General features: G+C 37.4%; 58 protein-coding genes, 1 pseudogene and 1 other annotated feature (2 of these 60 cut by a window edge). Of the genes and pseudogenes, 40 read left to right on the plus strand and 19 right to left on the minus strand.

The features are described from left to right. On the plus strand, positions 1-515 hold the 3' portion of the coding sequence (locus tag V7108_RS21050) for a TerC family protein (RefSeq protein WP_335520661.1). 247 nt of this gene lie to the left of the window's left edge; 515 of the gene's 762 nt are visible here — the last part of the coding sequence; the start codon falls outside the window, past its left edge; the stop codon is at positions 513-515. A 129-nt stretch (positions 516-644) separates the two neighbouring features. Here V7108_RS21050 and V7108_RS21055 read toward each other — a convergent pair whose 3' ends face one another. Continuing rightward, positions 645-2,057 (minus strand): vWA domain-containing protein, encoded by a 1,413-nt coding sequence (locus V7108_RS21055; protein WP_335569325.1) that lies wholly within the window; start codon positions 2,055-2,057, stop codon positions 645-647. Between the two features lie 316 nt (positions 2,058-2,373). Between V7108_RS21055 and rarD the strand changes: the two genes are divergently transcribed. Then, positions 2,374-3,303: an EamA family transporter RarD gene (gene rarD, locus V7108_RS21060; protein ID WP_335515370.1), complete on the plus strand. Its 930-nt coding sequence runs from the start codon at positions 2,374-2,376 to the stop codon at positions 3,301-3,303. Positions 3,304-3,365: 62 nt separating this feature from the next. Here rarD and V7108_RS21065 read toward each other — a convergent pair whose 3' ends face one another. Further along, on the minus strand, positions 3,366-3,689 hold the full coding sequence (locus V7108_RS21065) for a BC1872 family protein (RefSeq protein ID WP_335515367.1): 324 nt from the start codon (positions 3,687-3,689) through the stop codon (positions 3,366-3,368). A gap of 176 nt (positions 3,690-3,865) precedes the next feature. Between V7108_RS21065 and V7108_RS21070 the strand changes: the two genes are divergently transcribed. Further along, the gene (locus V7108_RS21070; RefSeq protein ID WP_335515364.1) at positions 3,866-4,093 is read left to right on the plus strand and encodes a YdbC family protein; all 228 of its coding nucleotides are present in this window, start codon (positions 3,866-3,868) and stop codon (positions 4,091-4,093) included. A gap of 86 nt (positions 4,094-4,179) precedes the next feature. Here the strand turns inward: V7108_RS21070 and V7108_RS21075 are convergent, their stop codons facing one another. Next, positions 4,180-4,551 carry a VOC family protein gene (locus V7108_RS21075; protein ID WP_335515361.1) on the minus strand — a complete coding sequence of 124 codons (372 nt, stop codon included), beginning with the start codon at positions 4,549-4,551 and terminating at the stop codon, positions 4,180-4,182. A gap of 241 nt (positions 4,552-4,792) precedes the next feature. Here V7108_RS21075 and V7108_RS21080 point away from each other — a divergent pair, with 241 nt between their 5' ends. The 4 genes from V7108_RS21080 to V7108_RS21095 all read left to right on the plus strand — a co-directional run bounded on the left by V7108_RS21080 (position 4,793) and on the right by V7108_RS21095 (position 11,289). Then, complete coding sequence (locus tag V7108_RS21080) at positions 4,793-5,698, plus strand: alpha/beta hydrolase (RefSeq protein WP_335515358.1); 906 nt, start codon at positions 4,793-4,795, stop codon at positions 5,696-5,698. A 236-nt stretch (positions 5,699-5,934) separates the two neighbouring features. Beyond that, positions 5,935-6,999 carry an alpha/beta fold hydrolase gene (locus tag V7108_RS21085; RefSeq protein ID WP_335515354.1) on the plus strand — a complete coding sequence of 355 codons (1,065 nt, stop codon included), beginning with the start codon at positions 5,935-5,937 and terminating at the stop codon, positions 6,997-6,999. Positions 7,000-7,369: 370 nt separating this feature from the next. Beyond that, a complete protein-coding gene (locus V7108_RS21090) occupies positions 7,370-10,300 on the plus strand; it encodes a glycoside hydrolase family 2 protein (protein WP_335569326.1) in 2,931 nt (976 codons plus the stop codon). A gap of 122 nt (positions 10,301-10,422) precedes the next feature. Next, positions 10,423-11,289: an AraC family transcriptional regulator gene (locus V7108_RS21095; protein ID WP_335515346.1), complete on the plus strand. Its 867-nt coding sequence runs from the start codon at positions 10,423-10,425 to the stop codon at positions 11,287-11,289. A gap of 74 nt (positions 11,290-11,363) precedes the next feature. Here the strand turns inward: V7108_RS21095 and V7108_RS21100 are convergent, their stop codons facing one another. Next, complete coding sequence (locus V7108_RS21100) at positions 11,364-12,233, minus strand: LysR family transcriptional regulator (RefSeq protein ID WP_335515372.1); 870 nt, start codon at positions 12,231-12,233, stop codon at positions 11,364-11,366. 140 nt (positions 12,234-12,373) lie between these two features. Between V7108_RS21100 and V7108_RS21105 the strand changes: the two genes are divergently transcribed. After that, on the plus strand, positions 12,374-13,339 hold the full coding sequence (locus V7108_RS21105) for a DMT family transporter (protein ID WP_335515343.1): 966 nt from the start codon (positions 12,374-12,376) through the stop codon (positions 13,337-13,339). Between the two features lie 72 nt (positions 13,340-13,411). Here the strand turns inward: V7108_RS21105 and V7108_RS21110 are convergent, their stop codons facing one another. Then, on the minus strand, positions 13,412-14,338 hold the full coding sequence (locus V7108_RS21110; protein WP_335515341.1) for a DsbA family protein: 927 nt from the start codon (positions 14,336-14,338) through the stop codon (positions 13,412-13,414). 203 nt (positions 14,339-14,541) lie between these two features. Between V7108_RS21110 and V7108_RS21115 the strand changes: the two genes are divergently transcribed. Further along, positions 14,542-15,114 carry a TetR/AcrR family transcriptional regulator gene (locus V7108_RS21115; RefSeq protein ID WP_335515338.1) on the plus strand — a complete coding sequence of 191 codons (573 nt, stop codon included), beginning with the start codon at positions 14,542-14,544 and terminating at the stop codon, positions 15,112-15,114. Between the two features lie 35 nt (positions 15,115-15,149). Here V7108_RS21115 and V7108_RS21120 read toward each other — a convergent pair whose 3' ends face one another. Then, positions 15,150-15,509: a winged helix-turn-helix transcriptional regulator gene (locus tag V7108_RS21120; RefSeq protein WP_335515336.1), complete on the minus strand. Its 360-nt coding sequence runs from the start codon at positions 15,507-15,509 to the stop codon at positions 15,150-15,152. A gap of 126 nt (positions 15,510-15,635) precedes the next feature. On the opposite strand from V7108_RS21120, the gene V7108_RS21125 reads away from it, so the two are divergent. The 3 genes from V7108_RS21125 to V7108_RS21135 all read left to right on the plus strand — a co-directional run bounded on the left by V7108_RS21125 (position 15,636) and on the right by V7108_RS21135 (position 17,153). Continuing rightward, positions 15,636-15,989, plus strand: a complete 354-nt coding sequence (locus V7108_RS21125) for a DoxX family protein (RefSeq protein ID WP_335515333.1) — start codon at positions 15,636-15,638, stop codon at positions 15,987-15,989. A 193-nt stretch (positions 15,990-16,182) separates the two neighbouring features. Beyond that, positions 16,183-16,743 (plus strand): class I SAM-dependent methyltransferase, encoded by a 561-nt coding sequence (locus V7108_RS21130; RefSeq protein WP_335569327.1) that lies wholly within the window; start codon positions 16,183-16,185, stop codon positions 16,741-16,743. Between the two features lie 107 nt (positions 16,744-16,850). After that, on the plus strand, positions 16,851-17,153 hold the full coding sequence (locus V7108_RS21135) for an MTH1187 family thiamine-binding protein (protein ID WP_335518818.1): 303 nt from the start codon (positions 16,851-16,853) through the stop codon (positions 17,151-17,153). A gap of 1 nt (position 17,154) precedes the next feature. Here the strand turns inward: V7108_RS21135 and V7108_RS21140 are convergent, their stop codons facing one another. Beyond that, positions 17,155-17,568 (minus strand): YisL family protein, encoded by a 414-nt coding sequence (locus V7108_RS21140; RefSeq protein WP_335518815.1) that lies wholly within the window; start codon positions 17,566-17,568, stop codon positions 17,155-17,157. A 286-nt stretch (positions 17,569-17,854) separates the two neighbouring features. Then, positions 17,855-18,074: a binding site (T-box leader), on the plus strand. 56 nt (positions 18,075-18,130) lie between these two features. Between V7108_RS21140 and V7108_RS21145 the strand changes: the two genes are divergently transcribed. Together V7108_RS21145 and V7108_RS21150 are read left to right on the plus strand one after the other, a co-directional pair. Then, entirely contained in the window at positions 18,131-19,837 is a 1,707-nt protein-coding gene (locus V7108_RS21145) for a 2-isopropylmalate synthase (protein ID WP_335513904.1), read from the plus strand. A 225-nt stretch (positions 19,838-20,062) separates the two neighbouring features. After that, complete coding sequence (locus V7108_RS21150; RefSeq protein ID WP_335513903.1) at positions 20,063-20,833, plus strand: NADPH-dependent oxidoreductase; 771 nt, start codon at positions 20,063-20,065, stop codon at positions 20,831-20,833. An 88-nt stretch (positions 20,834-20,921) separates the two neighbouring features. Here the strand turns inward: V7108_RS21150 and V7108_RS21155 are convergent, their stop codons facing one another. Further along, complete coding sequence (locus V7108_RS21155; RefSeq protein WP_335513901.1) at positions 20,922-21,617, minus strand: AIM24 family protein; 696 nt, start codon at positions 21,615-21,617, stop codon at positions 20,922-20,924. 274 nt (positions 21,618-21,891) lie between these two features. On the opposite strand from V7108_RS21155, the gene V7108_RS21160 reads away from it, so the two are divergent. Further along, positions 21,892-22,842: a ribose-phosphate diphosphokinase gene (locus V7108_RS21160; RefSeq protein ID WP_335513908.1), complete on the plus strand. Its 951-nt coding sequence runs from the start codon at positions 21,892-21,894 to the stop codon at positions 22,840-22,842. A 33-nt stretch (positions 22,843-22,875) separates the two neighbouring features. Here V7108_RS21160 and V7108_RS21165 read toward each other — a convergent pair whose 3' ends face one another. Continuing rightward, positions 22,876-23,703: a formate/nitrite transporter family protein gene (locus tag V7108_RS21165; protein ID WP_335569328.1), complete on the minus strand. Its 828-nt coding sequence runs from the start codon at positions 23,701-23,703 to the stop codon at positions 22,876-22,878. Positions 23,704-23,923: 220 nt separating this feature from the next. Between V7108_RS21165 and V7108_RS21170 the strand changes: the two genes are divergently transcribed. From V7108_RS21170 to V7108_RS21180, 3 genes and pseudogenes are all read left to right on the plus strand, one after another. Then, a complete protein-coding gene (locus V7108_RS21170; RefSeq protein ID WP_335569329.1) occupies positions 23,924-24,415 on the plus strand; it encodes a hypothetical protein in 492 nt (163 codons plus the stop codon). A 40-nt stretch (positions 24,416-24,455) separates the two neighbouring features. Next, entirely contained in the window at positions 24,456-25,211 is a 756-nt protein-coding gene (locus tag V7108_RS21175) for a GNAT family N-acetyltransferase (protein WP_335569330.1), read from the plus strand. 34 nt (positions 25,212-25,245) lie between these two features. Further along, a pseudogene (locus V7108_RS21180) lies at positions 25,246-25,641 on the plus strand (hypothetical protein); the annotation flags it as partial. A 181-nt stretch (positions 25,642-25,822) separates the two neighbouring features. Here the strand turns inward: V7108_RS21180 and V7108_RS21185 are convergent. Then, positions 25,823-26,035, minus strand: a complete 213-nt coding sequence (locus V7108_RS21185; RefSeq protein ID WP_335518756.1) for a hypothetical protein — start codon at positions 26,033-26,035, stop codon at positions 25,823-25,825. 211 nt (positions 26,036-26,246) lie between these two features. Between V7108_RS21185 and V7108_RS21190 the strand changes: the two genes are divergently transcribed. From V7108_RS21190 to V7108_RS21210, 5 genes are all read left to right on the plus strand, one after another. Then, a complete protein-coding gene (locus V7108_RS21190) occupies positions 26,247-26,750 on the plus strand; it encodes a DinB family protein (protein WP_335518758.1) in 504 nt (167 codons plus the stop codon). 280 nt (positions 26,751-27,030) lie between these two features. Further along, complete coding sequence (locus V7108_RS21195; protein WP_335518769.1) at positions 27,031-27,411, plus strand: hypothetical protein; 381 nt, start codon at positions 27,031-27,033, stop codon at positions 27,409-27,411. Next, positions 27,401-27,874, plus strand: a complete 474-nt coding sequence (locus tag V7108_RS21200; protein ID WP_335569331.1) for an aminodeoxychorismate lyase — start codon at positions 27,401-27,403, stop codon at positions 27,872-27,874. Before V7108_RS21195 ends, V7108_RS21200 begins: the two co-directional genes overlap by 11 nt. A 208-nt stretch (positions 27,875-28,082) precedes the next feature. Then, positions 28,083-29,429, plus strand: coding sequence for a multi antimicrobial extrusion protein MatE (locus V7108_RS21205; protein ID WP_335569332.1), 1,347 nt, complete (start codon positions 28,083-28,085; stop codon positions 29,427-29,429). 162 nt (positions 29,430-29,591) lie between these two features. Further along, positions 29,592-30,686, plus strand: coding sequence for a hypothetical protein (locus V7108_RS21210; RefSeq protein ID WP_335569333.1), 1,095 nt, complete (start codon positions 29,592-29,594; stop codon positions 30,684-30,686). Positions 30,687-30,955: 269 nt separating this feature from the next. Here the strand turns inward: V7108_RS21210 and V7108_RS21215 are convergent, their stop codons facing one another. Then, positions 30,956-31,771, minus strand: a complete 816-nt coding sequence (locus V7108_RS21215) for a S1C family serine protease (RefSeq protein ID WP_335520445.1) — start codon at positions 31,769-31,771, stop codon at positions 30,956-30,958. A gap of 120 nt (positions 31,772-31,891) precedes the next feature. Between V7108_RS21215 and V7108_RS21220 the strand changes: the two genes are divergently transcribed. Further along, complete coding sequence (locus tag V7108_RS21220) at positions 31,892-32,812, plus strand: ketopantoate reductase family protein (protein WP_335569334.1); 921 nt, start codon at positions 31,892-31,894, stop codon at positions 32,810-32,812. A 100-nt stretch (positions 32,813-32,912) separates the two neighbouring features. Here V7108_RS21220 and V7108_RS21225 read toward each other — a convergent pair whose 3' ends face one another. The 4 genes from V7108_RS21225 to V7108_RS21240 all read right to left on the minus strand — a co-directional run bounded on the left by V7108_RS21225 (position 32,913) and on the right by V7108_RS21240 (position 36,457). Continuing rightward, the gene (locus V7108_RS21225; protein ID WP_335520436.1) at positions 32,913-34,388 is read right to left on the minus strand and encodes an alanine/glycine:cation symporter family protein; all 1,476 of its coding nucleotides are present in this window, start codon (positions 34,386-34,388) and stop codon (positions 32,913-32,915) included. A gap of 266 nt (positions 34,389-34,654) precedes the next feature. Then, positions 34,655-35,623 carry a glutamate synthase subunit beta gene (locus tag V7108_RS21230; protein ID WP_335569335.1) on the minus strand — a complete coding sequence of 323 codons (969 nt, stop codon included), beginning with the start codon at positions 35,621-35,623 and terminating at the stop codon, positions 34,655-34,657. Between the two features lie 184 nt (positions 35,624-35,807). Continuing rightward, positions 35,808-35,990, minus strand: a complete 183-nt coding sequence (locus tag V7108_RS21235; protein WP_335569336.1) for a hypothetical protein — start codon at positions 35,988-35,990, stop codon at positions 35,808-35,810. A 71-nt stretch (positions 35,991-36,061) separates the two neighbouring features. Then, positions 36,062-36,457, minus strand: a complete 396-nt coding sequence (locus V7108_RS21240; protein ID WP_335520430.1) for a hypothetical protein — start codon at positions 36,455-36,457, stop codon at positions 36,062-36,064. Positions 36,458-36,701: 244 nt separating this feature from the next. On the opposite strand from V7108_RS21240, the gene V7108_RS21245 reads away from it, so the two are divergent. Both V7108_RS21245 and V7108_RS21250 read left to right on the plus strand, forming a co-directional pair. Then, on the plus strand, positions 36,702-37,736 hold the full coding sequence (locus V7108_RS21245) for a fatty acid desaturase (protein ID WP_335569337.1): 1,035 nt from the start codon (positions 36,702-36,704) through the stop codon (positions 37,734-37,736). Between the two features lie 77 nt (positions 37,737-37,813). Beyond that, positions 37,814-38,323, plus strand: coding sequence for a response regulator (locus V7108_RS21250; protein WP_335513115.1), 510 nt, complete (start codon positions 37,814-37,816; stop codon positions 38,321-38,323). 86 nt (positions 38,324-38,409) lie between these two features. Here V7108_RS21250 and V7108_RS21255 read toward each other — a convergent pair whose 3' ends face one another. After that, positions 38,410-38,778: an SET domain-containing protein gene (locus V7108_RS21255; protein ID WP_335513113.1), complete on the minus strand. Its 369-nt coding sequence runs from the start codon at positions 38,776-38,778 to the stop codon at positions 38,410-38,412. Between the two features lie 118 nt (positions 38,779-38,896). Here V7108_RS21255 and V7108_RS21260 point away from each other — a divergent pair, with 118 nt between their 5' ends. Continuing rightward, positions 38,897-39,739: a dimethylarginine dimethylaminohydrolase family protein gene (locus tag V7108_RS21260; RefSeq protein ID WP_335513111.1), complete on the plus strand. Its 843-nt coding sequence runs from the start codon at positions 38,897-38,899 to the stop codon at positions 39,737-39,739. A 52-nt stretch (positions 39,740-39,791) separates the two neighbouring features. On the opposite strand, the gene V7108_RS21265 is transcribed toward V7108_RS21260, so the two are convergent. From V7108_RS21265 to V7108_RS21275, 3 genes are all read right to left on the minus strand, one after another. Further along, the gene (locus V7108_RS21265; RefSeq protein WP_335569338.1) at positions 39,792-39,986 is read right to left on the minus strand and encodes an alpha/beta-type small acid-soluble spore protein; all 195 of its coding nucleotides are present in this window, start codon (positions 39,984-39,986) and stop codon (positions 39,792-39,794) included. A gap of 85 nt (positions 39,987-40,071) precedes the next feature. Then, positions 40,072-41,196, minus strand: a complete 1,125-nt coding sequence (locus V7108_RS21270; RefSeq protein WP_335569339.1) for a CAP-associated domain-containing protein — start codon at positions 41,194-41,196, stop codon at positions 40,072-40,074. A gap of 216 nt (positions 41,197-41,412) precedes the next feature. After that, the gene (locus tag V7108_RS21275) at positions 41,413-43,083 is read right to left on the minus strand and encodes a ribonuclease J (protein WP_335513105.1); all 1,671 of its coding nucleotides are present in this window, start codon (positions 43,081-43,083) and stop codon (positions 41,413-41,415) included. Between the two features lie 361 nt (positions 43,084-43,444). Here V7108_RS21275 and V7108_RS21280 point away from each other — a divergent pair, with 361 nt between their 5' ends. The 13 genes from V7108_RS21280 to V7108_RS21340 form a co-directional block, all read left to right on the plus strand. Further along, a complete protein-coding gene (locus V7108_RS21280; protein WP_335513103.1) occupies positions 43,445-43,927 on the plus strand; it encodes an RrF2 family transcriptional regulator in 483 nt (160 codons plus the stop codon). Continuing rightward, positions 43,878-44,072, plus strand: coding sequence for a YezD family protein (locus V7108_RS21285; protein WP_335513101.1), 195 nt, complete (start codon positions 43,878-43,880; stop codon positions 44,070-44,072). The genes V7108_RS21280 and V7108_RS21285 overlap by 50 nt, the downstream gene beginning before the upstream one ends. Positions 44,073-44,207: 135 nt before the next feature. After that, positions 44,208-45,254, plus strand: coding sequence for a sulfate ABC transporter substrate-binding protein (locus V7108_RS21290; RefSeq protein WP_335569340.1), 1,047 nt, complete (start codon positions 44,208-44,210; stop codon positions 45,252-45,254). A gap of 22 nt (positions 45,255-45,276) precedes the next feature. Further along, positions 45,277-46,110, plus strand: coding sequence for a sulfate ABC transporter permease subunit CysT (cysT, locus tag V7108_RS21295; protein WP_335569414.1), 834 nt, complete (start codon positions 45,277-45,279; stop codon positions 46,108-46,110). Positions 46,111-46,124: 14 nt separating this feature from the next. After that, positions 46,125-46,970 carry a sulfate ABC transporter permease subunit CysW gene (gene cysW / locus V7108_RS21300; RefSeq protein WP_335569341.1) on the plus strand — a complete coding sequence of 282 codons (846 nt, stop codon included), beginning with the start codon at positions 46,125-46,127 and terminating at the stop codon, positions 46,968-46,970. A gap of 38 nt (positions 46,971-47,008) precedes the next feature. Further along, positions 47,009-48,073 (plus strand): sulfate/molybdate ABC transporter ATP-binding protein, encoded by a 1,065-nt coding sequence (locus V7108_RS21305; protein ID WP_335569342.1) that lies wholly within the window; start codon positions 47,009-47,011, stop codon positions 48,071-48,073. A gap of 142 nt (positions 48,074-48,215) precedes the next feature. After that, on the plus strand, positions 48,216-49,409 hold the full coding sequence (locus tag V7108_RS21310) for a MalY/PatB family protein (protein WP_335569343.1): 1,194 nt from the start codon (positions 48,216-48,218) through the stop codon (positions 49,407-49,409). A gap of 146 nt (positions 49,410-49,555) precedes the next feature. Then, positions 49,556-50,338, plus strand: a complete 783-nt coding sequence (locus V7108_RS21315) for an NAD-dependent protein deacylase (protein WP_335513689.1) — start codon at positions 49,556-49,558, stop codon at positions 50,336-50,338. A 164-nt stretch (positions 50,339-50,502) separates the two neighbouring features. Next, the gene (locus tag V7108_RS21320) at positions 50,503-51,819 is read left to right on the plus strand and encodes an FAD-binding oxidoreductase (RefSeq protein ID WP_335513687.1); all 1,317 of its coding nucleotides are present in this window, start codon (positions 50,503-50,505) and stop codon (positions 51,817-51,819) included. 1 nt (position 51,820) lies between these two features. Next, positions 51,821-53,182 carry a (Fe-S)-binding protein gene (locus tag V7108_RS21325; protein WP_335513685.1) on the plus strand — a complete coding sequence of 454 codons (1,362 nt, stop codon included), beginning with the start codon at positions 51,821-51,823 and terminating at the stop codon, positions 53,180-53,182. Beyond that, on the plus strand, positions 53,163-54,608 hold the full coding sequence (locus tag V7108_RS21330) for an FAD-linked oxidase C-terminal domain-containing protein (RefSeq protein WP_335513683.1): 1,446 nt from the start codon (positions 53,163-53,165) through the stop codon (positions 54,606-54,608). Before V7108_RS21325 ends, V7108_RS21330 begins: the two co-directional genes overlap by 20 nt. 27 nt (positions 54,609-54,635) lie before the next feature. Continuing rightward, positions 54,636-56,813, plus strand: coding sequence for a malate synthase G (locus V7108_RS21335; protein ID WP_335569344.1), 2,178 nt, complete (start codon positions 54,636-54,638; stop codon positions 56,811-56,813). A 95-nt stretch (positions 56,814-56,908) separates the two neighbouring features. Then, a protein-coding gene (locus V7108_RS21340) for an IclR family transcriptional regulator (protein ID WP_335520242.1) crosses the window boundary here: on the plus strand, positions 56,909-57,671 show its 5' portion. 23 nt of this gene lie beyond the right edge of the window; only the first 763 of its 786 coding nucleotides appear in the window; it begins with the start codon at positions 56,909-56,911; its stop codon lies beyond the right edge, outside the window.

Below are 57,671 nucleotides of genomic sequence, written 5' to 3' on the forward strand. Positions count from 1 at the left end.
GAACTTTTTTAATTAAACTTTGGTGGATTAAATTAATTGGAGCCCTTTACTTGTTGTGGCTTGCCGTTAAATTCTTTAAAGACAAGCTAAGCCACAAGGAGACAGGTGAAGAGGAAGAACAAGTTCAACCAAAAGGCTGGTTAGTGAAAATATTTGGTGTCTTTTGGGCAACTGTAATCAGTGTAGAGTTAATGGATTTAGCCTTTTCGGTCGACAGTATTCTGACTGCACTTGCTGTGTCGGAGGAAGTATGGGTCATTTTACTTGGTGGTATGATTGGTATTCTTCTTATGCGGGGTGTGGCGACATTCTTTATCTTATTAATGGACAGAGTACCTGAGCTTGAAACAACCGCCTATATTTTAATTACCTTTATTGCGATTAAAATGGGATTAACACTGGTAGATATTCATATCCCGAATGAAATCTTTATCGGATTCTTGGTTTTGTCATTTGTCGTTACATTTATTATCCATTATATTCGCAAATCGAAAGCAGAAAAGTATACTCATTAATATAAGAGTGTCTTTTATTATCTAAAGCAGATTTATTTAAGCAGTTTGTATAAGAGAAGATCATATAAACAACGATAAAAGCAGTGTGATTCCTCCAATCACACTGCTTTTACTATTAATAACAACAATCTACCATATATCACCGCGCTCTTGTTTCAACGCTTTCATCTTTTCGACCCATTCATCCACCCTCTGACGAATTTCCTTGCTTTTTGCTTCGGCTTTTTCACGATTCTTCTTGGCCATCGCAGTATAAACTTCTCTCATGGCTTCACTACGTTCCATAGCCCAATCTCTAAGTTCGGATTGCTGGTCATCGGTAATTAAATTTTTCTCGCCCATTATAGTTATGGCATCTCGTAAACGATGTGACTCGCGTCTGCCAATTGTCCATAACTGTTTTGGATAATGTTCTCCAATTTTATACTCATCCAACATCTCCCAAGCATCGGGTGCCATGGTGAAAGCCCAAGCAAGATCAAGTGTGGAGGGAAGCCACTCATATTGAATGGTATTTTTCAATTCTTCAGAACTGTCGGCTTTAAAGTACTCGCCGTTTCCTGCTTCGGCAACAGCTTTTAATTGATTTTCTGTTTTGCCATCAACATCAAAGCCGATAATGTTGACCGTATTATTACTGTTCTTCGCAACTAAATCTTTGCTTGCTTGGATAGGATCTCCGTCACAGGTTTCGGCTCCGTCACTGACTATGTAAATCGTAGTTCCTTCCAAATAACTACTACTCATATCTGCCGCCTTTTGAATGGCACCTGCGAGCGGTGTCCAGCCCTTACTTTCAAAGGAATCAACGGCGGCATGGAAATTTTGTTTTGAATAGTTACCCATTGGATAAATCTCTTCAATGGCAGAGCAAGATTCAAATTTATCTTTATCCGATTCCGAACCCTTGTGACCATAAACTACAAGTGAAACCTCGTTTGATTGTCCAATTGTTTGGGCAAAGCTTTTTACAGCATCCTTGGCAATGTCCATTTTTAATTTGCCATCTGCTTGAAGCAGCATGCTAGAGCTAGCATCTAGTAAGATTATTGCTTTATTGGCAGCTGTGATCTCCTTGCCGCCCTCAGACCTAGTGGGATCCGGAAGATATGGTTCTTCAAACTGTGGTTGATAGGCATTGCTATTTTGAATGATTTCCTTATAGTGGGGACTGGCAAGCATGGCAACCAATCCTTTTTTAATCGTATCCAAATCATCCGTTTCATTTATCAATAGTTCTAGTTGTGCTGGTAATTGGTTTTCTAAATCGTGATCCAGTTGAGGAATAGTATTGCCGATTTCTACCACATCCTCCTCGTATGAGAAATCGTCCATCAGTTTACCAGGAGGTATGTTGCCCAGCTCCTCCTCGGATACTTCTAAATTTATTTTCTCCAATTCTTCTAAAACGCTATCCTGCTTTTCTTGTTTTTCTACTGCTTCCTTCGCGGTAAGGTTGGTGGTTACATTTTCTTTTTCACTATTACATGCCGAAAGAACTAACGAGATAAGCAGCAATAATAAAAATATATGTCGTTTCACACGAATCCTCCTCTTATTGGTAAAAATGATGTAATTGTTGGTAATAAACATTCTTATAAGTTTAACATGAAGATAATTCCTGCTGATGAGTCATCGGTCATAGTTCATTTATAGCAGTACGGATTTATTTTAGACTGAGCTATTCGAATATAGCGGTCAAATCACTAGAGATGCGGAGTCAGTGAATAAGAGAGTGTTCTCAACTCATTGAATTTTAAGCAGGAATCCAACTATAAAAAAAATAGTATGATATAATTACTAATGTTTTTTAGAAAAGTTCTTATCAACTACGATTAAACAGAAACTGGTGAATAATATGGAACGTGAATCTATAAAAGGTATGTACTTTACTGCAGGCGCATATGTATTATGGGGAGTCTTACCTATCTATTGGAAATTTTTGGGGGGAGTTCCTGCACTAGAAATTTTAGCCCATCGAGTCATTTGGTCGTTCATTTTCGTTTTACTCATCGTAGTGCTTTTGAAGAGAAAACGATTAAAAAATTTCTTTCAAGTTCAGATGAGACTGAAAAAAACATGGCTTGGACTATTGCTGGCTTCACTATTAATTAGTATTAACTGGTTTGTTTATATCTTTGCTGTGAATACGAATCACATTGTGGAAGCAAGTTTAGGCTACTTTATTAATCCGCTAATAGCTGTATTATTAGGGGTTTTTGTATTAGGTGAAAAGATGAATGTATGGCAGGCAGTATCATTTGTAGTTGCGGGAATTGGTGTGGTCTATATGACGCTGTCGCTTGGGACTTTTCCATGGATCGCGCTATTATTAGCCTTATCCTTTGGTTTTTATGGCCTGTCAAAAAAACTATTAAAAGTAGATTCCATATTAGGTATGCTGCTGGAAACACTATTTATTGTACCGTTTGCCTTAATGTTTTTAGCGTATTTAGGAATAAATGGTGAACATAGCTTTGCAACCGGAACTCTTAAGAATGATTTATTTTTAATAGGATCTGGTATTGCTACTGCCTTGCCACTCATATGGTTTGGTATTGGGGCACAAAAGATTCCACTCTACTTAGTGGGTTTCTTACAATATATTTCCCCAACTATTAGTTTACTTCTTGGAGTTTTAATTTACGGAGAGTCTTTTACAAAAGACCATGCCGTTTCCTTTTCTTGCATCTGGCTTGCATTAGTAATCTTTAGCATCTCCAATATCCGTCAGATGATAAAAAAACGAAAAGAATCAACAGTAACGATACATGCAAAGAGTGCATAAAAAAGGTGACAATAATGTCACCTTTTTTTTTAGAATTCTCCTACTTATTTCAAAAACAAAACTTAGCATAAAGTGCTCCAGTATCTAGTAGAATTGGTTTCGGAATTCTGTTCAATAATGGAATAGGCTGCATTTGTGATTGCTTGTGCTAACGTATCACCCTTCGCGCGAATATTATTAAAGCTAACTTCAGATTCCCCAGATGTTGAAAAGGTAAATCCGAACTCCTCTAATCGTATTACAATCTTCATTGCATGTTCAAGGTTATGCTCCGGCTGAAACTCAGAATCGTGAATGAAAATTCCTTTTTCATAGTCAAACCAGCGATCCCAACGATTTAATTTCCAACCAAGTATTCTCCGTGCAATTGAATCTGTTTTGTTCATACCCTAGTCCCCCTTAAATGTTATATAACAGTTGTTTTATTATTAGTTATTATATAACACAGTATTTAAAACGACCACACTTTTTTAAATATTTTTCTGTCTTTTTAGAAAATTTATTTCCGTCTTAAACATTGGGAAGAATAAGTTGATGAAGACTAAGGAAGTAAGGAGTGATTATGATAGCAAGCTTAAAATATGAAATTATAGAAACAATAGGAGTCATTTCAGAAGGTGCAAAAGGATGGAATAAGGAACTGAATCTAATCAGTTGGAATGATCGCGAGCCGAAATACGATTTGCGGGATTGGGATCAAAATCATGAGAAAATGGGGAAGGGGATTACCCTTTCACAGGAGGAGTTAATACAGTTGAGGGATTTAATGAATGGATTGAAATTAGAGTAGACAACAAAATGACTTCTCCAAATCTTCGGGGAGAAGTCATTTTGATTATAAAGTTGTAGTTGTCCTTGGTTTTCAATTTTTCTTTATCATCGATGTTGATCGAAGAGAATTTGGTTCCCATCTGGATCTTCAAGTGTAAAATGTGCCGGTCCTTCGCTAGTTTCATCTGCTTCAGTCAGCAATTTCATCCCTTTTGCTTTTAGCTCTTTTTGAAGATCTCGTATGTCTGTAAACGACTCAAGATTTTCAGCATTTTGATTCCAGCCAGGATTAAACGTAAGAATATTTTTATCAAACATTCCTTGGAAAAGTCCAATAATGGTATCGTCATTCTTCATAATGAGCCAATTTTGAGAAATATCTCCTCCTAAGGATGAAAACCCTAAGTTCTCGTAAAATTCTTTTGATTTATGTATGTCTTTAACGGTTAAACTTACAGAAAATGCGCCGAGTTTCATTTTTTTCCTCCTTTAATGGAAAACTTTACATAATTGAGTATAAATTAGTAAAATACGAAAAACAACAAATGAATATGAAGTTCTTATTCACAAATAGAAAATTCGTAAAGCACAAAGGTTCTTCTTTTAATAAATTGTCATAAGTACCTATTCGTCTAAAAAAGTTTTTTGGTAAAATTAGATGTAAGAGAAATAGTTATCGTTATTCCTAGCTAGTCTTGTAAAAAAGGGGAGAACTGTTTTGCCTAGTGTTTCTAGTTATTTTATAAAAAAAGGTATTAATGTGGGTGCAAAAAAACTCAATTTGGAAGAAAAGGATATTAATGAAAGCAGAAAAATTATTGATACTTTTGCTCGGAAATTCTCCAAACTACCAAAAAACAGTAACGTTGATCCAATTAAAATTAATGGGATTTACGCTGAATGGATTTCAAACAATCAGACCAAGGAAGGTAAAGTAATTCTTTATTTGCATGGTGGAGGATATAGTTATTGTTCCGCAGATACCCATCGCTCCTTGGCTGCAAGAATTATGATTGAAGCTGGTGTAAAAGTCCTTCTTCCTGAATACCGACTTGCACCTGAGCACCCATTTCCTGCTGCTATAGAAGATACTATCACCATTTATCGATGGCTTCTAAATCAGGGTTATTCATCCTCCAATATCATATTTGCGGGTGATTCTGCAGGAGGAGGCCTAACGGTGGCAGCAACACTTGTGTTACGAGATCAATATGAACCACTTCCAGCGGCGCTAGTATGTCTCTCCCCTTGGGTAGACTTAACAAGCTCCGGTGATAGCTACAGGAAAAACAGCGAAAAAGATCCGTATTTGAGGTGCGATCTTGTTCAGAAAACTGCTCAGCTTTATGCGGCTGATGAGTCTCTTGACAATTGCTTCATTTCTCCAATATTTGCTGATCTTTGTGGATGTCCACCAATGTTTATTCAAGCTGGAAGTATTGAAATTTTGTTAAGTGATGCCCAATTGTTAGCAGATAAAGCTCGTCAAGCAGGGGTAGATGTCCATTTCAAAGTTTGGGATGGAATGTGGCATGTTTGGCAAATTAGTAATCGATTACCTGAAGCAAAAAAAGCTACGAGGGAAATCGGTCAATTCATTAGGAAAATATTCAAAGTAAATTAGTCAAAAACTACATTAAACTTTTTGTGTTTGTTTTCTGAATCTTCAATTTGTCCTATTGTAAGCTGCTATTTTTCAATGTAAAATACAAGTAATAGGCAATGAATGATTATTCATTCATTTGAGAGGTGGCGAAAAGATAACTTAAAATCATGCGTTGAAGAGCACAAAAATATTATCTGCAGAAAGTTAAAAAAGAACCAGATCTGACAGCAAAATAAAGGGTGAAGGTGGAATATATGATAGCGGTTAAATCACTCGTAAATATCCCTATACTCAATCTTGAAACCGAGCAACAGCGGTGGAACACGATCTATAAAGTTTTTAGTGAACCAAAGCCTGAAATTGAGTCTACACCTAGAAAAGCAGTATGGAAAAAAAATAAATCTGTTTTGTGGTACCATCCAGCACAAATTAAGAAGTATCATACTCCTTTGTTCATGGTTTATTCCCTATTAAATAAAGCCTATATCCTAGATATCTCTGAGGAAGGCAGTGTCATTGGAAACCTTACTAAAAAAGGGTACGATGTTTATTTGCTGGACTGGGGTTCACCAGGGTTAGAAGATAAGGATCTTACTTTAGATAACTATATTTTCGATTATTTAGAAGTTGCGATAAAAAGGGCACTAAGGCATTCAGGTGTAAAAGAAATATCTTTAGCAGGGTATTGTATAGGAGGAACACTATCTGCTATTTTAACCTCAATGACGGATCTGCCAATCAAAAATCTAGTACTGGCTGCAGTTCCGATTGACTACAGCGATGTCATTGTTCCTAATAAATGGGTAAAAGCCATCCAAGACGGTACACTTAATTTTGACAGGTTGGCAGATGCATACGAAGTCATCCCTTCCGAGTTTTTATACGCTGTTTTTATGGCACTGCAAGGCTATAATATCGGTCCAACGATAAACCTGGTTACTCGTGCACATGATATCAGATATGTAGAGAAATGGCGGAGAATGGACAAATGGATGAAAGACGCCGTTACATTTTCAGGTGCAGCATTTAAGCAAATGTTCAATGAATTATATAAAAACAACAAACTGGTCAAAGGTGAAATGAAGATTGGCGGTCATAAGGTAGACTTATCTGCCATTACATGCAGTACACTGGTTATTTCATCTAAAAGGGATGAATTAGTATTAGAATCACAAACCCTTCCTGTTATGGATCTTATTTCAAGTGACGATAAAACCTATCAGCAAGTGGAAGCGGGGCATGTATCGCTGTGTTTAACCGGTCAGTTTGCATTTGCCATTGAACCGTGGCTGGCAGAACGGTCAACTAAAATAAAATAGTTCGAACAATGCAAACACACGCAAATGTGGATTTTTTCCATCTTTTGTGTGTGTCTTTTTATATGGGGTCTTTTGTGATGTTCTCATTTTTATTTACATTCTAGAGTTGTACGTATTTTTTCTACTAATCCAAAATAGTTATCTCAGTCAAGTTTTTGGCGTATTTCAATTATTTGAGCTAACGCTTTCTTTTCTTTGGTGGATTAAAATGAATGTAACATTTGTCCTAACAGTTGATAAAATCAGGGACAATTGTGAAAGATTGAAGTGAAAATAATAGGCATTAATGTGACTTTTATTCATTAATGTATATGGTTTTAAAAAAGGAGGCTGCTCAGAATTGACTCAAAAAATAGTTGAGGGGCAAACAATGTTAACCGAAAAAATTGAAAATCAATTTAACAACATTAATAAATTAAACTTTAATACTGAATGGAAGTTTATTAAAGAAAATGTAGAAGAAGCAAAAAATCTAAAATTTGATGATACAAACTGGACCACTGTAAGTCTTCCGCACACTTATAATGAGACTGATACTTTTGATAATTATATGGAAGGTGGACATAATGGCGAACGGAGCATGTTCACAGGCAAAACGTGGTACCGGAAGTACTTTATATTAGAAGATAAGTACAAAGATAAGAAGATTTTTATCGAATTTGAAGGTATTCGTCAAGCCGCTGAAGTTTTTCTTAATGGAAAGAAACTAGATGGGAAAAGTGAGAATGGGTTTATTCCATTTGGGTATGATTTGACCCCTTTAATAAACTTCGGTTCAGATCAGGAAAACGTGCTATCCGTGATGGTTGATAATACATTTCCATATAAAGCGGATGGCACTGATGATGTCCTAAGCTGGCATGACTCCCACTGGCATCCCACACATGGCGGTATCTGGCGAAATGTGTTTCTTCATATTAAAGATAAGCTGCACATCACACTGCCTTTATATAGTTTTTTAAACACTCAAGGAACGTATGTATATACTTCAAACATTACTGAAGATCGTGCTGTCGTTACCGTTAAGGTGGAAGTGGCCAATGAGCACCAAACATCCAAAAAGGTTGATTGTGTTTCAGAAGTAATCGAACAGGATGGGACAATCGTACTTAAATTGAAAAATACGCAAACGATTGAGCCAGGTGACAAAGTTATCTTCGGTGCAACCGATCTATTGGAACACCCACACCGATGGTCTCCGCAATACCCTTATGTGTATACAGTCAAAACAAAGCTTTATACAGAGGGAAAATTAGTGGACACCTATGATACCCCGCTAGGAATTCGAACATTTGAATTTACCAGTGATCAAGGATTTTTTATCAACGGACAGAATGTGAAGCTAAAAGGCTGGGGTCAAAGGCCAACGAATGAATGGGCTGGACTCGGGACTGCCTATCCGAATTGGATGCATGGCTTTATGTTTAAATTAATGAAAGATGCAGGAGGAAACTTCATTCGCTGGGGTCACTCAGCTGGTGCACCGGTTGATGTTGAACTTGCAGATCGATACGGCTTGGTTACAATTCAGCCTGGTGTGGATGGTGAAGGAAGCACAGTTGGAGGAGTCTACAGTGATGCAGCGTATAAGATTCGTGCAGAAGCCTTCCGTGATATGATTATTTATTTCCGTAATCATCCTTCCATTCTAGTATGGGAAGGCGGAAATCAAAGTGTTCCGGATCAGGAAGCTGTGACCTTAAAAAATATTGCCGAGACTTGGGATCCAAAGGGAATGCGCGCCTACGCCCATAGACGGTCAAACTTGGATATGGCTAAATATATTGATCTCTCCATTGGTACGGAAGGAAGTTGGGAATTAAAGAGTAAAGGCAAGCCCGTCGTCGAGGGAGAATACAATCGGGAAGAAGCTGCAAGGCGCGTTTGGGACAGACATACCCCAGGCTATGAAAATTATCAAACGGCACCTGGGTCTGCTTATAATCTCACTTCAGAAGAATTTGCCAAAAATCAAGCAAAGCACTTTCTGAAGATTAGTCATCCTGCCCATTGTGGTGGAGCGAACTGGATTTTTTCCGATTCAACCAGTCATGGGCGTGTCTATTCAGAAGTGTCCAGAGTAAGTGGACAGGTTGATGGTGTGATGCTGCCGAAAGAAGCGTATTTTACAACAAAAGCCATTTATCGGGAAGACCCACAAGTATACATCATCGGTCACTGGAACTATCCAAAAGGAACAGTAAAAAACATTTACATCATGTCCAATGCCGAGCAGGTTAAACTGATTGTGAATGGTAAATCACAAGGCTTTGGTTCGAAAAGTGATAACTATTTGTTCACCTTTGAAAATATAGGGTGGGAGACAGGAACCATTAAAGCAGTTGCCTATGATAAAAATAATGTGGTCGTTGCAACAGATGAAAAGAAAACCAGTGGTGAACCTGTGGCAGTTAAGCTTTCAGAGATAACCGGTCCTGGTGGACTTAAGGCCGATGGGGCAGATGTTTTTTTAATTGATGCCGAAGTGGTGGATGCTGAAGGAAATCGTGTTCCAACCTATGAAGGCCGGATTGATTTTACACTTGAAGGGGAAGCGATTTGGAGAGGTGGCTATAATAGCGGGAAAGAAGGAACAACCAATCATACCTATTTGGACATCGAAGCAGGGATTAATCGAGTGGCTGTTCGCTCAACACTTACTCCTGGAACCATACACGTAACTGGTGTCATTGACGGGTTGAAAACAGCTGCGTTAAAAATTGCATCCATCCCAGTTCCATCTCAGAATGGTTTATCAACGGAGTTTCCTTTATTGCCTGAATTTGTGCTTGGACAAGAGCCGCCGCTTGGTAATGGTCCAGAAGAAAACAAGGTATCTTTTGAAAGTGATGCGGAAGGTTCCCAGTTGATTACCGACTTTTCCTATTCTGGAATTGAAGAAATTGGCGGTGTCAAAACAAATGTCAATATTGGGGACAGGATATACAATGATAGGGAATATGAGTTTCAGTTCCTCTTGGAGCAGTTACTTGGCAGTGACTATATCCAAGTTGCCAACAATGAAACAAACTATAAAGCATTAGACCTAATGCACTTAACAGTAGCGAAGGACGCAGATGTGTTTATTGCACACGATGATCGTCTTAGCCGGCCTGAATGGCTGCTTGATGAATATCTCGAAACAAATAAAAAAATTATCGTACATGATATACTTCACACCGTTTATGAAAAATCAGTTAAGGCTGGTACTACCCTAACTCTTGGCGGAAATCAGGATGAAACAAATGAAAACAACAGCAATATGTATGTTGTCTTTGTAAAAGAAAGAAAAACTGTATAATTTTCGAGAAGATGAAGGATATAATTTTTCCTTCATCTTTCTTTGTGTATAATGGTTAGTAGTTCATCTAGTAAATAATAATTTCTTTCTGGATGATATTTAGAGAAAAAGAGGGTGTTTTTTTGGAAAGTAATCGTAAAATTCAAACCTCTAATCCTCGTAAATATAAAGTATTCTCCATCGCACACCAAAAAGGGGTTTCTCAGAAACTTGACTTCCATACCCATTTTTATTATGAAGTTTTTATTTTTCATAATGGAAATTGTAAGTATTTAATTGACAATAAGATCTATGACCTTTTGCCAGGCGATATCATTGTAATGGACGGAAGTAAATTACATAAACCTTCCATAATAGGAGATAAATGGCGGTATGAGCGGAGTATTGTTCAATTCTCTCCGGAGTGGATTGAACCATTAGTGAAATTTCTTAACAGTGAGTATCTTTTAGATCCATTTCGAAAGAAACATTACACTCTGTATCGAACAAATAATGGTTTGTTGTTAAGTGTTCTTTTAGAGTTGGTCATTAAGATGGAAGATTTGTTAAAACTTCCGAATCCATTAGAAGAGGAAACGGAATTAAAAATCATTCTAGTTGAATTATTATTGACGATTCAAAAATTAATAGATTATAAAATGACGGAAACGGAGAACCTTTTGGATGAGCAAAATGAATATGTTCAACAAATCGCAACCTATGTTCAGGACCATTATAATCAAAAATTTCATCTTGATCACATTGCAAAGGAACTCAATATTAGTAAATCCTATCTGGTTCACTTATTCAAAGAACAGACAGGATACACGATTATGGAGTACGTAATGCAGTATCGATTAACCCAATCCCTTCATTTATTAAAAATGTATCCAAACGAAACGATAAAAGAGTTATGCAACCAATGCGGCTTCGAGAGTGAAGCCCATTTCAGCCGATTCTTCAAAAAAAATCTTGGAGAATCTCCCAGTGCATACAGGAAAAAGCTGTGATAGGATACTAGGATAAATAGCCTTACAATTAACAAGCAGTACCCATTGATTAAGGGATACTGCTTGTTTTGTTTTTATTTAAAAAGATTACTCTGTTTACTAGACTCGATGGTTTCAATAAATTTTTCGATCGTTGGACTTAAGTACGTATCGGCCCTTCTTATAAAAACAGTTTTTATCTTACTATATTTTTCTGGAACCTTGTGAAATTGAATGAGTCCTTCATTTTCTAATTGTTTAACTTCTGACTTTGGAACGAAGGCAACGCCAAGTCCCATAGCAGTACTCCGCAAGATGGTTTCTAATGTTCCGAATTCCATGATTTTTTTTGGAGTAATGTTTTGATCTTTATACCATTCTGCTAAACGTGCTCGATATCCGCACCCTTTGCTAAAACATAAAATAGGTTCTTCTTTTACTTCTTCTAAATTGGAAACATGCGTATCAGAGATTAAAACCAGTTCCTCTTGAAACACTTCATGGGACACAAGGTCGGGATGTACTTCCATTTCTGAAATGAATGCACCGTCCAGTTTATGATTTAATACATCTTCCACTAATGTTTCTGTAACTCCCGTAAATACCGATAAATCGACATCTTTATATTTTTTAATATAGCTAGACAATATTTTTGGTAAATGAATAACGGTTTCAATTGTACCAATTTCTAATTTCCCAGACGGTTCTTTATTCGTTTGAACGGCATTTTTCATTTCTTCCGTTAATAATAATATTTTTTTACTATAGGTTAATAGTTTTTTTCCCTCAGGTGTTAAACTCATCCCTCGTCGATGCCGATTAAACAGTGGCGTATTCATTTCAGCTTCTAACCTGCGAATTCTAGATGTAATATTTGATTGCACGTAATTCAATTCATCTGCAGCTGCAGTAATCGTCCCTTTCTCTGCGACCAATTGAAAAATCTCCAGGTCTTTAAATTCCACCATTCATCGCCCCTCTGAATAATTTCTTAACTATATGATATCACAAATAATGATGGTAAATCATCATTATTAATGATTTTACAAGATATCAAAAAAGATAGATAATCTATCTACTAATAATTATGAGAGGCTGATGGAATGTGAAAAATAATGTATTATGGGGAGCTTTTTTATGTTTTATTGCTGCCGTTTCATGGGGAGCGATGTTTCCGGTCGCTCATGCTGCATTTAAACATATTGATCCTTTTTACTTTACCATCATTCGTTATGGTGCTGTTACTGTTATTTTGACAGCAATGCTTTTTTTGAAAGAAGGAAAACAAGCTTTTCGATTTGAAGGCAAAGGTCTGTCATTATGGTTCTTTGGAACAATGGCATTTACCGTTTATAATCTATTTATCTTCTGGGGAGAAGATTTAATGGGTGAATCAGGCGTAATGGTTGCATCCATAATGGAGTCCTTAATGCCGATGATTTCCATTATAATTGTTTGGATGATTTTTAATAAACGACCTTATTCCTTTACTTTTATATGTGTTCTCGTATCATTAATCGGAGCAATATTCGTGATTACAAAAGGTGATATACAAGCATTTTTAGGTGCAACAGATGCGCTCATTCCTACCATACTCATTTTTATTGCAGTCATTGGATGGGTTATTTACACGATGGGTGGGAGTAAGTTTAGAGGTTGGTCCGTTTTGCGGTATTCAACATTAACCTGCTTACTTGGAACGTTAACAGCGGTTGTGATTGTAGCGGCAGCAACATTGTTTGGATATGTATCTTTTCCAACAGAAGAAGTAATTGTAGCAACAAGTCCGCATTTACTGTTTATGATTCTATTTCCTGGCCTCATTGCACTTCTCGGTTGGAACATTGGTGTAAGTATTTTATCACCAATTAATTCACTTTTATTCATTAACTTTGTCCCCGTAACCACACTCGTCATTTCGATCTATCAGGGAAATGACGTAACGATGTTTGACATTCTAGGTACTGTCTTGATCATTCTTTCACTACTTGCAAACAATATTTTTGTAAGGCTGCAAAAGAAGGGATACAAACAGGTGGTTCAAACTAAATTACATGAGCGGGTATCATAAAAAACAAAAAATGCCAGGCACCTATCCTAAAAGAGGAAGGCGCCTGGCATTTTTTATCTTATTCTGGATCATTTATTTTTTTACAAAATATTTTTCACCAAGCACTTCATTTTCTTCGTAAGTAGAAAGAGTTAATTCTTTTTCAATAAATGCTTGTAGTTCAGATTGCTCTAAATCATACATGACTTCTATTTCTTTTGAGAATAGTAGTTTTTCTGTAGCTAGTAAGTCCGAAAGAGATGATTGTTGTTTCGGAGTCGGCTCTTCACCATTTAGAACTTTAGATAATCCGTTCACATAGTTTTCTAACGGACGGCTGCCAACAATTTTTACTCCCTTATTTTCCTCATTTATCATGATAATGGTTGGAAAACCTCTAGCACCAAGTTTTCTTGCAAGTGCGAAGTCTTCATTTAATAATTGCTGTCCGGATTGCTCTTCGGCTTCTTTTACAATCGCTTCTCCATCAAGACCTATATTGTTTACGATTTCAATCATAACGGCTTTCTCAGCAATATTTTGATTAAAGGCAAACAGTGCTTCTCTTGCACGGCGTAAGTATTCAAATGCTTTTTCATCATTATGATGTTTTTGAATCACTTTAAAGACGCGAGACGGAGGGAAGGATGATTGAACAGGATTGTCAACCATGAGTGATCCATCGATTGGCATGCGTGAATACTCTCCGACTTCTCGCCAATGACCTGCGACATCTGCAGGTTTAAATATACCGTTTGCAGGATCAATGGGTCCATCATGCCATTTTTCAAGCAATCCACCCATCACCGTATGGAAGTTGAAATAATGGCCGTACTGTTTTTCAAAACGGCGAAGGGTAGGCTCAAGCGCCCAACAATGCGAACAGATTGGATCTGTTACATAATAAAGGTCAATCGTTTTCTTTTCTGGATTCAGGTCAATGAACTCCATTTCTTCCTCTCCAGGTACACCACACACACCCGTTTCTAAATCACAAATCAAATTATTATTGTTCGTCATTTCATTTTTCCTCACTTTCTTAAGTCAAATTTTAGAAGTTTAATTCATGTTTTGATACAATTATCTTTAGTTAAGGAAGTTCCCATTGTTGCATAGTTTTATTTTAATCGATAATGAAAGCAATCAATACCAATAGTTCGTTGGATATGTCGTTTATCCAACACATTTGCATAAATGTTAAAAAAGTCGGAGGGAATTTTGATATGAGTGAAACAAAGACGGATCCCAGAGTTCTGCGTACCCGTAAATTAATCATGGATTCTTTTATTGAACTTTCGGAAAAAAAGGAGTTTAAGGACATAACAGTTAAGGATATTACAACTGAGGCACTGATTAATCGAGCCACTTTTTATTATCATTTTGAAGATATATACGATCTTTTAGAGAAGGTGCTATCAGAGGTATTGTTAATTAATTTGGATTCCACTGTCTATCAGCATAGCGAATTAAATGAAGAAGTGATTGTAAATATCTTTAAAGCAATCACGAACTTTCAAAAATCTTTATCTAATCGGTGCCATCGAGGATACGAAGATACAATCGCCCGTATCATTAGGGAACAACTAGAGTTGATCTTTTACAAAATACTAGTAAAACAACATTCAACGGATGATGAGAAAGCCCTCAGGGTTATGGCAGTCATGTTAAGCTGGGGAATTTACGGAGCTTCTGTAGAATGGAAAAGAAACAGTCATACGATAGCTCCGGAGGAATTTATTAAATCAGCCATTCCTTACATTACGAGCGGGATTAATTTTACTTCTAAATTGTCATAGATTTATAATATCTTGTAGCACAAAAAAGAGCCATTTCAGCTCTTTTGTGATTGCTTTTTCACTTTCTCTTTCCCATAAATCTCATTTAAATGTTCGATGTGTGCCAAACCCCAATTGTGCATGGACTCTAGAAGTGGCATGAGTCCTTTTCCATATTCTGTCATGGAATATTCAACTTTTGGAGGGATTTGTGCATAAATTTTACGATTGATAATATCATGGTGCTCTAATTCCCTTAACTGGGATGTCAGCATTTTTTTGGTTACATCAGGGATCAATCGATGCAGTTCGTTAAAACGTAATGTTCCATTAGATAAAATATGGTAAAGAATAACAGGCTTCCATTTTCCAACGAGTATATCGAGTGCAGTTTCAACCTTACAATCATGACCCATTTGCTTTTCCCCCTTTAGGTATCTTTTTGGATACTATGGAACATTAAAGTGCCTACTTCTAAATGTATTCCTTGGTGCTTACTATATACTCAGAAGGGAAATTTTAATAAGGGGGATTGGTTTAAGATGAATATTGCATTATGGGCTGTTCAAATCATATTGGGTTTGATGTTTTTATTTGCAGGTTCTACTAAAGCTTTTACTTATGAAAAAGCAAAAGCCAGCATGCCTTGGGTACAGGATTCCTCTAAAGGGTTGGTTGTTTTTATCGGATTAGTGGAAGTGCTTGGAGCAATTGGGTTGATTCTTCCTTATGCTCTGGGAATTGCCCCTATCTTAACACCGATTGCGGCACTTGGGCTGGGTGTCATCATGATTCTGGCGGCTGGTTTTCATATCAAGAGGAAGGAAAATCAGGCCATTGGGATGAATATTATATTATTTGTTTTAGCTCTATTTGTCGCAATCGGACGCTTTTAGGCGGAGTTTAGATGGTCCCGTCATTGTTTATTGGTCATGGTTCAACCTATATAGCTGCCAAGTTGGCGGCTTTTCTTTTTGATGTAATCATATAAATAATATTATTATGTAAACTGCCAATCTATTAAAACTTGTCTGAAAATAGAATTGGAGGTAATCTATTATTATTAATACCTACATGAGGAGAAATAAAATGAATACGAGAGACAAATGGAATAGTAAACATCTAGATCGAATAAATCAACTGAAGGAACCTGAACCAAATCCAAGGTTAAAAAGACTGGCTGCCTATTTTAAAGAAGGAGGCACAGCGCTTGATATCGCTTGCGGACTTGGCGGTAATAGTATGTTGCTTGCTCAAAGTGATTATCAGGTTAAGGCAATGGATATTTCGGATGTGGCGATCAACTATATTCAAGAACAGGCTTCAAAAGAAAATCTTGCTATTCAACCTCAGGTAGCTGATCTTACCAACGTAAATGCTCAAAATTGGCTGAATGCCTATAACGTAATGGTCATAACCTATTACCTTGACCGGGCACTATTTCCGATTGTTAAAAGCAGTATAAAAGAAGGTGGTTATTTTTTTATGGAAACCTTCTATCAATCGCCTGAGACTGAAGGCCAAGGTGTATCCGATCAATATAAACTGAGGTCGAATGAACTGTTAGAGGAATTTAGAGATTGGAAAGTTATTTATTTTGAAGAAAATGAACAAGAGGGATGGCAATCGATATTTTGTCAGAAACGATAATCAAGAATATACTTTAAAAGGCCAATTTTTAAAAATGCTCCGAAAGTTTTTGTTCAGACTACTTTCATGATATCCTAATTAGGAATTAAGAAGCAGGAGGTAGAAGGATGGCTATTGTAGATATTACTGTTATTCCAGTAGGGACAGGCACTCCAAGTGTCAGTGAGTATGTAGCTGAGATACAAAAAGTTCTTCAACAGTATGAAGGGAAAGTTAAATATCAGTTAACTCCAATGAGTACACTTGTTGAAGGTGATTTAACACTACTACTAAAGATTGTTCAGGAACTTCATGAAGTACCATTTAATAAAGGCTTACAACGTGTATGTACAAATATTCGAATTGATGACCGGCGCGACAAAGAAAATACAATGGAGCGAAAGCTACAGTCGGTACAGGCAAAATTATAAATTAGAATGATACATAGGTTCCTAATAATAAAATTATGTAAACTAAATTATTAACCAACCCAATTTTAAAATGACTAAAGGAGTTTTTAGCGGCATCTTCATAAACCGCTAAAACACTCCTTTTTATTTTAGAATGCAATCCAAATGAAATCTGTGGGTTTTCCTTTTGTTTCCGAACGATGACCATTTCAAATAGACCAATCATTATAATATCAAGTGTTGCCTTGATATAATAGGATAGGGGGATTGAATAGGAAGCAAAGAATAGAATACATCCAATTACGTAGACTAGAATGTAGGAAGCCCGCAAAACCATATTCCATATTTTACTATTTTTTTCTTTGTTATGGAGAACTTTAATAATAAATAGAAAAATTAGTGCCAATACAAGAGTGGTTAAATGTGCGTGTGTCATTTGAAAATGCTCCTTTTTTTAAGTTGATTAAGTTATTACCTATATACCTAGTCTAATAGGAAGATATAATCTAAATTTATCCTTGAAATTTTCTTAAATAATATCTAAGGAAACTAATATTATTGAAAAATTTTCTAAAAATTTCGTAGGAATTTACTTGAATAAATAATAATGATTAATAATAGAATAAAAAGAAAATTTTATATAAAATGAAATCAAATTTTAGGTCTTGATATTTTTTAAAATCTAGTATAAACTAATAAAAATTGGAAAATTCAGATTAAGTTTAAACACAATGATTGGGAGTATTAAGGAATATTTATTGCTTAGAGAGCTGTCGGCTGGTGAAAGACAGTCAATAAATTCCCCAACTCGCCCCGGAGTGGTAAGGCTGATATGTAGGTCTTAACGGTTGACCACCGTCATCAAGTCTCAAAGTGGATTCGTTTGTTTTGATACGAATCAAAAAGAGTGGTACCACGTAGGTAAAGCCTATCGTCTCTTATGAGATGATAGGCTTTTTTTATTGTTTTGAAACTAAAATGAAAAGGTGGTTATAAAAATGAGAAATATTGCAAAGTATTCTAGAGGATATTTTATGCCCCCAGTCAAAAGTTTGAAATGGACAGAGAAAGAGTACATAACAGAGGCTCCAACGTGGTGTAGTGTGGACCTAAGAGATGGAAATCAAGCGTTAGTCGTCCCGATGAGCCTAGAGGAGAAATTGGAATACTTTCAGCTGCTATTGGAAGTTGGATTCAAGGAAATTGAGGTTGGATTTCCTGCAGCTTCGGAAACGGAATATGCCTTTTTACGCACCTTGATTGAACAAGATTTGATTCCAGAGGATGTAACGGTCCAAGTATTAACGCAGTCAAGAGATCATATTATTGAAAAAACATTTGAAGCGCTTAGAGGTGTGAACAAAGCAGTCGTGCACCTTTATAATTCTACTTCTGTGGCACAGCGTGAGCAGGTATTTAAGATGTCGAATGAAGAAATAATCGATATTGCGGTAAGTGGTGCAAAAATGCTTAAAGAATATGCAGAAGAGACGGAGGGTAACTTCCAGTTTCAGTATTCTCCTGAAAGCTTTACAGGTACAGAGATGGAATTTGCTCTTGAAATCTGTAACCAGGTCCTTGATATTTGGCAGCCGACTTCTGATAATAAGGTAATTATTAATCTTCCAGCTACTGTTTCAATGTCCATGCCTCACGTCTACGCGAGTCAAATTGAGTTTATGAGTGAACATTTAAATTACCGGGATAATGTGATTCTATCAGTCCATCCGCATAATGACAGGGGAACGGGTGTGGCTGATGCTGAACTTGGAATGCTTGCAGGAGCGCAGAGGGTAGAAGGGACTCTGTTTGGAAACGGAGAAAGAACGGGTAATGTAGATATCGTAACGCTTGCAATTAACATGTATTCACATGGGGTAAATCCGCAACTTAATTTTGAAAATATCCGTGAGATTATTTCAACGTATGAAAAATTAACTAGGATGAGGGTCCATGAAAGACATCCATATGGCGGCGAACTTGTCTTTACTGCGTTCTCTGGATCCCACCAGGATGCCATCGCCAAAGGTATGAAATGGCGTGAGGAAGAGAATCGTCAGTATTGGACAGTACCTTATCTATTAATTGACCCAAAGGATATCGGCAGAGAGTATGAAGGCGACATTATCCGTATTAATAGCCAATCCGGTAAAGGGGGAATTGGTTATATCTTAGAGCAAAACTATGGACTAGATTTACCTGCCAAGATGCGTGAAAACTTCGGTTATAAAGTAAAAGATCAATCTGATCGTTTGCATAAGGAACTAATGGCAAATGAAATCTTTGACATATTCAATAATGAATATGTTAATATAAAAACCCCAGTTGAGTTCAGAAATTACCGATATACTCAAAATGACCATTATCAAACCATTATATCCATCATCATGGATAATGAAATTCTTGAAATTACCGGTGAAGGGAATGGAAGACTAGACGCGATAAGCAACGCTCTTCAAAGCAAACTCGGGATCCGTTACAAAGATTTAGTCTATAAAGAACATGCTCTAGAAATAGGGTCCGGATCAAATGCTGTATCTTATGTAGGGATTACTGATTCCAATGGTACTGTTTATTGGGGATGTGGGATTGATGCGGATATTATGACATCTTCTGTGAAAGCTTTGTTTAGTGCAGTTAACAATATGGTAACTAGTACACAATTACCGATATTTTCCTATTCTGAAGCCGACCAGGTGAAATAATAAGATAAGCAGTATGTGTCCAGTTTCTTGCAACGAATGTTATAGGATTGCCAAAAAAACAATTCATCGTTTATATGGTGATCAAGTTTGTTTTATGAAATTGGCACTTCACAATCTTTCTCAAAATGACTATGAATAATTCCATTCATTGAGTTGCTCTTCCATTAGAGCAACTTTTTTGTTAGGGTATTTACTATATTAATTTTTAGACTAAGGAAGGTACATATGAATTATAATGAAACATCAACTAATAAAGTAGTAGAAACGATGATGGCTCATCGTTCCATTCGAAAATACTCTGATAAACAAGTTCGTAAAGAAGATCTAGATACAATTATCCGTTCTGCACAAGCTGCACCTTCGTGGGTTAACGGACAACATGTTACGATCATCTCGATTAACGATCCTGAGCGAAGAAAGAAAATGTCGGAGCTAGCAGGAAATCAAAATTATATTATCGAAGCCCCCGTATTTCTTGTATTTTGTGCAGATTTTCACCGTATTAAAGTAGCTTGTGAAATGGAAGGGAAAGAGTTTAAGGCTGCGGTGAATCCTGATTTATTAATTGTAGGATCAGTAGACGTTGGAATTTCTTTGGCAAGTGCCATTACAGCAGCAGAATCGCTGGGGTTAGGTACGGTCCCAATCGGAGGGATTCGGAGAAGTCCTTTAGAATTTATTGAGCTTTTAGATTTACCTGAATATGTTATTCCTATTTCCGGTTTATGTATTGGCTATGCGAGTGAAGTTCCTAATCAAGTACCGCGTTTACCACAAGCAGCCATTTTCCATGAAGAACTGTACAATCAAGATATAAATGAAGAAATCAAAGAACTTAATAATATCCATCTTGAGGCTACTAAAGGAAGAAAAAGCGGTGGATCTACCTGGACACAAAGGATGGCTAATTTTTATATGTATCCCTTTTATGTAAATGACAGTTATAAAGACGTTGGGAAAATGCTGAAGCAACAAGGTTTTCGAAAAGGAGAATAGTTTTTCCATTGGTTTTTATTCTTATAGGAGCATATTGAACATAAAACGTCCTCGCTGTCTCGAAGACAGGAGGACTGACTTTCTAAAATCATGTTTGATTAGCTTTCATATAAGTCTCTTCGTAAGGCTGGATAACTACAAAACCTTCTCCTTCGAATTTCATTTGAATGGATTCACCGCTGCCTCTTCCTAAAAGTGTTTTTAAGGTAATATCGGTTTGAAATGTTGGCATGAGATTTCCAGACCAAGCAACGGTAGCATTTGGATCTGTGATGACAGGACTGCCAGGTAATACCCTTAACGTGATGGGTTCATAATGCGTAGTAAAAGCAATCATACCGGTTCCTTCGCAGCGAACATTAAACAAACCGCCTGCAAGCATTCCGGCAATACGCTTCATTAATTTAATCTCCCATTTAATACTAGGTTCAAAGGCTAGTAAGTCATTCCCGTTAATATAAATAGAATCATTTTGGAGGTTAAGGATAATAATTTTCTTCCCTGTATCAGCGAGGTATAACTTCCCTTTCCCGTTGGCTTTCATTAAGGAAGCGCCTTCGCCTGTAAATGCCTTTTTGAATGCTGTACCCAGCCCATGTTCTAAAATTCCTTCGCGTACAAACTTTATTTCTCCATGATAAGCAACCATTGAACCAGCTTTTGCCCAAACCTGTCCGTCTAAGTTTACCTCCAACATCCGAGGAGTTTCTAATTCAAAAAAACCCTCGCCTTTATCTTGCTGCTCTGTTTTTTGGATAAATTCTTCTATCGAGTATCTGTTCATAGCTCTCACATCCTTCCATTCCTTTATTACGGGTATCTTTCATTTTTGTTTCATTTAATTGATAGAAGGAATGATAAATTTATTCTGTAGTTGTGTAATCCAAACCGAACCTTACGAATGACCACTTAAGGGACACAATCTTTGAAACCATGTTCTTAATTAGTTTATTTTTTCCTAAAAAGATTAATGGGTGTTCCAAACCCTTCATTTCATGTAAAATAAGAAAATGAGTGAAATAAAAATTGTAAATAAACAAAAGTATGGGGGACATAAAGTGCCATATCAACTTAAAAAAGGATTTAAATTATTTGCATTAAATTCAAATAAAAGCTTAGCAAAAGAAATGGCTGTGCTTTTAGGCTGTGAAATTGGGAAGAGCTCTGTCACGCAGTTTAGTGATGGTGAAATTCAAGTGAATATAGAAGAAAGTGTACGGGGCTGTGATGTATATGTTGTCCAATCTACTTCACATCCAAATAACGATCATATTATGGAGCTTCTTATTATGATTGATGCCTTAAAAAGGGCTTCAGCCAAAATGATCAACGTTGTTGTGCCGTACTACAGCTATGCACGTCAAGATCGAAAAGCAAGATCAAGGGAACCGATTACAGCCAAATTGGTTGCAAACCTTTTAGAAAAATCAGGTGCAACACGGCTTATAACCATGGACTTTCATGCTCCACAGGTTCAAGGTTTTTTTGATATACCAGTAGATCATCTAATTGGAATTCCGATTCTGTCCGAGTATTTTGAGAAAAAAGGACTCGAAGATGTTGTTGTTGTTGCACCACATAATGGCGCTGTAGGGAGAGCACGGAAAATGGCAAGTCTTTTAAATGCTCCCATTGCCCTCATTGATCGCCGACGCCCTGAACCGGATGTTTCCGAAATATTAGAAATCATTGGGAATGTAGAAGGTAAAAATGCCATTATTGTTGATGACTTAATAAATACAGCAGCAACACAGACTTATGCTGCAAAGGCCTTAGTGGAGTACGGGGCAAAAACAGTGTATGCTTGCTGCACGCACGCTGTTCTCTCTGGGCCAGCTGTCGATAGAATTGAATCATCACCTATTCAAGAACTAGTAGTAACAAACACGATTGAACAGACTGATGAAAAGCAGACGAAAAAAATTACTATTCTATCTGTAGCACCGCTGCTGTCAGAAGCAATTGATCGAATTCATCATGAAAAAGCAGTAAGTCCATTATTTGAATAAAATGGAAGGAGCCGTAATGACACGGCTCCTTTACTATAATCCAATTTTTTTATTAAACATCCCAGGTTTTTTTGTTCCATCAATAACGGTATATTCATTCTTTTTATAGGCAAACCAATACGCCATCCCAATAAAAAGTGCACCGCCAACAGCATTGCCTAAAAAGACAGGAATAAAATTACCTACATAATCCATCCAGGTGAAGTAGCCTGCAAATATGGCTGCAGGTATTACAAACATGTTGGCTACAACGTGTTGGAATCCAATGGCGACAAAAGCCATGGTTGGAAACCAAATTCCTGCAATTTTTCCCATCATATCCTCACTCCCATAAGATAACCATACAGCGGCAGCAACTAGCCAGTTGCACCCGATCCCTGATACGAAGGCTTGAAGAAAGGTTGCATTTAATTTATGTTCCGCAATATGAACGGTACTGTCCAAATAAGCACCCGTTTCGGTTAGCCCAGCAACATGTCCGAAAAAGTAAGCAACGAATATGGCACCTAGAAAATTACTGATGGTTATAAGGGTCCAGTTATGAAGTACCTGCTTGGTATTAATTTTATTTGCAAACCTTGCCAGTGGAACTACCATCATATTTCCTGTGAGTAGTTCACCGCCAGCTATTAATGTGAGAATAAGACCAATCGGAAAGACAGAAGCACCTATAATAGAACTTAATCCTGATAAACCTTCTGATAATGGTGCGGTAACACGAATATAAAGTAGAAATCCTAATGAAATAAAAGCACCTGCTTGGAATCCAAGTAGAAGGGTTGTTAGTAGCGGGTAACTTGTCTTTTTAATTCCATTTTTAATTGATATTTCTAGTATTTTATCTGGTGTGTGTAATGACATAACACGATTTCCTCTCTAAATCGTTAATTGTGAAGTACGTCACATATTGATTTGACTTTATTTTAACCCACTCAACACGAATATGCTGTGAACATTTCTTTAACTTTGCATATTTAATAAAAACTATACCAAATAGTAAGATTTTTTGTAGTAGTCATGTGTTTTGGTATAAAATTAGATTAATAATTATTGAATGTAATGCTTTTTGGAGGAATTGTTTATGGCTGTTGTAAAATCGGTAAAAATTGATGGTGAAAAGATCCATGTATTTAAGAGCGCGATTTATATTTTTGAATCAAGTTCTGGATTTACGTTAGAATTAGACCTAATTGTTACTGAGGTTACAGTAAAAAAATATAGTAAAGAACAAACGTTAATTATGGCGATAGAACTAGAAGATGGTCGAGTCATTGAATCCATTATGCATGTAAAAACCCTGTCAGGGGGACTGCCTCAGCTTAATTTATTCTGCGATGTAGATGATATTGACGAATACGATCATATGGATAGAATAAATGAAAATAGTACATGGTTTCCGAATATAGAAGAGGGAATTACCATTGAAGAAATTAGAAAAGTAGAAATGCCTAACGAAAACATTAGTTTAAAATTAAACCTGCCCATTGATCAAGTAGAATGGTTGAAGAAGCAAAAGAAGAAGGATTTAAATCAATTATTTACAGAAATGATTCATAAACAATGGAAGAAATAAATCTTTAAAGATGGTGTTATTTATAAAGGGGATGACATTCATGCAAGTTACATTTGAGAGTATTTTTACACATGGTCATGTTGTAGTTGAAAATAACTTATATAAGCATTACCATTTTCCAGAGATGTTATCAAGATACGATAGTAATTTTATCGAGTATAAAACCTTACCGTCACTGGATGAATTTAAGGAAGCTGAAAGTTATTTAAGAGAATATCACCTGAAAAATGGACAAATGCACGTTAAGTTTAAATTTCCAGAAAACGAAAAAATACCTATGGATCTAGTGAATTACCTAAATCTAGCAGAATATGATATTGGGTTCCTTGAACTCTATACCATCCAGCCTGATCAGTTTCCCGCTGTGAAGGATCATCCTGATATTGAAGTTCAAATCGTAACCCAAAAAAACCTTATGGCTTTTCTTAACCTACAGTATCAGCAAGATATCGTATTTGGCAGTAATTATGCTAACCAAAAGGCAGAGTTAAATAAGAAGACTTTTGATAACCCAAATTTCATGCAACTTCTTGCATTATATAAGGGAACACCTGCTGGAGCAGTAGATGTAATTATTAAAAAGGATACAGCTGAAATTGATAATCTTGGAGTGGACGAAGCCTTTCAAAAGAAAGGAATTGGAAGCCGGATTCAAAAATTTGTCATGGATACATTTCATGATAAGACCATCATTTTAGTTGCGGATGGTATGGATACACCAAAGGAAATGTATAAGAAGCAAAACTACCAATATCTTAGCTATCAATATTATTGCCAAAAAGTAGAAGAACGATAGATTAGTAAACGAAAAAAGGGTTAAAATAAAATACGCAGAAAAAGCGACGGCAGAGCAGGCGGCAAAAGAAAAGGCAGATGCTGAGAAAAAGGATATAGAAGAAGTTGAGAGAATCGGTTATGAGACTGGAATTACGTATGATCAATTGGCACGAACCCCAGATGACTTTGAAGGAAAGAAAGCAAAGTTCAGTGGAAAGGTAGTGCAAGTGATGGAAGGTAAAGGAGAAACTCAATTAAGAATTGCTGTAAATGATAATTATGATACGAAATTATTCGTTGTATACGAGAGTGATATTCTTTCCTCAAGAGTACTAGAGGATGATAATGTAACTGTAAGTGGTAAAAGATTAATTACCTATCAATCAACATTAGGTGGAGATATTAGTATTCCTGCAATGGAAGTAAAGGTTATAACTATAAATAATTAAATTTATTCAAACTTTTAAAATAGAAACTTGGATTACCTTTTATCAAAATGCAGAGACACTCCTACATGATGGAGTGCTCTGCATTTTACTCGAGATAGGAAAGATCATGGAATCCTATTTCACGATATCAGATGTAAATCTAAATGGATTATTCGCCGCCTTTTTAAATTACCTGTATTGCTTAAGGTTCCATATCATGAATGAACCGCCCCGTATCAGGGTTTTTATAATCATTGTTACTCTCATTGTCATTCGAATTGAGATCATTTCGTACGGGACGGAAATTTACATCATTTTCTTGATTCAATGAATTTCTTTTATCAACATTACATCCGGCTAATAGTCCAAACGATAGACCAACGGATATCGCAAGGATTTTCCATTTGTTTTTCATGTCATTACTCCCTATATCATTTTATTTTTACTATGCACGAACTGAGAATTTTTTAGTCGAAAAACAACAAATAAGACTATTTTTTCTCGCCGTTCTATCGATAGCTTTCTAAAAATATATTTATCTAATATATGGATTTCGAATTTTTGAATTAAGCTTTAAAATGTTATACTTTTCTTGTAATGAAAAACATATTACTGGAGGAAATGGAATGTATACTTCTATCTCGCATTTTATTAATGAATGGAATCAAGAAGCTGCTTCTACGCAAAAAGTATTGGATGCCTTGACGGATGAGTCGCTTCAACAAAGAGTTTCGCCAGAAGACAGAACGTTAGGTTCCATTGCTTGGCATATTGTATCCAGTACACCTGGTATGCTTATTGAATTTGGTGTTACGGTTGAAGCAGTAAAAGACGAAAGCACTATTCCAACTTCAGCTAGGGAAATCGCAGAAACATTTCGAAATGTAAGCGCAGATACGAGTCAAGCAGTAGAGCAACAATGGACAGATCAATCACTAAGTGAAATGAAAAATGTATTTGGTATGGACTTGCCGAGAGCCGTAATGCTTAATATGCTTATCAAGCATATCGTTCATCATCGCGGTCAGATGACAGTACTCATGCGTCAAGCTGGATTACAGGTACCAGGCATTTATGGCCCATCAAGAGAAGAATGGAGCAAGATGGGTATGGAAGCTCCATCTATCTAAGCATTACATAATACGAAGGAAGCACTCTGAAAAAGGGTGCTTTTTCGTATGGAACTGCTATTCTGTTGATTGTGCTTACCTATAGTCAACCACTTGGATAACAATCCCCCAAAATGAATCGCTCTTAATAAATATACCAATTGAATTCCTTATTCTCCGCAATTTGACAAATTTCTCAGACTTTCGACGTATTTTGAAAAATCAAATCGAAAATTTACTGTTTTAGATGTATAATAGTTACTTGTGTTGTTCTATTAAAAAAAAGGAGGTTTTCATTTTGATGGAATGGACTTTAACTGGATTAATTGTGATCTCCGCTTTACTGCTTGTGTTTTCTTTAGTTAAGTCATATCGCGATTCAAAAGCTCAACATAAGCAAATTGATTTAGTTCATGTATCTCTTATGAAAGAAATCAATAGCATGCAAGACACTATCCGTGATATTGAGCTTGACATAGAAGTGGTCATGAAGGAAGCAGGAATTCAACTTTCAACAGACGAAAAGCTTTTAATGCGTGAAGTAATAGACTTATATAGACGTAATTACTCGATTGAAAGCATTGCAGAGAAAAAACAGGTAACAGAAAATGAAGTAGAGGAACTGCTAGCACCTTATCTGAAAGCAAAAGATGAAGGGGGACTAGCTGCCAATGCGAATTAACTTATTAAGCAGCTTTGCTGCAGGAATACTTCTTTCGACAACCATTAGTGCCGTCGTTTACTTTTCTGATAATGGTCATGAACTAAAGGCATCAGCTAAAACATCAGAAAAGGCTCAACTAACTGAAACCGAGATGAAAGATAAACTTGTACAAGCAGGCTATGTTGTTCAAACGAAGGATGAACTGGAAAAGACATTACAAGCTGCTAAGAGCTCAGAGACCACTTCATCAGATTCTAAAGAAAAAGAAACTGTAACCCAGGTGGTAGTTAATGTTGCGGATGGCATGACGAGCATAGATGTTGGTAATGTCCTTGCTCAAGCGAAATTAATCCCAGATGCTTTTGCCTTTACGAAGGATATTGAGAGCAAAGGATTGCAAAACGCTTTACGTCCAGGTTCATATGTAGTCGATAGTGGAATGTCATACGACCAAATCATTGCAACAATTTTTCCAAATTAAATAACGTTAAAAAAGCCGTTCTCATTTGAGTTCGGCATTTTTTTGTATGATATATATTACATTCGCCAATCCTTAGATATGAAAAATCAGTTCATTACTTTAGGTAAGATGATTAATTTTTTCATATTCATGTGTCCAATAAAATAACATATACTTAGAGTTTCGAAATAAATTGTTGTTTTATAAAAAATAAAAGGTGTTGGGATATATGAAAAAAATGGAAGAGTTGGATTTGAAAACGTTGTTGTTTTTCTTTATTCCTCTAGGCTTATCTGCAAGTCTTGTAACGTTGTCCCATATCATCATCAATAGCACATTGGTAAGGGGTGAAAATCCTGAGTTTATTATCGCGAGCTATGCAATTGCAATGAGTTTGTTTGTTATAACGGAAAGGTTAGGAGGCTTACTTCGTCAAACCTGTTCTTCCTTAATAAGGGATAAAAAGTCGTATAAAATAATGGCGAATTTCTCCACCTATTTAATCGTTAGTTTAATGTTGGTTGCCTTTTCAGTCGCCTATACACCTGCAGGTGACTTTATTTTTGCAAAGATTTTTGGGGCGGAGCAAAATATGGTGAAGGATATTAAAGGGATCTATCAGGTACTCATTTTTGTAACGATTTTTTCGGCTTTACGCTGTTTATGCCAGGGTATTATTATATATAACCGACAAACAAAATGGTTAACCATTGGAATGGTTATTAGACTCGCAGCTATGTATGTATTGTCCTTATACTTTATTCACACAGGTAATATTACAGCGAAAACAGGTGCAATCATTTTTCTGTTTGGAATGATTATCGAATGTATCATTAGCTTCATTGAAGCAAGGGTTTTAGTTCGCAAAATGCCTGAAAATCATGAGCAGCAGATAAAGTCAAAGCGGACTATTTTTAAATTTTACAGTCCGTTGATGTTTTCATCCGTTATTATTGTTTTAGTTGGACCAGCAATTAATATTTTTTTAGGTAAAACTTCCGATATAGAACTCGCCATCGCAAGTTACGCCATTGCTGGAAGTGTGGCACAATTATTTTTAAGCTTTTTCTCCTATATCCATCAAATTGTCATTAATTTTTATGATCATCATGAATCACAAGTAAAAAAGTTCTCATTTGTGGTTGGATTTATCCCATGCATAATGGTTGGCGTTTTTTGCTACACACCATTTGGTGCCTTTTTCTTAGAATATGTGATGGGGATAAATGGACGACTGTTACTTGCAAGTCTACAAGTCTTAAAAGTCTTTATGCTAATGGCACTTCTGTTTCCGTTCATCGATTACTTTAATGGACTATTAATGGTTTATAAAAAAACAAAAGTAACGATTTATTCTCAATCTGCCCATCTAATTTTTACCATATTGGTACTAGTGATTGGTATTAAATTTGCTGCACAATGGAATGGAATCATAGGTGCATTAGGAAGTTCAGTTGGTTTTTTAGCTGAATTAGTTGTCCTTATTGGTTTTGTCCATAGCTTCGAGCGCAAAAGAGGCAAACCCTCTACCCATTTACTAAAAAACCTAAAAAGTCAGAAAGGAATCGGTCATTAAACATTCTCGCTAAACATATAACGATTGGGATAAGCGAGAAGTTAAAGGACACCACTTGCAAAAGATAGAGTGAATAATTTAATCTTGATAGGTAAGTTTGTCCATTGCATGGAGGGAATATCATCATAGAATAGTAGCAATTAATAAATGGTGGTGACCTACATGATTACGATACACCAACCTGAAAAAGTTAACATCAACGGAAACGTACGCCTTCAGGCTATGTATGAAATCGATGGAATAAAAAGTGTACTTTGGTATGAGACAGATAATAAATACGGACAATACATGACCACGGAGCGTGTTGACGCATTTCTGGTGGGACTCCTTTGGCTTGGTCTTAAAAAAGGACGAAATATTCAAGTAAGAGGACCGTTATCCGAAAAACTTTATTATGGATTAAATCATCATTTAATCCCTTTAATTGCCCAAATTTATAAATACAAACCGATACAGATTCAATGCGATCACCTAATTTCAACACCTTTGTCGAATGAAGGGGGAGTTGGTACAGGGCTTTCCTGCGGAATTGATTCCTTGTGTACGGTCTATGAACATCAAGGGAAGTCCATTCCGGAACATTACCAGATCACCCATTTTACCTTTTTTAATACGGGCTCTAACCAAATGATGGGAAGCAAGCAATGGCAGGAGAAAATTTTTCAAGAAAGAGCAGCTTGGGCTAAAGCGTGTGCTGCTGAACTAGGGAAAGAACTTATTGTTGTAGATAGTAATATTCATGAAGTACTTAAGATGAGCTTTGTGAGAACTCATACATTACGGAATATATCAGCCTTGTTAGTATTTCAAAAGCTATTCCAAGTCTATTACTATTCAGCTGGGTATCATATCCTTAATTCTAAATTTAATCAGGATTCTGCTTCCTATGATGCAATTAGCCTGCCCTTACTGTCCACCGAGAATGTAAATTTCTACTCCGCTGGAAGCAACTATAGCCGTGTGCAAAAAACCCAAATGGTTTCTAACTTTAAAATCTCATACAAATATTTAAATGTTTGTCTTTTTAAAATCAAAAATTGCGGTCGATGTCTGAAATGTAAAAGGACCTTGCTGACATTAGATATTTTGGGTGCAATTGAAAAATATCGAAATGTTTTTAACCTTGATGCCTTTTATAAAATAAAAGACTCTTATATACAAGAGGTCATAGCTTCCAGAAATGCTGATCCATTATATAAAGATATTTACGATGAGATGATACGTAGACGCTACTTAAAGCAAAAGAATGATACCTAAAAATCATTTAGAGCAATTGGCGCGATAGGACTTTCACTTGGATTATTAGCTGAATTAATCGTTGTATGCGGCTTTGTCCACGCCATAGAACGTAAAGAAGGTAAAGCTAAAATGTTTAGCGTAAAAGGATTATTGAGAGCAGGAAAGTAGCGATAGTCAGGATTTTAGGGTAAAAGGTAACCGCCAAATCTGCATTTGGTGGTTTTCTGCGTTATTTCTGAAAAATTATGAATTCGGGAGTCCTTAATAATCCTTTTAAACTATTAGAACTAATTCTGTACTTTTTCTAATATCTCCTTCAAGTAAATGGCTGGAATGGCAGCACCAACAATTTCTTTTGTTTCGATATCAGGGTTTTGTAATGTGGCAAATATGACACCAATCACCTCACCTTGTTTGTTTAGTACAGGGCTTCCACTATTACCTTTATAAATGGGAGCCTCGATCATCATAACCGGGACGTTCCAGCCAGTTAACTGCACTTTGCCTATCATCGTACCTTGATTAGCGATTTGGGTAAATGCTAAAGGATTCCCAATAAAAATGATTTTCTCCCCAGCCCATTTTTCCCACTTATTTTCAAAGGACAAGGGGAGATAGGGCAGGTTTTCTGCCTCAATATCGACTATTGCAACATCCACGTCTGGATATCTAGCAATTACATGGCCAATATATGAATCTCCGGAATTAAAATGGACATTAACTCTATTTGTTCGCTCGACCACATGTTCATTGGTAACGATAAATCCAGTAGGGGAGACGGTAAATCCTGTCCCTTTTACTCCATCCCATTCAATCGTCACAACAGATCTTTTGTATCTTTTTACCTGTGGCTCTTGTGATAATTGAGTCGACACTTTCACAAAGTTAATAGCAGGAATATTGAATATAGAAACCCATACCTCTAACCCGCTGATGGCAAGCGCCAGCGCTAGCATTGAACTAATGATTTTAATAATAAATTTTCTTCGTTTTTTGTTTTTTTGTTTCTCTTTTTCCCATTCAAGCTTATCATCTGGGTTAAAGAATGCTTCCCAGTCCATTTCATCATCTGTAGGTTTTGGATTGTTATTTTCGGTATCCACGTATTATCCCTCATTGCGAATTTTATATATTCTATTATATCGAAATTGAATGAAAAACGAATGATTATTATCCAACACCAATTTCATGATAAAATTTAAAAAAAGGCTGAGAGGACTTATATGATGGAAATAAAAAAAGTATCTATTATCGGATTAGGAGCATTAGGGATATTATTTGGGAACCATTTTGCTAAAAGAATGCCAAAGGATGATGTAAGGATTATAGCTGACCGTGAGCGAATCGAAAAATATAAGAAAGCAAATGTCTATTGTAATGGAGAACCTTGTGACTTTCATTATGTAACACCTGAAGATCAATGCGAACCAGCAGATTTACTGATTTTTACAGTAAAATATGAAGGCTTACATGATGCTATTCAAGCAGCGAAACAACATGTGGGAAAGGACACAATTATTTTATCAGCCTTAAATGGAATTACAAGTGAAGGTATCATTGGCCAAGCTTATGGTATGGATAAGATTCTTTATAGTGTCGCCCAAGGGATGGATGCAGTAAAGGTAGGAAATAAGCTTACATATGACCATATGGGAATGCTTTGCTTTGGTGATCAAAAGCCTGGAATGATTTCAGACAAGGCTAAGAGTGTGGCTGATTTTTTTGATAAAATTAATTTTCCATATGAGGTAGACACGGATATGAATAAGCGGTTATGGGGAAAATTTATGCTGAATGTTGGAGTCAATCAAACCGTTGCTGTTTATAAAAGTAATTATGGTGAAATTCAAAGGGATGGTGAAGCAAGGGCAACCATGATTGCAGCCATGAGAGAGGTCATTACCTTATCTGAATACGAGGGGATCAATCTAACAGAAGCTGACCTGAATTATTGGTTAAGTGTATTAGCCACATTGAGTCCAGAAGGGAAACCGTCCATGGCACAAGATTTGGAGGCGCGGCGTTACAGCGAGGTGGCTTTGTTTGCGGGAGCCGTTTTAGAAATGGGTGAAAAATACCGAGTGCCAACCCCTGTGAACAAAAAACTTTATGATACGATTAAAGCTATTGAAAGTACTTATTAATAAGGTAACCTTTTTAATATGGATGGTTTAAATCAAGAAAAGTGCAGGGCACCTTCCTCAATGTTGGGATGGTGCCTTGCATTTTAAATACAGGAGTATATTAGTTTATAGCCCGTTTTTCTTCATCTTTCTCTTCTTTTTTATACCCATTTGCCCAGAATTCTGCATTCTTAATCCCTAATGCGGTAGAGTTAAATTCAGGGTCTTTTCCTTGTTTCAATTGCTCTTCATAGTCCTTTAAAGCGATATTTGCCGGTTTGAATAATAAAAGAATAGCGATTAAGTTCAACCATACCATGATTCCAAGTCCGATATCACCCATTGCCCAAGCTGTCTCTGCCGTCCTTACGGATCCATAGAAAACGGATCCTAAGAGAATTAATTTTAATATGGTCATAGCTAATTTTCTTTGTTTGCCTTTAACTAGGTAAGCAAGATTTGTTTCTGCAATGTAGTAATAAGCAAAAATCGTCGTGAAGGCAAAGCAGAATAGAGCCAGCGCAATAAATCCTGATCCGAATCCCGGAATAATTGTATCAACGGCTGCTTGAGTATAAGCAGGACCACTTTCTACTCCTTTAAGATTCTCCACTAAGACTTCCCCAGTTTTTTCATTTACTGTATTGTACGAATTTGTAAATAAAATCATAAACGCAGTCGCTGTAACGATTAAGAACACATCTAGATAAATTGAAAATGCTTGGACTAGTCCTTGTTTTGCCGGGTGTGATACCTCTGCGGCTGCTGCAGGGTGAGCGCCTGTTCCTTGTCCTGCTTCATTCGCATATAGACCACGTTTTACACCCCACATAATGGTTGAACCGAGAATACCACCGAACATTCCCTCAGCGCCAAATGCACTTTTAAAAATCAGAGTAAATACTTCTGGAATTCTATCGAAATTCACCACAATGATTGCTATGGCGACAAGTAAATATCCGGCAGCCATAAAAGGCACGAGAAATTCCGCAACTCTCGCGATCCGCTTAACCCCGCCAAAAATAATAAGTCCCATAAGTAAGACAACTACTAAACCGGTAATGGAACTTTCAATTCCAAAAGCATTGCTAACACCTTCAGCAATTGCATTCGCCTGAATACCTGGCATGAGTACAGCCATTGCGAGGAGTGTTGCAATGGCAAAAATAACGGCAAACCATTTCCACCCAAGCCCTTTTTCAATGTAGAAGGCAGGTCCTCCTCGATACTCTCCATCTTGCTTTTCTTTATAGATTTGGGCAAGGGTAGACTCAACAAATGCAGATGCTGCACCGATGAAGGTGATTACCCACATCCAAAATACAGCTCCAGGTCCACCGAAGGCAATTCCCGTTGCTGTCCCGGCAATATTCCCGACTCCAATACGGCCTGATAAAGACATTGCCAATGCTTGAAAGGAAGAGACACCCTCATTGGAGCTCTTGCCAGAAAATAGTAGACGAACCATTTCCTTTACATGACGAATCTGCAGAAATCTTGTGCGTACACTAAAGTACAATCCGACTGCACAAATAAAGATGATGAGTGGTGCACTCCATAAATAACCATTAATGCCATTAACAAGTTGCTCGATCATAAATTTCCTCCTTTGTTATGTATTAATTAAGTAATAATATCCAGATGTTGTATAACAAGATGATAATAAAATTATAGTTTAAGATAGGATGATATATCAATAGAATATTCAATAAATTCTATATATTACGATAAATAAATAATATGTACTATGCTAGAGATAGATAACAGTATTAAAACATGAGGATGTCGGGGTTGTGCCAAACGTAAAAAAGGACAAACTTCTTTTATGAAGATTGTCCATTTTCCTCGTAATTGCTGTGGCAACTAAGATTTACTGTTTTTTGAAAATGCATGGGTTAAAACATTTTTAATGATACTCGGCTTCATCAAGGATGAAACCGGACTAACTAGGTTCATTACTTTGACAAAATTGTCGTAGACATCTTGATTTTGTGAGGATAAAATAAAGATGTTTTTTGCATACCATTGCTGGAGGGTGAGACCGTATGGTTTTTTTCCAGTAGTAGCTGGATAACGGTAATCTTCTGTTATGACCATATTCCAAATAGGGGAAATGATACTAGCAGACTTTTTATGAAAGAATCTAGGGATTTTGTGTAATTCATTCTTATGCTGCTGTAACAGTTTTTGTAACGAAAGTGCTTCTAATATGGCAATACTCATACCTTGACCAAATACAGGATCAATCCTGCAAATCGTATCCCCAATTAATAATAGACCATTCGGTAAATTTCCTATCTTATCAAAACGTCTCCAAATGATAGTCGGGATACGATAAATGGAAGTCTTAGATAATGGTTTGGCTTCTTTAATTTCTTGATAAATATCTAGTATCGGCAATTTTTTTGATAGTTCTATAAAACCTCTGTCACCTTTTAATACCTCTTTTTCGTTTATTGCACCATGATAACCCATAAGTGTGACAATATAACGATTTCCTTCCACCTTCGAAATCGTTCCGCCAATTTTTTCTTGAGGGGGGTTAGGATATATCATCTTAATTTTCCAGTCTCGTTCATGATGATTATTTAGTTCAAATTGTTTACTAATATAGCTTAAGTCAATATCTACCTTTTCTGAAGGGATTGAAATTCCACGTTTGTTCATCCAACTGGAAGTAAGACTGCTTACGCCGCTTGCATCTACTACTAAATCTGCTCGTAATGAACCAGTTTTTAGTTCCACACCAATGATACGATTTTCTGCTTTATTATATAAATAATCCTGGACGATTTGATTATATTGAATTGTAACATTCGGAATTTTTTTCATATATTGCTCTATATGCCATTCTAAATGTGGCCGCGTCTGAAGCGTAGTCCTATAGCCGCCATCAAATCGGACCTTCCATGACCCATGATGAAACCATGATAAATCGATGGTTGAATTGATATTTATAGCTCCGCTGCTATAAAATTTCTCCGTAATATCAGGAAATAACTCCTCAAGACCATATTCACCGGCGTGCAGGAGCGCGTGTAAATGCTCTCCTTGCGGGGCACCTTTTCTGAAACGGTCCTTCTGGTTTCTGGTCCCTTTCGATGATTATGATTTCATTATAATAATCCGATAACACTCGTGCAGCTAACTTACCAGAAATACCGCCGCCAATAATGATTGCCTTTTCCTTTGAAGACATGGGATGAAACACCTGCCAAACAAATAAATTTTCTCATAGAAAAAGTAACCCGATCTCAGGTTACTTAAAGGTTAGGCACCAAGCCTATCAGAAATATACAAAGAATTACTTTCGTCCCAATGAAAAATCCCTTCTTGAAGTCTTATGACTGAATCGAATGGGCGGGGGATTGGTAATTTCCCAACTTCTTTTAACAATTCCTCTCGTAATTGCAAAAGTTCTGTTTTGGAGGCGATTCGGACAACACTATTCAATGAAATATTCTTTACATTTATTTGTTTACTGGAACAAATGCTGTCTTGAAACGGCTTGTTAAATTGAATCATCATTTCTAAATCATTCAGGCAGGCTACACCAAAAACATCTTTTATTGTGTCATCGTATTTAAGCTGATAACCAGTCGCAAATTTAATAATATTTTTCTCTGGGTTTTCTAAAATATAAATGGTATCAATATGATTTTTCACTTTTTTCACCCTTTTGCTCATATTTAATTAAAATCTAGTCTATTTATCGTCTACAGTAGTAAAACAACGCTTTAGTTTATTAAAGCACATCATTATTTTATTATAGCATAGATTCCATTTTTGGTGTAAGAGACAAGCTTTATATTACATTTGTCATACTCTGCATATGACACCTGGTACTTACACGATTATCTATCCTTCTTTATACTTGGATTAACGACACAAACTGAAGGGAATTAAAAATATGTCAGTACAAGATAATACGAAAAATTTAAGAAAACAAGTTGCTCCATTTGAAAAATCTACCACAAAACAAAGTGTAATGCAGATTATTAACACAGTTGGACCGTTTATCCTTTTATGGTTCCTTGCCTATCAAAGCTTATCTGTTTCTTATTGGTTAGCATTGGTTCCAATTATTGCAGCAGCCGGGTTTTTAGTACGAATTTTCATTATATTTCATGACTGTACGCATCATTCTTTTTTCAAAAATAGAAGTGCCAATAGAGCAGTCGGTACTGCAATGGGAGTTTTAACACTGTTTCCGTTTGATCAATGGGGACACGAACATTCTGTTCATCATGCAACAAGTGGTAACTTGGATAAGCGTGGAACAGGAGATATTTGGACACTTACTGTTGATGAATACTTGGCAGCACCACTGAAGCTTCGTATAGCTTATCGTTTATATCGTAATCCGTTAATTATGTTTGGCATAGGACCAATCTATCAGTTCTTGTTGAAGAATCGTTTCAATCGTAAAGATGCACGCAAAAAAGAACGAATGAACACCTATTTAACCAATGTTCTTATTGTTACTTTGATTGCATTGCTTTGCTGGGCAATTGGCTGGCAGTCATTTCTACTCGTACAAGGAACGATTTTCATGATTTCTGGGTCTTGTGGAATCTGGTTGTTTTATGTGCAGCATACCTTTGAGGATTCTTACTTTGAAGAAGATCCTAACTGGGAATATGTAAAAGCAGCTGTGGAAGGTAGTTCTTTTTACAAGCTTCCAAAACTTTTGCAATTTTTAACTGGGAATATCGGTTTCCATCATGTTCACCATTTAAGCCCTAGGGTTCCGAATTATAAACTAGAAGAAGCTCATAATCAGGCGCTTCCATTACAAAACGTACCAACAATTACACTTGCAACGAGCTTAAAATCACTTCGTTTCCGACTTTGGGATGAAAACGCCAAGAATTTTGTTGCTTTTAAAGATGTAAAAGCTTTAGCAAAAAAACGAATTTCAGTTCAAGCAAAACCAGAAGTGTAAGACCCACTCTGCAGACTCTCCTTAAATGAAGGGGAGTCTCTGCATGATTCGCAGCTGTCTGATAAGGAGAGAGAGAAATGATTCGAATTGTAATCGCAGAGGATCAGGGGCCGCTATTAGAGGCAATGGGTAATCTGCTAAATTTAGAAGATGATATCGAAGTCGTTGGTCAGGCAGTTAATGGGGAAGAGGCACTATCACTCGTCCGCCAATTACAACCAGATGTTTGTATTATGGATATAGAAATGCCTGAAAAGAGTGGTCTGGAGGCGGCAGAAGCTTTACAACTTACAGACTGTAAAGTAATTATTCTTACAACCTTTGCTAGACCGGGCTATTTTCAACGGGCATGGGATGCAGATGTAAGAGGGTATTTATTAAAAGATAATCCTAGTGAAGAGTTAGCTTTTTCCATTCGTAGTGTTATGGATGGAAACCGAATTTTTTCAAATGAACTCATGGACGAATTTTCTAGCGAAGAAAATTCTGCTGTCCCTCAAAAGAACTACGATCAAAATAAAAATACGGGTACAGTAAAAAATTATTTTACATCCATTTTTGATAAATTTAAATTACCTACAGGTTAAAAGCATCCAATCAATTTGGATGCTTTTTTTATGAATATGGGTATTATTGGACTTAAAAACATTAGAGCAAGCATATGAGGGCTAGATTAATACACATCGAACCACATTGGTTCATCATCATCAGGATCGCCATTGTAATTGATAAAAATTTCTTGACCCTTTTTTATATTTGTATAAGCAAAAATATCAATCGTCTTATTTTGTAAATTTAACTTATATAAAGCATTGGGGGTGTAGGAGTGGTTAAACAGAGAGCCATATCCCAGCGCTAAGGCACAATCTTCTAGATCTTCACCCCACCAGAATGCATATTCAACTAAGATTGTTTTTTTTAAATACTTATACTCATCCTTAGGGGAAATAATGACTGGTGCTTCATGGATCAGCTCGCCTTTCCTAATATTACGAGTTGCAAAGATTCCTCTGCCGTACTTCGATTTCTTCAATTCAAACATTGAGACATCACCACCATTTTAAACTTTTGGTTAAAAACACCTTCGTATTAATTTATGAATGAATGGATATTTTTGTTTAAGTAATCCTATAAAAAGAAGATAAATTAGGAGGTGCTCCATGACACTAACTTATAAAACCTATTGTAGAAGTGAATACGATGAATTAAAACGTGTTATTCTTTGTCAGCCTCAATATATGACAATTCGAGAGGTAATCAATGACACACAGAAGGAGTTTAAGGATGAAGGCATACATATTAAAACTGCACTCGAACAGCACAGGGAATTTGTTAGAACCTTAGAAGAGAATGGTATAGAGGTTATTTTGTTACCCTATCATAAAAAATTTCCTGAACAGGTATTCACAAGAGATATTGGTTTTACCCTGGGACAAACCATTTTTGTTGCCAAGATGGCACATGATGTTCGTATCGGGGAAGAGGGTGTATTAAGACAGTGGCTTGATGATGAAGAAATGTCTTATTATCATTTGGCAGAAGGCAGGATTGAAGGTGGAGATGTAATCATTGATGGGGAAACCATATATGTTGGGTTAAGTAACCGGACCCATCAGCAGGCGGTTGACCATTTGCAAAGTATACTCAACCAATTCGATGTAAAAGCAATATCCTTTAAGGAAAAATATCTCCATTTGGATTGTGTTTTTAATGTTATTTCACCAGATGTGGCCTTAATTTATCCGCCGGCATTAACAAAAGAGGATATCGAGCTTTTTTCATCTCGATATGAATTGATTGAAGTTAGTGAAGAGGAACAGTTTACGTTAGGTACGAATGTATTAAATATTGGGAACAAGAAAATTTTAAGCTTACCCGTAAATAAACACGTAAACCGAGAGCTTGTGAATAGAGGGTTTGAAGTTATTGAGGTCGACATAACTGAAATCATAAAATCAGGCGGTTCCTTCCGCTGTTGTACTCTTCCAATCTTGCGTGGTTAATAAAAGACTGTCCGAGTATTTCGGACAGCCTTTCCTTAGAAATCATCACAGGTTATTGACCTTGCTGATTTCTTAAAGTTTGTTCAGCGTAGGCAACGAGACGTTTGGTCATTTCGCCTCCGACTGAACCATTTGCTCGTGCGGTCGTATCAGCACCAAGTTGAACTCCAAACTCGTTGGCGATTTCTTCCTTCATTTGATTCAGAACATTGTCTGCACCAGGAACCAGTAGTTTGTTTCTAGCCATGATACATCACTCCCGACGAAGTTATTTGAGCAATCAAGAATTGCTCGTATATAATTTGCCCTTTTTATCTATCGTGATTCTGTCATTAGTTGGTGTAATAATTCTGGGTATAATAAGGCTGCGATTTTTCATTAAAAGCAACGCCCACTCCTAAGTACTCGTAGTCTTTACGTAAGATATTCTCACGATGCCCAAGGGAGTTCATTAAACCTTCATGGGCAAATATACTGCTTAATTGTCCATAAGCAAGGTTTTCCCCAGCCAATTGAAAAACAATGTCATCTTCTTTCATTCGGTCAAATGGTGATTGACCCTCAAGATTCTTGTGATCAAAATAATCCTTCTCTGCCATATCTGCACTATGTTCACGAGCAGTTTCTCTAACATGATCATCCCACGTTAAGATGGGGAGCTGATGATTGACTCTAGCAGCATTCGTTAAATCAAACATTTGATATTCAAAGCCCTCTTTCAAGGCTGGAGTCGCATTTGTATAAAAATCCTTTTTATTTTCCTCTAATGATTTGCTAATAATTTGTATGGCTGTTACAGTATTATTCTCATGTTTATCATAAAAAATGGTTACATAGGTATCATCGACTAAAAATAAATCATTGTCATTATTCTCTTGCAGCTGATAAATAACCATTCCTTTTTGAATTTTGGTGATTGGCTCACCAAGGATGGTACGTACTGTTTCTTTTTCACTTCCTATTTTAATCCCATTCGTTGAAGTAAGTAGGTCTTGATTCGTATATAAACCTGCTGCTAGGTTGTTTTCGTTATACATTACCATAAAAAAATCATGGTAATTCTCATGATAAGCATACCAATTTACACCATATTCATTAAGTGTTACCCGCTTAGCTATCCCTAAATTATGTTCAATGTCAATTTTGGCATTGCCAAGCTCAGTATTATGAATGGAAAAGGTTTGTTTAGCTGGTTGTGTTAACTCCAACTTATCCTGCTGCTCTTCCACAGTTTTATCTTCCTTTAACGGCATTTCTTCTATTTGGAAGCCAAGCTGTTTCAACATTTGTTGGATATCATCGTATAAAATACTAATCGTTTCTGGTACTTCTAGTTTCTCTTTTAATGTAGATACAAAATTCGCATGGATATTGGAATTGTCCAGCTGTTTTGAAATAAAGGGCCAAGAAATATATAATAAAAATAATAATGCAACTAATCTAAGTAAACGGAACATCATCATTCCTCCAATTCTATTAGGAGTTTAGCCAAGTTCGAATAAATATAAAATAAATTTGCCAGTAAATCAAGATATATCTGCTTAATTTTAATTTTATCTGCGAAAATAAAAATTTATCTGCGTTAAATTCATTTTATTTGCGATAAAGCAAATATATCTGCGAAGCCCGAAAATAGAAAATGTCAGGCACAATTTTGGTGCCTGACCTTTTCTTTAAATTTCTAGGATGATCGGTAGAATCATCGGTTTTCTTTTTGTGTGTTTGAATAAATACTGTCCTACAGATTTTTTGATATGCTGCTTCATTACATTCCATTGGCGAATATTATCTGCTTCTAGCTCAAGAATCGTTTTCTTAACTAGTCGATTGATTTCTCTAATCAGGTCTTCCGATTCTTTTACATAAACGAAACCACGAGTTATTGTGTCCGGTCCTTGGATAATCTTTCGATCTGATTTACTGATGGTTAAGACAATAACGAGCATACCATCTTCAGACAGCTGTCTACGGTCACGTAAAACAACCTCCCCGACATCGCCAACACTAATGCCGTCTACATACGTATCCCCAGCAGGAATATTTCGAGTCTGACGCGCCACTGAATTTTCAATATCTACGACATCGCCATTTTTAATAATGAATGTATTTCCTTTTTCTACTCCAACGGATTCAGCTAACTGCTTGTGATGATGGAGCATTCTATATTCACCATGAATTGGGATGAAATAGGCTGGCTTCATAAGGGTAAGCATGAGTTTTAAGTCTTCCTGATAGCCATGTCCGGAAACATGCATACCGGTAGAACTGCCTGAGCCATAAATCACCTTAGCCCCAAGCTGAAATAAGTTGTCGATAATCTTAGAAACACCTTTTTCATTTCCTGGGATGGGTGACGCCGCTAGAATAACTGTGTCCCCAGGATAAATGGTCGCATCACGATAATTTCCTGTTGCTAAGCGAGCAAGAGCTGCATTTGGTTCTCCCTGACTGCCGGTACAAAGAATCGCAACCTTATCAGGAGGGAATTGTTCAATCTCATTTGCACTGATGAGCATCCCTTCCGGCATTTGTAAGTATCCACGTTCAAGTGCAACATCCACGACGTTAACCATACTTCGTCCTAATAGGGCAAGCTTGCGGTTTGTTTTTATCGCTGCTTCCACCACCTGCTGAACACGGTTTACATTTGATGCGAAGGTGGAGAGGATGATTTTTCCATCGGCTTTTATAAAAGCCTCTAATAAATGGTCTCCGACCATTTGCTCAGATGGAGATAGTCCCTTGCGTTCTGCATTGGTACTTTCTGATATCAAGGCGATTACACCTTTTTGACCAATTTCAGCCATTTTATGAATATCACTATATTGGTTATTTGAAGGTGTTAAATCAAACTTGAAATCTCCGGTATGAACAACATTTCCTTCTGGTGTATGGAAGACGATACCTAGGCAGTCGGGTATACTATGACTCACCTTAAAGAAAGAAACACCAATTTTTCCGAATTCAACTGTTGATTCAGAGTTAATGGTAACTAACTCAGTTTCCCGTAGAAGGCGATGCTCTTCTAACTTTAATTCAATTAACCCCAATGTAAAACGCGTCGCATAGATTGGTACATGATTAAATCTTTTTAAAAAGAAAGGAATTCCGCCAATATGGTCTTCATGTCCATGTGTCACCAGCATGGCACGAATTTTATCCTGATTTTCCTCTAAATATGTCATATCCGGAATAATCAGGTCAATCCCCATCAAACTCTCGTCAGGAAATTTACCACCGCAATCGATGATGATGATATCATCATCATATTCAATCGCATACATATTTTTACCGATTTCATTTATGCCTCCTAAGGCAAAAAACGACAATGATGTTTCACTCATTATTAATATACCTCCCGATTTTAAATTACATAGGTTTTAGTATCCCCTGAGAAGAGAGGAGTATGAAGAAGAGGGACAGTTACTTTAAAAATTAAATGAAAAGATTATTTATTTTAAAAAAAATGTATTGATTTTTCTAAAAATAACAATTAATATATTTTTATATTAAACCAATAGATTTAATCGGAATTAAAAACAATGATTCCGAAAGACATAGAAAAGGGCGCTATAGACAAGTGCCCTTTATGTAACCAGTGAATATATCTATAACTAACTTATATCCATTTTTCAGTATACAAGTGGATTATTTTTGGGAAGGAATGTTGACTGAATTACTCAACATTCAATGAGGAGGGATGGAATGAAGGTATCGAGCAAGGGCGAATATGCTTTGCGAGCATTACTACAGCTGGGGAACCATCAAGGAAATGTACTCGGTATTCAAGAAATTTCTGAAAAAACCCTGGTCAGCATTCATTATTTGGAGCAAATCTTACTTCAATTAAAAAAGCTCGGTTATGTTACGAGCAAACGAGGCGCAAAGGGTGGTTATATGCTGCAAATGGAACCTCAAGAAATCAACATTGGAGAAGTCATTCGGGATTTGGAAGGTCCTTTGTCGCCAATGAGCTGCGCGTCCATTACAAAATATGAACCATGTCCTTTAGAGGGGGGATGTCAATTAAAGCCGTTGTGGTCGTTGGTTCGAGATACAATCGCTTTTGTTTTAGAACGAACAACATTGGAGGATTTACTTTTAAACCGAATTACTAAGCTAGAAGGAGAGGATTTCATTGTCGTCAAAAGCCCGTCTGGATCAACAGGTGATGGAAAAAATAGCTAGTTTATTAGAAGGCTTGGAATTTGGCACCGTTCAAATCACCGTTCATGATTCACAAATTACCCAAATTGACCGCTTAGAAAAGCACCGATTGCCGTTAAAAAGCAAACAGATTTCTCCAGTATCAAATCAATCTAAAAGCAGGTAATAAACATTATGAATAACTGCCGATCGGACACCCGAAGGCCCTTTAGTAACTTGTACATCGAGGTATGTACACGTGTAAACTAATGGGGCTTTTTTTATTGGAAAAAGCCTACAACAAAATAGAGGAGTCAATAAAATGATGAAAAAAATCTGGATTACACTAATCACTCTAACTTTACTACTATGGGCTGCAGGGTGCTCGAACCAAAGTACATCAAATGAGAAAGATACTGAAGCAGCTACTGTAAAAAAAGAAGTTGAACTATTAAACGTCTCATACGACCCAACCAGAGAATTTTATGAGGAATTCAACAAAAGCTTTGCTTCCTATTGGGAAAAAGAAAAAGGTCAAAAAGTAATAATCAATCAATCGCATGGTGGTTCAGGCAAGCAGTCCCGTTCTGTTATTGACGGTCTTGAGGCTGATATTGTTACCCTTGCACTTGCTTATGATATTGATGTAATCGCAGAAGCAGGAAAGCTTCCAGAGAATTGGGAGGAAAGACTAGATAAAAACAGTTCTCCTTACACATCTACTATTGTGTTTCTGGTAAGAAAAGGCAACCCAAAAGGTATTAAAGACTGGAACGATCTCGTGAAAAAGGACGTATCAGTGATTACCCCAAATCCAAAAACGTCCGGTGGGGCAAGATGGAATTACCTCGCTGCCTGGGGATATGCTCTAGAGCAAAACAATGGAGACGAAGCAAAGGCAAAAGAATTTGTTACCCAACTATTTAAAAATGTTCCTGTTTTAGATTCAGGAGCACGCGGGTCTACCACCACGTTTGTTGAAAGAGGTATTGGGGATGTATTGATTGCTTGGGAAAATGAAGCCTTCTTAGCCTTAAATGAGCTAGGCAAAGATGAATTTGAAATTGTCGTTCCATCCGTAAGTATCTTAGCTGAGCCACCTGTCACAGTGGTAGATGAAACAGCTAAAAAACATGGAACTGAAGAGGTTGCCAAAGCTTATTTAGACTATCTGTATACAGAGGAAGGTCAAGAAATTGCTGCTAAAAACTATTACCGCCCGCGTTCTGAGGAGATAGCCAAAAAGTATGCTGATCAGTTCCCTGAGATTAACTTATTTACAATTGACGAAGTTTTTGGCGGCTGGAAAAATGCCCAAAAAATCCATTTTGATGATGGCGGGGTCTTTGACGAAATCTACAAACCGTAAAATTAAAGGAGAGTTCTAAGTGATTAATAAGAGAAAACGACATCGAGTATTACCGGGATTTGGTCTATCAATGGGGTACACACTTGTTTATTTAAGCCTAATCATCTTGATTCCGATAGCAGTTCTGTTTTTAAAAGCCTCAACGATTAGTTTTGCAGAATTTTGGGAGACGGTTACGGATGATCGGGTCGTTGCCTCCTATAAATTGACGATTTATACATCGTTTATAGCGGCTATTGTTAATGCGATATTCGGGACGCTGATTGCCTGGGTTTTAGTCCGCTACGATTTTTATGGGAGAAGAATGATTGACGCGTTGGTAGATCTCCCGTTTGCGTTGCCAACTGCGGTAGCAGGAATCGCCCTTACCACCATCTATGCTCCAAATGGATGGATTGGGCAATACTTTGATTCTATTGGAATAAAGGTAGCTTATACACCGCTTGGTATCATGGTGGCTTTAACATTTATCGGCCTTCCCTTTGTCGTCCGTTCCGTTCAGCCGGTATTGCAGGATTTAGACCAGCAATATGAGGAGGCTGCGTCTACTCTTGGAGCTAATTCGGTACAAATTTTTATCAAAATTATTTTCCCAGCCATTTTTCCAGCGATTCTAACAGGCTTTGCCCTTGCCTTTGCAAGGGCATTAGGCGAATATGGTTCCGTCGTTTTCATATCGGGTAATATGCCAATGAAAACGGAAATTGTTCCATTGCTAATCATCACAAAATTAGAGCAGTTCAATTATGCCGGGGCTGCCGCCATTGCCGTCGTCATGCTTCTATTTTCATTCATTCTTTTATTCTTAATTAATTTTTGGCAATGGAAAACAACGAAAAAGTATCAAATGAACTAGAGGAGATAGGGAATATGATTGTTCAAGAGCTTCAGGTGAAAGATGTAAAAGCCAATAATCATGGGTTCATCGGAAAATGGATGTTAATTGCTATTGCACTTGGCTTCCTAGGGATTTTTATTTTAGTGCCATTAATCGTAGTATTCACGGAGGGACTAAATAAAGGTATTCAGCTTTACTTTGCAGCTTTGACCGAACGTGACGCATTATCGGCGATTAAATTAACGTTACTTACAGCAGCCATTACGATACCTGTTAATACGATATTCGGGGTGTTGGCAGCTTGGGCCATAACGAAGTTTGAATTTAAAGGTAAGAATATTTTACTCACGTTAATTGACATACCGTTTGCGGTATCACCGGTAATAGCCGGCCTTGTTTTTGTTTTACTGTTTGGTTCACAAGGAGTATTGGGACCGTTTTTAGAGGCCAATAATATCAAGATTATCTTTGCGGTACCAGGAATTATTTTAGCAACTATTTTTGTTACTTTTCCATTTGTGGTCAGAGAACTGCTCCCTATCATGGAGGAACAAGGAACGGAAGAAGAACAAGCAGCGATTACACTCGGTGCTAGCGGCTGGCAAATGTTTTTTCGGGTGACGTTGCCCAATATTAAGTGGGGTTTACTGTATGGGGTCATTCTGTGTAACGCTCGAGCCATGGGGGAATTTGGAGCAGTATCCGTTGTTTCCGGCCATATTAGAGGGTTAACCAATACAATTCCTCTTCATGTTGAAATCTTGTATAACGAATACAATTTCAGTGCTGCTTTTGCTGCAGCTTCCTTACTTGCACTACTAGCCATCCTAACATTGATATTAAAAAGCCTTGTGGAATGGAAAACAAAAAAACACTAATAGTGATAATGTGTGTTACTAAAATGGAGGATTGCAGAATGGGCATTACAATCAAGGGAGTATCAAAGGCTTTTGGAACGTTTCCAGCCGTTAAAAATGTTAATCTAGAAATTCCAACAGGAGATTTTGTGGCCTTATTAGGACCATCAGGTTCAGGAAAAACTACACTTCTAAGACTCATTGCAGGTTTAGAGGGGTTAGATTCTGGTGGAATCTTCTTCAATGACAAGGATTACACCTATAAAACAATTAAAGAACGGAATGTAGGGTTTGTTTTTCAAAACTATGCGTTATTTAAGCATATGACTATATTTGATAATATTGCTTTTGGATTAAAGGTGAGACCGAGAAAAACTCGTCCCTCTAAAAATGAAATTGCAGAAAAGGTAAATGAATTGTTGAAGCTCGTTCAATTAGAACAGCTTGCCAATCGCTATCCTTCACAGCTTTCAGGGGGACAAAGGCAGCGGATTGCATTGGCAAGGGCTCTTGCTGTAGAACCAGAAGTCCTGCTTCTTGACGAACCATTTGGAGCACTCGATGCGAAAGTTCGTCAGGAACTGCGTCACTGGTTAAGGGAAATCCATCAACGGCTAAACATAACGACTATTTTTGTCACCCACGACCAAGAAGAGGCTTTAGAAATGGCTGATACCGTAGTTGTAATGAATCAGGGTAAAATTGAACAAATTGGCTCTCCAGAGGAAGTGTATCAAAAACCAGCAAACGCTTTTGTTTATAGTTTTTTAGGAAGAGTCAACGAGTTTCGGGATGCTGAAGCTTCGGAGGCAATCAGTTATGTTCGGCCACACGAAATTGTTCTGAGGAAATTTTTCCAAGGAAACAGCATATTGTCCGAAGTTTCACATATTCATATTATCGGTTCTACCGTAAGAATCGAATTAAGGCGGCAGGATACGGGGGCTCTTTTCGAAGCGGAGATGAGTATCGATCAGTATCAAAATATGAGTCCTGTAAAAAGGGGCGATATTCTTTTTGCTGAATTTAAAAATATCATCGTCTTTGATCATCATTTGGAAAATAAACATGCCCATACAGGAAAAATGGGTATTAGAAACTCTTTAAAAAGCAAATTAATATAGAAGGAAAAAGTGCTAGGGAATCCCGGCACTTATTTTTATTGAGGAATCGTATAGATTGAAATATACATGTATTAAGAATACATTAGAAGTTAAGAAGCTTTTTCAACATGTATTCCAAAAAATGAATGGAAGGGAAGATAAGATGAAATATAACTTTGATGAAATTGTAAATCGGAGAGGTACTTATTCTATAAAGTGGGATGGAGGCCAAATCATAAAAGATATAGGTCTTACCGAAAGATATGATGAAGATACCATACCGCTATTTACAGCTGACATGGATTTACCAGTTCCCCAACCATTAATCGAGGCATTACATAAGACCGTTGATCACCGAATTTTCGGTTATTCTGTATTTCCTGATGAGTATTTTAAAGCGGTACAGCACTGGTTTAAAAAGAGACATGATTGGGAGTTCAAGAAGGAAGATATCATCTATAGTCCAGGAACGGTTCATGCCTTGAATGTGGCTGTAAGGGCATTTACAAAACCTGGAGATGGAATCATCATTCAACGGCCAGTTTATCCTCCTTTTACATCGTCAATTGAGGCAAATGGACGAACAGTCGTAAATAATGCGCTCAAAAGTAATGAAGAAGGCTATTATTCGATTGACTTTGAGGATTTTGAACAAAAGGCAAAAGATGAAAGCACGAAAATGTTTATTTTATGTAACCCTCATAATCCAACAGGAAGAATATTTAATACGGATGAGCTAAGGAAATTGGCAGATATCTGTGTAAAAAATGATGTGTTGATCATCGCTGATGAGATTCATGGTGATATCGTAAGACGTAATCAAACCTTTATTCCAATTGCGAAGGCAGCTGAAGAGCATGCTAAACACATAGTGACGTTTACTGCGATAAACAAAACCTTTAATTTAGCAGGTCTTCATTGTACAAACGTGATCATTCCAAATCCAGAGTTGAGACAAACATTTAATGGTGTGATGGGCATGCATTTGCCATCGCCTTTTACCGTTTCAGCGCTAATTTCTGTCTACCATGATGGTGAAGAATGGTTGGAGCAGCTGAAAGAGTATATTGATGGAACAATGGAATGGGCAGTGGAGTTTCTAGCGGAAAAAATGCCAAAAGTAAAGGTGAGAATACCTGAGGGAACCTATATAATGTGGATGGATCTCAGCGGCTATGGCATATCCCCTGACGAAGTACACGATCGAATTTATAACAAAGCAAATGTCCTTTTGGAGGACGGAAAAATGTTTGGAGAAGAAGGTTTACAATATCAAAGAATCTGTATCCCATCGCCAAGACCGATGATTAAAGAAGCCTTCGCAAGAATTGCTAGGGAATTTGAAGACCTGAAATAGGTAATTGAGGATTTAGTAGTGGATGGCGGGAAATACGAGCGGATAGCCGGAAATACTGACTTATATCAGATTGCTAGCAATGTGGTAGCGTGCATTATACAAACTGATATCCCTCGAAAAGCACTATGTTTCATAGGAGTGATGATATGGAGAACAGTATGCTTCAAACCTGCACGGACTTGATAAAGAATGCGAAGAATATTGTCGTCCTAACGGGTGCAGGAATTAGTACAGAATCAGGCATCAAGGATTTTCGTTCTCAAACGGGTATCTATAAGATGGCGCCTGAATATATCCTTTCACTGGATTACTTTTATAATCAACCTAAGGCATTTTATCAATTTGCTGTTGAGAATCTATACCACCCAGAAGCACAACCAAATAAAGGACATGAGATTCTAGCCAAGTGGGAGGAAGATGGAAAGGTAAGCCACATCATTACCCAAAATATCGATGGTCTTCATCAAAAAGCTGGCTCAATAAATGTGATTGAGTTTCACGGCACAATGAAGACAGCTTCTTGTCGAAATTGCAATAAAGTATATAAAACCGAAGAAATGATCAGCAGGTTAAAATCGATAGATGATTTTTATATCTGTAACGCTTGCAGTACTCATAATGAAAAAGATCGATATATTAAACCTGATGTCGTTTTATTTGGTGATACAGGTGAATGGTTTACGATGGATGGATTCAATGAAATTATTAACATCATTCATCAAGCAGACTGCCTATTGGTATTAGGAACAAGTTTGAAAGTTACACCATTCTCCACATTCCCACAATACGGGCGCGAAGGGACCCCGCTGGTCATTATCAATAAGGGAGATTCACCCTATGATGGGACCGAAAATACCTATGTCATTCATGACTCAATTGGAGAAACAATCTCTAAAATTAATATTGGTCTAAATCCATCACTCTTGTAAGTGATGGATTTCTTTGCTTTCGAACATATGGGGCTGCTGTTTATTTTTAAATTTTCTAAATTAATTGACAATTAGCGCAAAGGAAAATAAAATTAAGGGGTAGATTTTTTTATCATAAAACAGAAACACTGTTTGTTATCACGCAACAAATCGAGGTGAAGTGATTGATTACAGACGAAAGTCTAACTGAATTGATGACGTATTTAAAAGACATACAGATCAGTGATGAAGATCAGCATCATCCACTTGGGAATTCTGGCAGAGTAACAATTTTCCCAAAAACAGAACAAGAAATTTCAGCTGTTTTAGAGTATGCCAACATCCATAACCACTCCGTTTTCATTATGGGAGGAGGGACAAAAAGAGGGTATGGCGGACTTCTAGAAAAAGCAGACATTCTATTATCACTTGCTCAATATACTGGAATCGTTGAGCATAATCCTGGTGATATGACATTGACGGTAAAAGCCGGTACCTCCTTTCAAGAAATTCAAAACTATTTAGAACCGTACAAGCAAAAAGTTCCACTAGATCCTTTCATTCCAGAGCATGCGACGATTGGTGGGATTGTTTCAGCTAATGATAGCGGTCCAAAAAGGCTGGGATATGGGGCAGCCAGAGACAATGTTATTGGCCTCAGGATGGTTTATCCTGATGGAACCCTGATTCGTTCAGGTGGAAAAGTGGTAAAAAATGTTGCTGGATATGATATGAATAAATTGTTTATAGGAGCAATGGGAACGCTCGGTGTTGCAACACAAGTGACCCTAAAGCTGCGGCCAATTGCTAAATGTGAATCTATTTGTTTTGTATCTTTTTCAGAAAGTAATGTTGAAGAGATTCGAGCATTTGCTGTAAAGGTGCTTGATTCTATGCTTGAACCTATCAGCTTCGAGCTGTTAAACCCATCCCTTGCTTTGAAATTGACAAACAAAAATCAATATACTTTGCTTATTGCGTTTGAAGATGTAAAAAGCTCATTAGACTATCAAGAAAATATCCTCAAAAGTATTGTCCCTGATAAAACCACACTAAGGTCCCTAACAAAAAATGAAGCAAAATCCTTCTGGGATAAATTTTATAACTTACAACCCAATGGGATTACAAACGTAACCACACAAGAGGCAGTTCTAAAAATCGGCGTTGTCAACTTGGATATCATCAAAATATTGCAAGAAGCAGAGCATATCGGTGATATCTGTCATGTATCCATTGAAGCACATGGAGGCCTAGGAACGGGCATATGTTACATGACCATTCGCGGAGCAAATGATGATTTATTAACTGCTATTCAACAAATAAGAAAAAATGTGACTACACATGGTGGATTTGCTGTAGTAAAGCACCTTCCATTCTCCCTCCGTAAAAAAATAAATGTATGGGGAGAAAAAACTGCATCTCATTTTCTTTTTGAAGGAATTAAACAAAAAATTGATACCAACACAATCCTTAATAAGAGTCGTTATGTTGGGGGGATTTAACATGCGTGTGAAGGAAAGTCAAGTACCGCAAGATCCTCTATGCACATCCACTTTAGGTAATTATCTATGGCGTGATCCGCCGCAGGAAAAAAAGTGGGCAGATTGTGTTCATTGCGGAATGTGTTTGGAATCTTGTCCTACATATGAACAAACGGGGGAGGAACAGCATTCACCACGAGGGCGTGTATATCTCATAAAAGCAGTCGCAGAAGGAAAGTTAAATGTTGATGAACAATTTGCAAATCCAGTTTTTTCCTGTCTTGACTGCCGTGCCTGTACCACTGCATGCCCAGTTGATGTTGATGTTGGCGGGCTAATTGAGGAAGCACGAGGACAAATTCGTCAGGCACTCCCGCTCAAAGGCTGGAAGAGAACTGTTAACAAGTTCTTTCTTCATGGTGTGTTCCCACATCATAATCGCTTACGTACTTTGGGCGGTTTGTTACGGTTATACCAACGGAGTGGATTGCAAAAGGCTGTCCGTAAAACAAAGCTAATCAATATCATGCCACAGCATTTAATTGAAATGGAATCCATCATGCCCGAAGTCAAAGGGGCTGTTCGCAAAAATAATGGTTCAATTATTAAAGCTCAAGGTGAAACCAAGCATGAAGTGGCGATGCTGACAGGCTGCGTTATGGATGTTTTTTTTAGCGATATCAATGAATCTACGATCAATGTTCTCACTCGGAATGGAAATGACGTGAGCATTCCGACAAATCAAACCTGCTGCGGGGCATTGCATGTTCATGCTGGTGATCGAGACATGGGCAGAAAGCTTGCAAAGCAGAATATCGAAGCTTTTGAAAATGCAGATACGGTTATCGTGAATGCTGCTGGGTGCGGGTGCATGATGAAGGAATATGCAGAATTATTCCGTGATGAACCAGAATGGAAGAAACGAGCGGAGGAATTCGAAGAGAAGGTAGTAGATATATCTAAATATTTGCACGACACCGGCTATGAAAAACCAAAGTCAGCCATTAATACTCGAATCACCTATCATGATGCCTGTCATTTGGCACATGGTCAGGGTGTGAGACAGGAACCTCGTGACATACTTCTTGATATTCCGGGAGTAGAAATGATACACATGCCAAATGCAGACCGCTGCTGCGGGAGTGCGGGAATCTATAATATTACCCATCCTGAAATGGCCGATGACGTTCTCAAAAGTAAAATGGAAAATGTTCCAGATGATGTTGAAATGATTTCAATGGGGAACCCCGGCTGCATGCTGCAAATGGCATTAGGTGTGAAAAAATATGGAAGAAGCCAGAAGATTGTCCACACCATTCAGCTTCTTGACTGGGCCTACCAAAAAGAAAAAGGGGATGATAATCATGTCCGTCATAAAGATTGATACCACTGACAAGCATATTATCAATCTCGCAGCAATCGCAGGCGGTCCACGTTCCATCTTATATAAAAAAGCAGACCTACTCGCATATGATTGCGATGGGTTTACAATTCATAAGCATTTACCTAAGGCTGTTGTTTTCCCGAAAAATACCGAGGAAGTTTCCAAACTAGTAAAATACTGCTCTGTTCACAATCTCCCATTTCTGGCTCGTGGTGCTGGAACTGGCTTGAGCGGCGGGGCCATACCTGTTAATGGGGAAGTCATCATAAGTATGGTGCGCATGAAAAAGCTTATCAGTGTTGACCTTGAAAATCGGAGAGCGGTGGTAGAACCAGGCTTCGTCAATCTTAAACTAACAAACTCCATTTCGGATAGAGGATATTACTATGCTCCTGATCCTTCAAGTCAATATTGCTGCACAATTGGAGGGAATGTAGCAGAAAACGCAGGCGGGGCCCATTGTTTGAAATATGGAGTCACCACGAACCATATACTCGGTCTAGAAGTAGTCCTTCCAAATGGAGAGATTATTGAAATAGGCAGGAATGGTGTTTTGGATGAACCTGGATATGATTTACTTGGAATCTTAACTGGTTCTGAAGGAACGCTGGGAATTGTCACGAAAATAACTGTACGTATTTTAAAAAATCCAGAAGGAAAACAGACGGTTCTTGCGTATTTTGATAGGGTTGAAGATGGAAGCAAGGCTGTTTCTGATATTATCTCAGCAGGAATTGTTCCGGCAGCACTAGAAATGATGGATAAAACAGCAATTGAGGCTGTGGAAGCTGCTGCTTTCCCAGTCGGACACCCAAAGGATATAGAAGCTGTTTTACTCATTGAAGTAGACGGCATTGCCGCTGGCATACAGGAACAAATCAACGAGATTTTGGAAGTTTGTAGAAAAAATAAGGTTCGTGAAGTCCGTGCAGCCAAGGATGAAGCTGAGAGAGGAAGGTGGTGGGCCAATCGTAAAACAGGATTTGGAGCGATGGGTGCCATTTCACCTGATTATTTAGTACAGGATGGGGTTATTCCGAGGAGCAAACTTCCACAGGTACTGAAGCAAATTACCCAAATTAGTGAAAAATCTGGTTTGCGGATTGCGAATATTTTTCATGCCGGAGATGGAAATCTGCATCCACTTGTTTTATTTGATGCCCGAAAACCGGGAGAAATCGAAAAAGCATTAGAAGCTGGAAGCTTATGTTTGAAGGCATGCGCAGAGGTTGGCGGTACAATCACTGGTGAACATGGGGTTGGTATAGAAAAGCGTGAAGAAATGCGGTTTGTTTTTAATGAAAGAGAAATACTTGCCCAAACCAACATTCGGGAGGTCTTTAATCCTGATAATCTATTAAATGCTGGTAAACTCTTTCCAACACCTGGGCGCTGCATGGAAATAAAAAATGAAAACAAAGCATAAAAAACAAATATATTAGGAGGATGTTTAATGAGAAATTATGTAAATGTAGGAAATTTACAGGTTGCAGGTGAATTATATGAATTTATTAATTCTGAAGCATTGCCAGGAAGCCAAGTGGACCAGGATACGTTTTGGTCAGGGTTTGAAAGAATCATCAGGGACTTGACCCCCCGAAATAAGGAATTACTAGCTAAAAGGGATGAACTACAAACAAAAATTAATCAATGGCACCGGGAAAATAAAGATTTCAATTTTACAAAATATAAAGCCTTTTTAGAAGAAATCGGCTATTTACAGCCTGAACCGGAGGATTTTAGAATTTCTACTGAAGGAGCAGATGATGAAATTGCCCTAAAAGCAGGTCCCCAACTAGTTGTACCAGTTGATAATGCCCGTTATGCCATTAATGCTGCAAATGCCCGGTGGGGAAGCTTGTACGATGCTTTATACGGAACAGATGTTATTAGTGATGAAGGCAGCGCACAAAACCAAGGTGGATACAATCCAGTTCGCGGCGAGAAAGTCATTGCATTTGCTAGGAATTTTCTTGATGGAGCGGTACCTTTACGGGTTGGAACACATAAAGAGGCAAAAAGATATACCATTGAGCAAGGCAGTTTAGTGATTACCTTACAGAATGGACACAGCACTACATTAAAAAATGAAGAAAAATTTGTTGGGTTTCAAGGTCAGCCTAGTCAGCCCTCAAGTGTCCTGTTGAAAAATAATGATAACTATTTTGAAATCCAAATTGACCGAAGTCATCCAATCGGAAAAACAGATGCTGCAGGTATAAAAGATATTCTCCTAGAATCGGCTCTTACTTCGATTATGGATTGCGAGGATTCTGTTGCCGCAGTTGACGCACAGGATAAAGTTCTCGTATATAGAAATTGGTTAGGCTTAAATAAAGGCAGCCTGCAAGCAACCTTTACAAAAGGAAATAAAACATTAACACGGACACTTAATCCTGACCGCAGTTACATTTCACCTAAAGGAAGTAATTTCACCTTACCTGGACGTGCTTTAATGCTTGTTCGAAATGTCGGTCATTTGATGTCCAATAACGCCATTCTTGATGGAAAAGGGAATGAAGTACAAGAGGGGATTATCGACGCTGTCGTTACCTCTCTGTGTGCAAAACATTCCTTAATCGGAAACACCTCATTCAAAAATTCAGCAAACGGCTCAATCTATATTGTAAAGCCAAAAATGCATGGTCCGGAAGAGACAGCATTTGCAAATGAGTTGTTTAATAGGACAGAGGATTTACTTGGGTTAGCTAGAAACACCCTGAAAATTGGGGTAATGGATGAGGAACGTCGAACATCATTAAATTTAAAAGCCTGTATCAAGGAAGTACAAGATCGTGTTGTATTTATTAACACAGGATTCCTGGACCGGACGGGTGATGAAATGCACACGTCGATGGAGGCAGGTGCCATGATTCGAAAAAATGAGATGAAATCAACGCTTTGGCTGCAAAGCTATGAAAATTCTAATGTAAACAATGGTCTTTTAACAGGTTTCCAAGGACGTGCCCAAATCGGCAAAGGAATGTGGGCAATGCCTGATTTAATGAAGAGCATGCTTGAGCAAAAAGTAGGACATTTATTGGCCGGAGGAAATACAGCATGGGTTCCATCGCCAACAGCAGCAACCCTTCATGCTCTGCACTACCATCAAATAAATGTAAAGGAAGTACAAAATAACCTTCTAAGCAGGATTTCTGATTTACGTGATGATATTTTACAAATTCCTGTTTCTGACCAACCAAATTGGAGTCCAGAAGAGATACAAGCCGAGCTTGATAATAATGCTCAAGGAATACTTGGCTATGTCGTAAGGTGGGTAGAACAGGGTATCGGCTGCTCAAAGGTACCCGATATAAATAATATTGCGCTCATGGAAGACCGAGCCACCCTTCGTATTTCCAGCCAGCACGTCGCGAATTGGCTGCTTCATGGTATTTGCACGAAAGAACAAGTGCTAAAAACGCTGGAAAGAATGGCAAAGGTGGTAGATGACCAAAATGCTGGGGATCCTGCATACAGACCAATGGCTGCTAACTTTGACGAGTCGGTGGCATACCAGGCAGCGTGTGATCTAGTATTTAAGGGCTACGACCAGCCAAGTGGATATACAGAGCCAATCTTGCATAGCCGGCGTCTCGAGGCTAAAGCCAAATATTCAGTTCGAGCCTAATCTAGATGTATTCAGTGCATTTATTTAGTAAATGCCCTAACAAAGATGTGGCAAGGCATTTTATTCAAAATGCCTTATTAAAGAGGTGGGAAAGTTTGCAAAGAGATAATGTGGTAAAGTCCGTGAGCAGGGCGCTGGATATGATCGCGCTTGTTGGTATGAAAAAGGGAGGTCTCGGTGTAACAGAGATTGCGAATCAGATTGATATCAATAAAAGCTCGGTTTTTAGAACACTGTCCACACTTGTTCAATATGGCTATATCGAACAGGATCCTGATACCGGGAAATACAAGCTAGGATATAAGTTTTTGGATATTAGCTCAAAGCTCTTAGAATCCATTGATCTAAGAACTGAAGCGAAGCCATTTCTCCAAGAACTCGAAAATATGACCAATGAAGTGATTCATCTTGTGGTCTATGACCAGGGAGAAGTCGTGTATATTGAGAAATTAGAGGGAAATGAAACCTTAAGAACTCATTCAAAGGTTGGGAAAAGAGCTCCTATGCATTGTACGTCCGTCGGGAAAGCGATACTTTCTCATTTACCTAAAAGTGATGTTTTAGGCATCCTTGACCGAAGAGGTATGCCCTATCATACCGACCATACCATTATTTCAAGGGAAGAATTCCTGCGGGAACTTAAACAAATAAAAAAAAGAGGTTATGCATTAGACTTAGAAGAGAATGAGTATGGTATTACCTGTATTGCTGCGCCTGTTTTTGACCATTTAGGAAATGTGGCGGCGGCTGTCAGTATATCTGGTCCAACGACAAGAATGACAACAGAGAGGTTAAACCAACTCGGACCGATAATGATTCAAACTGGCCAGAAAATATCTGCGAGACTTGGGTATCCAG

It is taken from the genome of Neobacillus vireti (assembly GCF_036962345.1).
Taxonomy (GTDB): domain Bacteria; phylum Bacillota; class Bacilli; order Bacillales; family Cytobacillaceae; genus Neobacillus; species Neobacillus vireti_A.

Excerpts from the sequence above, each read along its gene's own strand:
- V7108_RS21195 (WP_335518769.1), top strand. The coding sequence starts at position 27,031 with ATGGAATGGACTTTAACTGGATTAATTGTGATCTCCGCTTTACTGCTT.
- V7108_RS21175 (WP_335569330.1), top strand. The coding sequence starts at position 24,456 with ATGCAAGTTACATTTGAGAGTATTTTTACACATGGTCATGTTGTAGTT.
- V7108_RS21265 (WP_335569338.1), bottom strand. The coding sequence starts at position 39,986 with ATGGCTAGAAACAAACTACTGGTTCCTGGTGCAGACAATGTTCTGAAT.
- V7108_RS21330 (WP_335513683.1), top strand. The coding sequence starts at position 53,163 with ATGTCCGTCATAAAGATTGATACCACTGACAAGCATATTATCAATCTC.
- V7108_RS21270 (WP_335569339.1), bottom strand. The coding sequence starts at position 41,196 with ATGTTCCGTTTACTTAGATTAGTTGCATTATTATTTTTATTATATATT.
- cysW (WP_335569341.1), top strand. The coding sequence starts at position 46,125 with ATGATTGTTCAAGAGCTTCAGGTGAAAGATGTAAAAGCCAATAATCAT.
- V7108_RS21225 (WP_335520436.1), bottom strand. The coding sequence starts at position 34,388 with ATGATCGAGCAACTTGTTAATGGCATTAATGGTTATTTATGGAGTGCA.
- V7108_RS21200 (WP_335569331.1), top strand. The coding sequence starts at position 27,401 with ATGCGAATTAACTTATTAAGCAGCTTTGCTGCAGGAATACTTCTTTCG.
- V7108_RS21335 (WP_335569344.1), top strand. The coding sequence starts at position 54,636 with ATGAGAAATTATGTAAATGTAGGAAATTTACAGGTTGCAGGTGAATTA.
- V7108_RS21150 (WP_335513903.1), top strand. The coding sequence starts at position 20,063 with ATGAATTATAATGAAACATCAACTAATAAAGTAGTAGAAACGATGATG.
- V7108_RS21205 (WP_335569332.1), top strand. The coding sequence starts at position 28,083 with ATGAAAAAAATGGAAGAGTTGGATTTGAAAACGTTGTTGTTTTTCTTT.
- V7108_RS21075 (WP_335515361.1), bottom strand. The coding sequence starts at position 4,551 with ATGAAACTCGGCGCATTTTCTGTAAGTTTAACCGTTAAAGACATACAT.
- V7108_RS21275 (WP_335513105.1), bottom strand. The coding sequence starts at position 43,083 with ATGAGTGAAACATCATTGTCGTTTTTTGCCTTAGGAGGCATAAATGAA.
- V7108_RS21140 (WP_335518815.1), bottom strand. The coding sequence starts at position 17,568 with ATGACACACGCACATTTAACCACTCTTGTATTGGCACTAATTTTTCTA.
- V7108_RS21170 (WP_335569329.1), top strand. The coding sequence starts at position 23,924 with ATGGCTGTTGTAAAATCGGTAAAAATTGATGGTGAAAAGATCCATGTA.
- V7108_RS21260 (WP_335513111.1), top strand. The coding sequence starts at position 38,897 with ATGACACTAACTTATAAAACCTATTGTAGAAGTGAATACGATGAATTA.
- V7108_RS21255 (WP_335513113.1), bottom strand. The coding sequence starts at position 38,778 with ATGTTTGAATTGAAGAAATCGAAGTACGGCAGAGGAATCTTTGCAACT.
- V7108_RS21135 (WP_335518818.1), top strand. The coding sequence starts at position 16,851 with ATGGCTATTGTAGATATTACTGTTATTCCAGTAGGGACAGGCACTCCA.
- V7108_RS21165 (WP_335569328.1), bottom strand. The coding sequence starts at position 23,703 with ATGTCATTACACACACCAGATAAAATACTAGAAATATCAATTAAAAAT.
- V7108_RS21065 (WP_335515367.1), bottom strand. The coding sequence starts at position 3,689 with ATGAACAAAACAGATTCAATTGCACGGAGAATACTTGGTTGGAAATTA.
- V7108_RS21085 (WP_335515354.1), top strand. The coding sequence starts at position 5,935 with ATGATAGCGGTTAAATCACTCGTAAATATCCCTATACTCAATCTTGAA.
- V7108_RS21145 (WP_335513904.1), top strand. The coding sequence starts at position 18,131 with ATGAGAAATATTGCAAAGTATTCTAGAGGATATTTTATGCCCCCAGTC.
- V7108_RS21250 (WP_335513115.1), top strand. The coding sequence starts at position 37,814 with ATGATTCGAATTGTAATCGCAGAGGATCAGGGGCCGCTATTAGAGGCA.
- V7108_RS21110 (WP_335515341.1), bottom strand. The coding sequence starts at position 14,338 with ATGACGAACAATAATAATTTGATTTGTGATTTAGAAACGGGTGTGTGT.
- V7108_RS21120 (WP_335515336.1), bottom strand. The coding sequence starts at position 15,509 with ATGGGTCATGATTGTAAGGTTGAAACTGCACTCGATATACTCGTTGGA.
- V7108_RS21185 (WP_335518756.1), bottom strand. The coding sequence starts at position 26,035 with ATGAAAAACAAATGGAAAATCCTTGCGATATCCGTTGGTCTATCGTTT.
- V7108_RS21230 (WP_335569335.1), bottom strand. The coding sequence starts at position 35,623 with ATGAAAAAAATTCCGAATGTTACAATTCAATATAATCAAATCGTCCAG.
- V7108_RS21325 (WP_335513685.1), top strand. The coding sequence starts at position 51,821 with ATGCGTGTGAAGGAAAGTCAAGTACCGCAAGATCCTCTATGCACATCC.
- V7108_RS21125 (WP_335515333.1), top strand. The coding sequence starts at position 15,636 with ATGAATATTGCATTATGGGCTGTTCAAATCATATTGGGTTTGATGTTT.
- V7108_RS21190 (WP_335518758.1), top strand. The coding sequence starts at position 26,247 with ATGTATACTTCTATCTCGCATTTTATTAATGAATGGAATCAAGAAGCT.
- V7108_RS21220 (WP_335569334.1), top strand. The coding sequence starts at position 31,892 with ATGATGGAAATAAAAAAAGTATCTATTATCGGATTAGGAGCATTAGGG.
- V7108_RS21310 (WP_335569343.1), top strand. The coding sequence starts at position 48,216 with ATGAAATATAACTTTGATGAAATTGTAAATCGGAGAGGTACTTATTCT.
- V7108_RS21245 (WP_335569337.1), top strand. The coding sequence starts at position 36,702 with ATGTCAGTACAAGATAATACGAAAAATTTAAGAAAACAAGTTGCTCCA.
- V7108_RS21115 (WP_335515338.1), top strand. The coding sequence starts at position 14,542 with ATGAGTGAAACAAAGACGGATCCCAGAGTTCTGCGTACCCGTAAATTA.
- V7108_RS21130 (WP_335569327.1), top strand. The coding sequence starts at position 16,183 with ATGAATACGAGAGACAAATGGAATAGTAAACATCTAGATCGAATAAAT.
- V7108_RS21280 (WP_335513103.1), top strand. The coding sequence starts at position 43,445 with ATGAAGGTATCGAGCAAGGGCGAATATGCTTTGCGAGCATTACTACAG.
- V7108_RS21235 (WP_335569336.1), bottom strand. The coding sequence starts at position 35,990 with ATGTCTTCAAAGGAAAAGGCAATCATTATTGGCGGCGGTATTTCTGGT.
- V7108_RS21070 (WP_335515364.1), top strand. The coding sequence starts at position 3,866 with ATGATAGCAAGCTTAAAATATGAAATTATAGAAACAATAGGAGTCATT.
- V7108_RS21210 (WP_335569333.1), top strand. The coding sequence starts at position 29,592 with ATGATTACGATACACCAACCTGAAAAAGTTAACATCAACGGAAACGTA.
- V7108_RS21305 (WP_335569342.1), top strand. The coding sequence starts at position 47,009 with ATGGGCATTACAATCAAGGGAGTATCAAAGGCTTTTGGAACGTTTCCA.
- V7108_RS21290 (WP_335569340.1), top strand. The coding sequence starts at position 44,208 with ATGATGAAAAAAATCTGGATTACACTAATCACTCTAACTTTACTACTA.
- V7108_RS21155 (WP_335513901.1), bottom strand. The coding sequence starts at position 21,617 with ATGAACAGATACTCGATAGAAGAATTTATCCAAAAAACAGAGCAGCAA.
- V7108_RS21090 (WP_335569326.1), top strand. The coding sequence starts at position 7,370 with ATGTTAACCGAAAAAATTGAAAATCAATTTAACAACATTAATAAATTA.
- V7108_RS21315 (WP_335513689.1), top strand. The coding sequence starts at position 49,556 with ATGGAGAACAGTATGCTTCAAACCTGCACGGACTTGATAAAGAATGCG.
- rarD (WP_335515370.1), top strand. The coding sequence starts at position 2,374 with ATGGAACGTGAATCTATAAAAGGTATGTACTTTACTGCAGGCGCATAT.